Source organism: Mycobacterium sp., assembly GCF_965277065.1.
Classification (GTDB): Bacteria; Actinomycetota; Actinomycetes; order Mycobacteriales; family Mycobacteriaceae; genus Mycobacterium.
Map to the genome: position 1 here is coordinate 1 of NZ_CBDIBT010000014.1, position 56279 is coordinate 56279.

57 protein-coding genes and 3 pseudogenes (1 of these 60 running past the window's edge) are annotated in these 56279 nt (G+C 66.7%); 42 read left to right on the plus strand and 18 right to left on the minus strand.

Going from position 1 to position 56279, the window contains the following annotated elements; translation table 11 throughout:
- Positions 1–142: 142 nt before the first annotated feature.
- Complete coding sequence (locus ACQY5A_RS02720; RefSeq protein WP_428338839.1) at positions 143–838, plus strand: DUF2637 domain-containing protein; 696 nt, start codon at positions 143–145, stop codon at positions 836–838.
- Between the two features lie 129 nt (positions 839–967).
- Here the strand turns inward: ACQY5A_RS02720 and ACQY5A_RS02725 are convergent, their stop codons facing one another.
- Positions 968–1129 carry a hypothetical protein gene (locus tag ACQY5A_RS02725; protein ID WP_428338840.1) on the minus strand — a complete coding sequence of 54 codons (162 nt, stop codon included), beginning with the start codon at positions 1127–1129 and terminating at the stop codon, positions 968–970.
- Positions 1130–1314: 185 nt separating this feature from the next.
- On the opposite strand from ACQY5A_RS02725, the gene ACQY5A_RS02730 reads away from it, so the two are divergent.
- Positions 1315–1752 carry a hypothetical protein gene (locus ACQY5A_RS02730; RefSeq protein ID WP_428338841.1) on the plus strand — a complete coding sequence of 146 codons (438 nt, stop codon included), beginning with the start codon at positions 1315–1317 and terminating at the stop codon, positions 1750–1752.
- A gap of 101 nt (positions 1753–1853) precedes the next feature.
- Here the strand turns inward: ACQY5A_RS02730 and ACQY5A_RS02735 are convergent, their stop codons facing one another.
- On the minus strand, positions 1854–2678 hold the full coding sequence (locus ACQY5A_RS02735) for a ParB/RepB/Spo0J family partition protein (protein WP_428338842.1): 825 nt from the start codon (positions 2676–2678) through the stop codon (positions 1854–1856).
- Positions 2678–3391 (minus strand): ParA family protein, encoded by a 714-nt coding sequence (locus tag ACQY5A_RS02740; RefSeq protein ID WP_428338843.1) that lies wholly within the window; start codon positions 3389–3391, stop codon positions 2678–2680. The genes ACQY5A_RS02735 and ACQY5A_RS02740 overlap by 1 nt, the downstream gene beginning before the upstream one ends.
- 314 nt (positions 3392–3705) lie before the next feature.
- Between ACQY5A_RS02740 and ACQY5A_RS02745 the strand changes: the two genes are divergently transcribed.
- From ACQY5A_RS02745 to ACQY5A_RS02755, 3 genes are all read left to right on the plus strand, one after another.
- Positions 3706–4470, plus strand: a complete 765-nt coding sequence (locus tag ACQY5A_RS02745; RefSeq protein ID WP_428338845.1) for a hypothetical protein — start codon at positions 3706–3708, stop codon at positions 4468–4470.
- A 1787-nt stretch (positions 4471–6257) separates the two neighbouring features.
- Entirely contained in the window at positions 6258–7052 is a 795-nt protein-coding gene (locus tag ACQY5A_RS02750; protein WP_428338847.1) for a ParA family protein, read from the plus strand.
- Positions 7045–7419, plus strand: coding sequence for a hypothetical protein (locus ACQY5A_RS02755; RefSeq protein ID WP_428338848.1), 375 nt, complete (start codon positions 7045–7047; stop codon positions 7417–7419). The genes ACQY5A_RS02750 and ACQY5A_RS02755 overlap by 8 nt, the downstream gene beginning before the upstream one ends.
- 5 nt (positions 7420–7424) lie before the next feature.
- Here the strand turns inward: ACQY5A_RS02755 and ACQY5A_RS02760 are convergent, their stop codons facing one another.
- The 3 genes from ACQY5A_RS02760 to ACQY5A_RS02770 form a co-directional block, all read right to left on the minus strand.
- On the minus strand, positions 7425–8099 hold the full coding sequence (locus tag ACQY5A_RS02760; protein ID WP_428338849.1) for a WhiB family transcriptional regulator: 675 nt from the start codon (positions 8097–8099) through the stop codon (positions 7425–7427).
- On the minus strand, positions 8096–9313 hold the full coding sequence (locus ACQY5A_RS02765; RefSeq protein ID WP_428338850.1) for a helix-turn-helix domain-containing protein: 1218 nt from the start codon (positions 9311–9313) through the stop codon (positions 8096–8098). Before ACQY5A_RS02765 ends, ACQY5A_RS02760 begins: the two co-directional genes overlap by 4 nt.
- 535 nt (positions 9314–9848) lie before the next feature.
- Positions 9849–10124 carry a WhiB family transcriptional regulator gene (locus ACQY5A_RS02770; RefSeq protein WP_428338851.1) on the minus strand — a complete coding sequence of 92 codons (276 nt, stop codon included), beginning with the start codon at positions 10122–10124 and terminating at the stop codon, positions 9849–9851.
- 203 nt (positions 10125–10327) lie between these two features.
- Here ACQY5A_RS02770 and ACQY5A_RS02775 point away from each other — a divergent pair, with 203 nt between their 5' ends.
- Genes ACQY5A_RS02775 through ACQY5A_RS02785 form a run of 3 tightly spaced genes read left to right on the plus strand, consistent with a single transcriptional unit; the run spans position 10328 to position 11938 of the window.
- Complete coding sequence (locus ACQY5A_RS02775; RefSeq protein WP_428338852.1) at positions 10328–11032, plus strand: XRE family transcriptional regulator; 705 nt, start codon at positions 10328–10330, stop codon at positions 11030–11032.
- A 7-nt stretch (positions 11033–11039) separates the two neighbouring features.
- Positions 11040–11540 carry a hypothetical protein gene (locus tag ACQY5A_RS02780; protein ID WP_428338853.1) on the plus strand — a complete coding sequence of 167 codons (501 nt, stop codon included), beginning with the start codon at positions 11040–11042 and terminating at the stop codon, positions 11538–11540.
- On the plus strand, positions 11537–11938 hold the full coding sequence (locus tag ACQY5A_RS02785; RefSeq protein WP_428338854.1) for a hypothetical protein: 402 nt from the start codon (positions 11537–11539) through the stop codon (positions 11936–11938). The genes ACQY5A_RS02780 and ACQY5A_RS02785 overlap by 4 nt, the downstream gene beginning before the upstream one ends.
- Positions 11939–12029: 91 nt before the next feature.
- Here ACQY5A_RS02785 and ACQY5A_RS02790 read toward each other — a convergent pair whose 3' ends face one another.
- Positions 12030–12251, minus strand: a complete 222-nt coding sequence (locus tag ACQY5A_RS02790; RefSeq protein WP_428338855.1) for a hypothetical protein — start codon at positions 12249–12251, stop codon at positions 12030–12032.
- A 173-nt stretch (positions 12252–12424) separates the two neighbouring features.
- On the opposite strand from ACQY5A_RS02790, the gene ACQY5A_RS02795 reads away from it, so the two are divergent.
- The 7 genes from ACQY5A_RS02795 to ACQY5A_RS02825 all read left to right on the plus strand — a co-directional run bounded on the left by ACQY5A_RS02795 (position 12425) and on the right by ACQY5A_RS02825 (position 18261).
- Complete coding sequence (locus tag ACQY5A_RS02795) at positions 12425–13480, plus strand: C40 family peptidase (protein ID WP_428338856.1); 1056 nt, start codon at positions 12425–12427, stop codon at positions 13478–13480.
- 61 nt (positions 13481–13541) lie between these two features.
- Positions 13542–13694, plus strand: a complete 153-nt coding sequence (locus ACQY5A_RS02800; RefSeq protein WP_428338857.1) for a hypothetical protein — start codon at positions 13542–13544, stop codon at positions 13692–13694.
- Between the two features lie 14 nt (positions 13695–13708).
- On the plus strand, positions 13709–15628 hold the full coding sequence (locus ACQY5A_RS02805) for a DUF4226 domain-containing protein (protein WP_428338858.1): 1920 nt from the start codon (positions 13709–13711) through the stop codon (positions 15626–15628).
- A 72-nt stretch (positions 15629–15700) separates the two neighbouring features.
- Positions 15701–16000: a type VII secretion target gene (locus ACQY5A_RS02810; RefSeq protein ID WP_428338859.1), complete on the plus strand. Its 300-nt coding sequence runs from the start codon at positions 15701–15703 to the stop codon at positions 15998–16000.
- Positions 15997–16305 carry a DUF2694 family protein gene (locus tag ACQY5A_RS02815; RefSeq protein ID WP_428338860.1) on the plus strand — a complete coding sequence of 103 codons (309 nt, stop codon included), beginning with the start codon at positions 15997–15999 and terminating at the stop codon, positions 16303–16305. The genes ACQY5A_RS02810 and ACQY5A_RS02815 overlap by 4 nt, the downstream gene beginning before the upstream one ends.
- A gap of 1 nt (position 16306) precedes the next feature.
- The gene (locus ACQY5A_RS02820) at positions 16307–17923 is read left to right on the plus strand and encodes a PPE domain-containing protein (protein WP_428338861.1); all 1617 of its coding nucleotides are present in this window, start codon (positions 16307–16309) and stop codon (positions 17921–17923) included.
- The gene (locus tag ACQY5A_RS02825) at positions 17920–18261 is read left to right on the plus strand and encodes a hypothetical protein (RefSeq protein ID WP_428338862.1); all 342 of its coding nucleotides are present in this window, start codon (positions 17920–17922) and stop codon (positions 18259–18261) included. The genes ACQY5A_RS02820 and ACQY5A_RS02825 overlap by 4 nt, the downstream gene beginning before the upstream one ends.
- 44 nt (positions 18262–18305) lie before the next feature.
- Here ACQY5A_RS02825 and ACQY5A_RS02830 read toward each other — a convergent pair whose 3' ends face one another.
- On the minus strand, positions 18306–20474 hold the full coding sequence (locus tag ACQY5A_RS02830; RefSeq protein WP_428338863.1) for a serine/threonine-protein kinase PknH/PknJ: 2169 nt from the start codon (positions 20472–20474) through the stop codon (positions 18306–18308).
- Between the two features lie 282 nt (positions 20475–20756).
- On the opposite strand from ACQY5A_RS02830, the gene ACQY5A_RS02835 reads away from it, so the two are divergent.
- Positions 20757–21272 (plus strand): hypothetical protein, encoded by a 516-nt coding sequence (locus tag ACQY5A_RS02835; protein WP_428338864.1) that lies wholly within the window; start codon positions 20757–20759, stop codon positions 21270–21272.
- A 230-nt stretch (positions 21273–21502) separates the two neighbouring features.
- On the opposite strand, the gene ACQY5A_RS02840 is transcribed toward ACQY5A_RS02835, so the two are convergent.
- Both ACQY5A_RS02840 and ACQY5A_RS02845 read right to left on the minus strand, forming a co-directional pair.
- A complete protein-coding gene (locus ACQY5A_RS02840; RefSeq protein WP_428338865.1) occupies positions 21503–21640 on the minus strand; it encodes a hypothetical protein in 138 nt (45 codons plus the stop codon).
- Between the two features lie 452 nt (positions 21641–22092).
- Positions 22093–22803 carry a hypothetical protein gene (locus ACQY5A_RS02845; protein WP_428338866.1) on the minus strand — a complete coding sequence of 237 codons (711 nt, stop codon included), beginning with the start codon at positions 22801–22803 and terminating at the stop codon, positions 22093–22095.
- Here ACQY5A_RS02845 and ACQY5A_RS02850 point away from each other — a divergent pair.
- Together ACQY5A_RS02850 and ACQY5A_RS02855 are read left to right on the plus strand one after the other, a co-directional pair.
- A complete protein-coding gene (locus tag ACQY5A_RS02850) occupies positions 22772–23686 on the plus strand; it encodes a hypothetical protein (RefSeq protein ID WP_428338867.1) in 915 nt (304 codons plus the stop codon). The two genes, ACQY5A_RS02845 and ACQY5A_RS02850, sit on opposite strands and share 32 nt — an antisense overlap.
- A gap of 27 nt (positions 23687–23713) precedes the next feature.
- Positions 23714–24775, plus strand: a complete 1062-nt coding sequence (locus tag ACQY5A_RS02855; protein ID WP_428338868.1) for a hypothetical protein — start codon at positions 23714–23716, stop codon at positions 24773–24775.
- A gap of 922 nt (positions 24776–25697) precedes the next feature.
- Here the strand turns inward: ACQY5A_RS02855 and ACQY5A_RS02860 are convergent.
- Positions 25698–25940: a CsbD family protein gene (locus tag ACQY5A_RS02860; protein ID WP_428338869.1), complete on the minus strand. Its 243-nt coding sequence runs from the start codon at positions 25938–25940 to the stop codon at positions 25698–25700.
- Between the two features lie 170 nt (positions 25941–26110).
- Positions 26111–26440 carry a GlsB/YeaQ/YmgE family stress response membrane protein gene (locus ACQY5A_RS02865; RefSeq protein ID WP_428338870.1) on the minus strand — a complete coding sequence of 110 codons (330 nt, stop codon included), beginning with the start codon at positions 26438–26440 and terminating at the stop codon, positions 26111–26113.
- A 103-nt stretch (positions 26441–26543) separates the two neighbouring features.
- On the opposite strand from ACQY5A_RS02865, the gene ACQY5A_RS02870 reads away from it, so the two are divergent.
- The 4 genes from ACQY5A_RS02870 (at position 26544) to ACQY5A_RS02885 (ending at position 28771) form a co-directional block, all read left to right on the plus strand.
- On the plus strand, positions 26544–27212 hold the full coding sequence (locus tag ACQY5A_RS02870; RefSeq protein ID WP_428338871.1) for a LuxR C-terminal-related transcriptional regulator: 669 nt from the start codon (positions 26544–26546) through the stop codon (positions 27210–27212).
- A gap of 210 nt (positions 27213–27422) precedes the next feature.
- Complete coding sequence (locus ACQY5A_RS02875; protein WP_428338872.1) at positions 27423–27641, plus strand: hypothetical protein; 219 nt, start codon at positions 27423–27425, stop codon at positions 27639–27641.
- A gap of 510 nt (positions 27642–28151) precedes the next feature.
- Entirely contained in the window at positions 28152–28511 is a 360-nt protein-coding gene (locus ACQY5A_RS02880; RefSeq protein WP_428338873.1) for an STAS domain-containing protein, read from the plus strand.
- Between the two features lie 80 nt (positions 28512–28591).
- Entirely contained in the window at positions 28592–28771 is a 180-nt protein-coding gene (locus tag ACQY5A_RS02885) for a YegP family protein (protein WP_428338874.1), read from the plus strand.
- 41 nt (positions 28772–28812) lie between these two features.
- Here the strand turns inward: ACQY5A_RS02885 and ACQY5A_RS02890 are convergent, their stop codons facing one another.
- Positions 28813–29250 carry a hypothetical protein gene (locus ACQY5A_RS02890; protein WP_428338875.1) on the minus strand — a complete coding sequence of 146 codons (438 nt, stop codon included), beginning with the start codon at positions 29248–29250 and terminating at the stop codon, positions 28813–28815.
- A gap of 188 nt (positions 29251–29438) precedes the next feature.
- On the minus strand, positions 29439–29669 hold the full coding sequence (locus tag ACQY5A_RS02895; protein ID WP_428338876.1) for a hypothetical protein: 231 nt from the start codon (positions 29667–29669) through the stop codon (positions 29439–29441).
- Positions 29670–29870: 201 nt separating this feature from the next.
- Between ACQY5A_RS02895 and eccCa the strand changes: the two genes are divergently transcribed.
- The 15 genes and pseudogenes from eccCa to ACQY5A_RS02970 all read left to right on the plus strand — a co-directional run.
- Positions 29871–34256, plus strand: a complete 4386-nt coding sequence (gene eccCa / locus ACQY5A_RS02900) for a type VII secretion protein EccCa (protein WP_428338877.1) — start codon at positions 29871–29873, stop codon at positions 34254–34256.
- A gap of 74 nt (positions 34257–34330) precedes the next feature.
- On the plus strand, positions 34331–34636 hold the full coding sequence (locus ACQY5A_RS02905; protein ID WP_428338878.1) for a PE family protein: 306 nt from the start codon (positions 34331–34333) through the stop codon (positions 34634–34636).
- A 15-nt stretch (positions 34637–34651) separates the two neighbouring features.
- Complete coding sequence (locus tag ACQY5A_RS02910) at positions 34652–35875, plus strand: PPE family protein (RefSeq protein WP_428338879.1); 1224 nt, start codon at positions 34652–34654, stop codon at positions 35873–35875.
- A 69-nt stretch (positions 35876–35944) separates the two neighbouring features.
- Entirely contained in the window at positions 35945–36259 is a 315-nt protein-coding gene (locus tag ACQY5A_RS02915; RefSeq protein WP_428338880.1) for a WXG100 family type VII secretion target, read from the plus strand.
- Positions 36260–36308: 49 nt separating this feature from the next.
- Positions 36309–36608 carry a hypothetical protein gene (locus tag ACQY5A_RS02920; RefSeq protein WP_428338881.1) on the plus strand — a complete coding sequence of 100 codons (300 nt, stop codon included), beginning with the start codon at positions 36309–36311 and terminating at the stop codon, positions 36606–36608.
- A 98-nt stretch (positions 36609–36706) separates the two neighbouring features.
- Complete coding sequence (locus tag ACQY5A_RS02925) at positions 36707–37564, plus strand: ESX secretion-associated protein EspG (RefSeq protein ID WP_428338882.1); 858 nt, start codon at positions 36707–36709, stop codon at positions 37562–37564.
- A 112-nt stretch (positions 37565–37676) separates the two neighbouring features.
- Positions 37677–39191, plus strand: coding sequence for a type VII secretion protein EccB (gene eccB / locus ACQY5A_RS02930; protein WP_428338883.1), 1515 nt, complete (start codon positions 37677–37679; stop codon positions 39189–39191).
- A gap of 67 nt (positions 39192–39258) precedes the next feature.
- Entirely contained in the window at positions 39259–40839 is a 1581-nt protein-coding gene (locus ACQY5A_RS02935) for a MinD/ParA family ATP-binding protein (protein WP_428338884.1), read from the plus strand.
- On the plus strand, positions 40836–42350 hold the full coding sequence (gene eccD, locus ACQY5A_RS02940; RefSeq protein WP_428338885.1) for a type VII secretion integral membrane protein EccD: 1515 nt from the start codon (positions 40836–40838) through the stop codon (positions 42348–42350). Before ACQY5A_RS02935 ends, eccD begins: the two co-directional genes overlap by 4 nt.
- Positions 42350–43975: a S8 family serine peptidase gene (locus ACQY5A_RS02945; protein WP_428338886.1), complete on the plus strand. Its 1626-nt coding sequence runs from the start codon at positions 42350–42352 to the stop codon at positions 43973–43975. The genes eccD and ACQY5A_RS02945 overlap by 1 nt, the downstream gene beginning before the upstream one ends.
- On the plus strand, positions 43972–45702 hold the full coding sequence (gene eccE / locus ACQY5A_RS02950) for a type VII secretion protein EccE (RefSeq protein WP_428338887.1): 1731 nt from the start codon (positions 43972–43974) through the stop codon (positions 45700–45702). Before ACQY5A_RS02945 ends, eccE begins: the two co-directional genes overlap by 4 nt.
- 44 nt (positions 45703–45746) lie before the next feature.
- Positions 45747–46070, plus strand: coding sequence for a hypothetical protein (locus ACQY5A_RS02955; RefSeq protein WP_428338888.1), 324 nt, complete (start codon positions 45747–45749; stop codon positions 46068–46070).
- Between the two features lie 240 nt (positions 46071–46310).
- On the plus strand, positions 46311–46901 hold the full coding sequence (locus tag ACQY5A_RS02960; protein ID WP_428338889.1) for a hypothetical protein: 591 nt from the start codon (positions 46311–46313) through the stop codon (positions 46899–46901).
- A 102-nt stretch (positions 46902–47003) separates the two neighbouring features.
- Positions 47004–48371: a type IV secretory system conjugative DNA transfer family protein gene (locus tag ACQY5A_RS02965; protein ID WP_428338890.1), complete on the plus strand. Its 1368-nt coding sequence runs from the start codon at positions 47004–47006 to the stop codon at positions 48369–48371.
- A 468-nt stretch (positions 48372–48839) separates the two neighbouring features.
- Positions 48840–49212 (plus strand): annotated as a pseudogene (locus ACQY5A_RS02970) (site-specific integrase); the annotation flags it as partial.
- Here the strand turns inward: ACQY5A_RS02970 and ACQY5A_RS02975 are convergent.
- Entirely contained in the window at positions 49150–50031 is an 882-nt protein-coding gene (locus ACQY5A_RS02975; protein ID WP_428338891.1) for an AMP-binding protein, read from the minus strand. The pseudogene ACQY5A_RS02970 and the gene ACQY5A_RS02975 overlap by 63 nt on opposite strands.
- 451 nt (positions 50032–50482) lie before the next feature.
- On the opposite strand from ACQY5A_RS02975, the gene ACQY5A_RS02980 reads away from it, so the two are divergent.
- Both ACQY5A_RS02980 and ACQY5A_RS02985 read left to right on the plus strand, forming a co-directional pair.
- The gene (locus ACQY5A_RS02980; RefSeq protein WP_428338892.1) at positions 50483–51340 is read left to right on the plus strand and encodes a hypothetical protein; all 858 of its coding nucleotides are present in this window, start codon (positions 50483–50485) and stop codon (positions 51338–51340) included.
- A 260-nt stretch (positions 51341–51600) separates the two neighbouring features.
- Positions 51601–52503, plus strand: a pseudogene (locus ACQY5A_RS02985) (alpha/beta hydrolase-fold protein).
- Positions 52504–52591: 88 nt separating this feature from the next.
- Here ACQY5A_RS02985 and ACQY5A_RS02990 read toward each other — a convergent pair.
- Positions 52592–52720: pseudogene (locus ACQY5A_RS02990) on the minus strand (hypothetical protein); the annotation flags it as partial.
- Positions 52721–52973: 253 nt separating this feature from the next.
- The gene (locus ACQY5A_RS02995) at positions 52974–53711 is read right to left on the minus strand and encodes a FadR/GntR family transcriptional regulator (RefSeq protein ID WP_428338893.1); all 738 of its coding nucleotides are present in this window, start codon (positions 53709–53711) and stop codon (positions 52974–52976) included.
- 399 nt (positions 53712–54110) lie between these two features.
- Between ACQY5A_RS02995 and ACQY5A_RS03000 the strand changes: the two genes are divergently transcribed.
- From ACQY5A_RS03000 to ACQY5A_RS03010, 3 genes are all read left to right on the plus strand, one after another.
- Positions 54111–54305, plus strand: coding sequence for a ferredoxin (locus ACQY5A_RS03000; RefSeq protein ID WP_428338894.1), 195 nt, complete (start codon positions 54111–54113; stop codon positions 54303–54305).
- Positions 54306–54392: 87 nt separating this feature from the next.
- Positions 54393–54980: a nuclear transport factor 2 family protein gene (locus ACQY5A_RS03005; protein WP_428338895.1), complete on the plus strand. Its 588-nt coding sequence runs from the start codon at positions 54393–54395 to the stop codon at positions 54978–54980.
- Positions 54981–55179: 199 nt separating this feature from the next.
- Positions 55180–56172: an LLM class flavin-dependent oxidoreductase gene (locus tag ACQY5A_RS03010; RefSeq protein WP_428338896.1), complete on the plus strand. Its 993-nt coding sequence runs from the start codon at positions 55180–55182 to the stop codon at positions 56170–56172.
- Between the two features lie 70 nt (positions 56173–56242).
- On the opposite strand, the gene ACQY5A_RS03015 is transcribed toward ACQY5A_RS03010, so the two are convergent.
- A protein-coding gene (locus ACQY5A_RS03015) for an alpha/beta fold hydrolase (RefSeq protein WP_428338897.1) crosses the window boundary here: on the minus strand, positions 56243–56279 show its end. 734 nt of this gene lie beyond the right edge of the window; only the last 37 of its 771 coding nucleotides appear in the window; its start codon lies beyond the right edge, outside the window; the stop codon is at positions 56243–56245.

The window sequence follows — 56279 nt, forward strand, 5'->3', positions numbered from 1 at the left end:
CTTTGCACACCAACGTGCCCGCTACGTCCGGCTTGCTGAAGGGAACACATGGTCGTCGATGCGAGAGCATCTGAGACGGCGAAACCCGTTGGTGCGACACGCTTTTTTTGGGCCTGGCTGATCGCGGCGACCGGGGGTATCGGTGGCCGGCAACGTCGCACATGCGGTGCTGACCGCGCCGACCGGCCGAGTGCCGCTGGCGGCCGCGGCGGCGGTGGTGCCTCCCGCCGTCTTGCTGGGTTCTACACATTCGGTAGCGCTGCTGGTCCGGGCACGCCGAGTGGGAGTGCCCTACTGGTGCGCACTGCTGATGACGCTCGCGCTGGCCGGGTGCGCCTTCGTCCTGTCGTTCGACGCGCTGCGCGATCTGGCCGTCGCGGTCGGCATACCGCCGGACCGGGCGTGGTTGTGGCCAGTGGCCATCGATGCCTCGATTGCGAACTCGACGGTGGCGTTGTTGTCGATGTCTCCAGCGCGGACATCGCGAAGAACGCCGAGCAGCATCAAGGCAAAGGCGGACCCCCGGAAAACGCCCGCTACTGCCGCTGCGGTGGCGTCCCCATCGGCGCCGTCGCCGGTCACGTCCGGATTAGCCGGTCAGTCGCCGGCTCTGGGGCTGAGGGCGTCGCCGGAACCCCAGCGGCTGGTAGCACCGTGGAAGACCACTGCTGAGGAACTGATCCGGAGCGGTGTGACGTCGAAGGACCCGGAGGTGGTGGCTACCGTCCTAGCCGAACATGCTGCCGGCACCCCGCGCAGCACGATTGGGCGTCGGTTGGCGATTCACCATCAGACGGTGGGCCGGATCCTGGCCGGCGCGGATGCCCTCGCCGGATGATCCCGCGCCGGGATGTGCAGAATAATCCGTTCGGACGACCCTGACAGGCCTGGCCGGCGGCCGTGCCCAGGCGCGACGGCGGATGGGGCGATGTCACAACAGTTTCAACAACAACCCACGCGAGGTGAACTACGAGGCCTGAGCGACCAAGGTCCGCAAGCTGATATCACGCATCAGCGCCGGCAGGCTCGTACCGAGGCGGTCGGCCTCATCTTGCAGGGCCTGCAGGTCCTCTTCGGTGAAACGCACCAACACCTTGCCTGTCAGCCTGCGCTGCTCGCTGTTGCTCACGTCGTCCTCCGGCGCTCGGCGGGTGTTCCTACCACCTCATCATGATGTCGCAAGTTTACGACATTGATGCCCTTAAATAGCAGCATCCGCTTCGCAATCAGCTGCCGTGTCGTTAATATGTCCCTAACTAACGACATGATGTTGGTACCGGAGTGAGGTGAGCGGGCGGCCCGAATGACCCGACGATGACGCAACCCAAGCAGCCGCCGCCAGGTGTGGAGACCACACCGGGCGGTCCTGTCGTGTCGTTGTCAGAAGCGGCGAAGCGGCTGGGTAAGGACCCGCGCACCGTCATCCGGGCCATCTCCGCCGGCGAGATCCGCGGCGGTGCCATGCCGCGACCGGAACGTCTGCGGTGGTACGTCTACGCCGACGAACTCGCGCCACCCCCTGGGGCCACTCCCCCACCGCCGAGCGCAGACATCGATGGGCTTCGCGCACAACTGGTTTCGCTCACCGAGGCCAACCGGCTGCTGATCGCCGCCCAGCAGGATCTGCTGGACGCCGACAGCTCGACCAGCGCGGCAGCCGACAAATACCGTGCGGTGGCACGCAACTACCTGGACGCGCTGGCGCAATTCATGACGCCGGGCAATCTGGGCGAGCTAGCCGATCAGCTGTAGCGGTCAATACCGCTGCGCAGCAGTGCATTCGGCCCGATACGTCTCACGCGGCCAGTTTCGTCACGTGACGCAGGGTGGGTGATTACCTAGACCCTGGCGGGTTACTCGGTCAGTACCGCCAGCAAGGTCTTCACGCCGTCCGGCCCCAACTGAGTGCGGAGCGCGTCCGCGAGAAGTTGCGGCCGAGAAGGGAACTCGTTCAATGCTTTTACGAAGATTCTGGTTGGGCTGGGTGGGCGCGGCTCAGATGGAGCGCCATTGGCCGCGTCGTCCTTCTTCTGCTGGGCGGCCTGCCAGCGCGCGACTTGTTGTTCGAGAGGCACCCGCGCCAGGTTGCGGGCTTCCCGGATCGCCAATTCGCCTCGGCGCAGCGCGGTTTGCAGTTGTGGCGCCAACTCCAGCAGAGCTCGGCGCTGCGACACCCATGCTGGGGTCTTGCGCAGCCTGGTGGCCGCCTCTTGCGCGCTCCCGCACTCCTGGGTAAGCGTCTCAACCGCTTTGGCCTCTTCGATGACGTCGAAGTCCTTGCGATCGACGTTTTCCGCGATGGCGGCCGAGATCAGCGTGATTCGGTCTCGGGCGATCTCGTCGTTGACGACGATCGCGAGGTCGGTGCGGCCGTATTTGTGGGCGGCGGCCAGCCGGCGGCACCCGTTGACGACCACGAACCGGGTCTCGATGGTGTCGTGCGGATAGAGCTTCAGATAGGCGCTCTTGGTGACGACGACCGCCGGCTGCAGTTGCATGTCGGCAATCGACGCCAGGTCGGCGAGGTCGCCAAGATCATCGCGAGGGTTGCGCGGGTTGGCCGTCAGATCGGTCAATGGCGCGCTATGGCTTGGCATCATGGCGGCCTGGTCGACCAGGGAGTTATCCCCCACCGAGTTGGCCAGGCTGGCCAGGTTGGTGCGCTGTCCGCGGGCCATCAGCGTGCACCTCCGACGTTGAGCTCGAGGGCGAACTTATAGAAGTCCTCCCGCGCTTGCAGTGCCACCCGGTTGACCGGGTATTCAGTGACCACCTGACCGTCGGCGCTGGCTCGCGCGTGCAGCTTGTAATGCCGAATCACGGTGCGCGCCAAGGGCCATCCGTTGGCTTTGACGAACTCCTTGGTCTCGTTGAGGTCATGAATGCCGTCGCGGGGATCCCAGTTGTTGATCACCACGGTGTACGGGATGCCTCGGGGCTGAATCACTTTGGTGATGGTGCGCGCGGTCGGGTCGAAGCTCAGCGGCTCGGTCTCGATCGGGACGATAATGCGGTCGGCGATGTCCAGCACGACCCGCAAGGCGTCGGCGGCCGGGCCGCGGCCCAACGGATCGGAGGTGTCGTCGTTGGCCTGAAGGTCGATCCACCCCGGGGTGTCGACGTAGACATGAGCGATGCCAGGAAGCTCGCCGAGCCGTTTGAGGCCGTCGAGGTCGTCGTGGGCTTGCACGATGTGGAACGGAAGGTCGTGGATGCGGGCGGCCCACCAGACGGCTGATCCCTGCGGGTCTATCGAGACCGCAGCGACCGGCGAACTCGCCTCCGGGTCGTCATCGCGGTTGAGGACGTCGGCGGTGACGGCAGCCAAGTTGACCGCGATCGTGCTCTTACCGACGCCGCCCTTCTGATTGAGAACGACATGAACAGCCAATCGAATGGCCTTCCGTATGCTTCCCCCGCACGGCGGGGTACTTCGGATGAGACGTCCGCAGTTTACGATGGGCCGGCTAGGGCTGTCGCTTCGACACGCGCAAACCGCTCTGCGGGCGGCAACCGGATGCCTCGAACGATCGAACCAGTTCCCAAGTCCGCGCTCGTGCTCGCAGCGGGTCAATCAACCGCGGTTAATCGGCACAGGGTGCGCCCGGGTGGCGACCCGGATCATTGATGCCGATCTGTAGCCGTCGATTGGAACGGGAAGTGTCGCAGTAAGCGTCCGCTATGTGTCCGTGAAATACTGATGGGGTGGCCACCCGACCGAAGGTGCATCAATCTGAACTCGCTTCGGCCATCGATAGGATCGCACGCCGCCGGGCAAAAGTCGACGACCGCCACCGGGAGAAACTGCCTGATTCAGCGGACTCTGATCCCCGAGAAGTACTCGACTACCTGCGGAAATACAGCCGACCCCCGATTCCATTGTGGGTACTTCAAGCCGACGTATGCGACGCCTTGACGCTCAATAACTGGCTGTGGTGGGAGGACCGCCGCCGCGAGCTGCACTTCCTGAAAGCCGGCCGCGATCGGGGGGTATTCCTCGCCCAACTGGGCGCTCAAGTGGGCGTCGGCAAACAGGGCGTCCTCGATCGCATCGACCGACTGGAAGCCCTGCTGCAATTCGACTGTCCCGACGAAAAGATCACTCGTGATGCCCGGCGCGCAGAGCGCGAACGGGCCCGACGAACCCCAGATATGCAGGAGTGGCTCAGTGGGCGCCACGACGAACTAGCGGCCGTCATCGCCGATGTAGTCGCTCAGGCCGACCGCTACGGACTCCCGGAGCGGGAGTGGGTCGATGAGTTGACGATCGATGCGCGCGACGACGACTTCAACTCAGCCACCATGGTGATCTTGGGCCTAGCGACGGCTGATTTACGAACGGCGCCAGAAGTGTTGAGCCTCGACAGCAGCCGCCCCTCCTCGGTGCATACGGTCTTGGCGCGGGCAGACACCCTGCGCAGCCAGTTCGCAGCGCTGGGTTCGAAGGCCGCCCATGGCGTCGCATCGTGACATGAACGACTGACCAAAGCCGCGCCGGAGGACCCGAGTATCGAGCCCTTAGTCACGGTGCGGTTCGTCACCGCGACACTCGGCTATGGCGGCGGACGCCCGGTCGTCTGTGGAGTTTCGGCATGCGGAGAACTGGCGCTCGCTCTCGGTCTTCGCCATGCCAACGTCTGGGGCGCGGACTTCTGCGCCCCAACGGGCGCGGGGTATAAACCGCCCGCGCTGATGCCGCTGCACTCCCCCACCTGTACGTCGTTGCCGGCACGCCGGGGCCATTCTTGTATGAGAATTGCGGCTCGATGGGCGGTTGCGCAGTGCGGTGCGGAAGCGGGCGTCGTCATGAGCGAGCTGGTCGACGCTCACGGTGATGCCTTCTGGCAAGCGGAGCTACCGCTGATGGTGGCGTGGGCATTCGGACGATGATGCTCCCACACTGCATCGCTCGCTTGGGCTGGCCGCCGGGCCGCACGACTAGTCGGTCTCGTCGTGGGTGGCGTGCCACCATCCGACCGTTCTATGTCCACAGACCGCCTCTGCAAGTGAATTAACCGCGGTTAATTTCGGCCCTCCCGCGCGTTCGGACACCTACGCAATGGCCGCCCGACGCGGCCTGCTCCACCGGAATTAACCGCGGTTAATCGACTCCTAGCCCCGCGCGTCAACGGGTCCGACGAGCAAGCGGTCAATCCATTGCGGCTGTGGAAGTCGCAGGCGATCCCATGATTCGTGAGCCAGGTGGACTCCCCGGTCCGCACGATCTCCTCTCCGCGAGCTTGGACTGCTGCGGTGAGGTCGTCGTCAGAACCGAGGTTCAAGGCGCGTCGCAGGGCCTGCTGGTCGACCTTGAGCCAGTATTCGTATTCCGAGGTTCCTGGGTAGCCACCGAGATCTTGACCCTCGAATGTCGCAGTGTCGTCTCCGTTCAGGTGAAACCACACCACCAGCGTCGCACCGCGGAATATTGCCGTCACCGGACTACCTCGCCTCCCCCGGCCTTCGCCACACATTGCCGTGGAGTTGATGGTATTGCGTAGCCCCGTAACCACCCCGCGTTCTCCATGTGTGGATCCGCGATTCGGCCGCCGGATCTCGGCCATGCTCGATGGTGACGGCCTGACCCACCGCCCTGGCCTGTTTCGTCACAGTGATGCCGCGACATCTGCACATTCCGGAACCAGCCTCATGGACGAGCCGAATCACACAATCACCGGGTGATTTGATCACCGGACCACCGTGACCGGCGGCTCGAGCGCCGTGACAGGTTCGCCGAAATCACCGCGTCACGGGGTGATTCAGCGAGCGTGTTGCCGAATCACTCAGTCGCGGAAACACCGCATCGCGCGATGATGCAGTCACCACGTCATCCGCTCACTCGGCGATCCAGTCATGCCATCACGGGATCTGCCTATCACAGGATCACACCGCGATCGCGTGACGGGGTCTCCGGGTGTTGGTGCGATCGGATCGCCGCCTCACCGCGTCAGCCGATCACCACATCACCCTGTTGCACGAAGATCTCGTCACCCGATCGCGGCGCCACAGGATCACACGGCAACCCGATGACCGGAAAATCCAATCACTCGGTCGCCGAGACACGACGCGACGCGGTGATCCGATCGCGCCCTGACTGGGTGACCGCGTCGCAGTGTCGCTGCATCAACGGGTCGCGGCATCGCACGATCGCGAGGTCACCGCGTCATCACATCACCCCGACACACCGTCGCCGCGCCACCGAAACACCGGATCACCCTGCTCTAATAACTGTGACCGACGTGAAGGAAGTGACTGTTGTGAAAGCTGAAATCATCGCCATCGCCAACCACAAGGGCGGGGTGGGGAAGTCGTTCACCGCGGTGAACTTGGCCGCCGGCATGGCGCAGGGCGGGTGGCGCATCTTGCTCGTGGATTGCGATCCGCAGGGTAACTCCACTTCGATGTTCGACCCGGACGACGACGTCGAGTTCGACATCTACGATCTGATCGCCGACAGCGCCCCGATCGATCAGGTGATCCGCAAGACGCGGATGGAGAACCTGGACATGGTGGGCTCCACCCTGGCGGTGGCCAAGCTCGACATGGAGTTGGTGACCTTGCATCGCCGCGAAGAGCGCCTGGCCATGGCGCTCGCGCCGGTCTATCAGGATTACGACGCGATCGTCCTCGACCTGTCACCCAATCTGGGTCAACTGGTCATCACCGCACTCAACGCCGCGGACTGGTTTATCGTGCCGACCGACGCCAGCAAGTGGGGGAGGCGGGGCGTCAACATGTTCCTCGAGTGGTCGTCGACACTGCGCCAGCATCAGGTGCTGTCGGCCACCTTCCTGGGTGTGCTGCTCACCAAGTACGAGTCCCAGACGTTGGTCAGTCGCGAGACGCTGCACGCGTTGCGCGGCGACGGTCTGCCGATCTTCGACACGATCATTCCTAAGCGCACCGCCGCCGAACGAATGGTCAGCAATCTGATGGTGCTCGGCGATCCGGAAGCCGACCCGGATCTGTCACAGGCGTACGCCAATTTCACTGTTGAGGTCATGACCCTCGTCGATGAGGGCCGACGGAATCGAGGAAAGCATCATGCCTAAGAAAGACACCGCCGCCGCTGTGGCCGCCATGTTGTCGACCGCCGGCGCACAGACCCGCCGCATCCCGGAGCGCATCGAACCCACCGCACCCGCGCCGGCCGCCCCAGCAATCACGGCCGTCACAGTGACGGAACCCGCCCCGGCAACGATAACTACGCTTCCGCCCCCCGTTGCGCCCGCGCCGGCACCGATCGCCGAGGCTCCGCGCACCTTGCGGCTGCAACCAACGACCGCGCAGCGGTTGCGCGACGCCTGGCTAGAAGCCAAGCGCGACGACGTGTTGTTGACTGCACAGGACTTTGCGTCCGCTCTGGTCGACGAGGCGCTGTCGCGACGTGGACGCTCGCGGGTGATTAACCGCGGTTAATTGGCTCAGGCGATTTGGGCATCGTCGCGGATCTCGGCGAGCCATCCGTCGCGCCCGAGTAGCACCCATCGCGTTCCTCGCCAACGGAACGGCACTGCCGCAGGATCGCGCCCCGGCGGCAGCACATAGCCCGACCGGGTTGCCAGCCTCGGCTGGAGATGTGCCACCAGCTGCGCACAATGTCCGCATGCCGCGAATAGCTCGGCGGGAGAGGCGCTTTCAAGGGGAGCACCGGCAGGCCGACGGCTTACTGTGCGGTCGAAGCTGTAGCGGCAGCCCTCGGCGAGCACCTCGCAGTGGCCGCTGCTGCGGGCCAGCAGCGCCGCGGCCACTGAACGCACCGGAGGTGCCGTGGACGGACTGAGCAGTAGGGTCGGCGGCGGAGGAGAAGTGACAGTGGCGTCGACGGCTGATGCGCGGTGATCAGGCTGTGCCGCATCGCCTTTCGCGATGGCCCGTAGGTGGGGCACGGCGTCGTCGTGAACCCCGTCGATCCACACCCCGGCCCACATGCCCCAGGAGGCGTTGCAGGACAGCGCTTCTCGGGCACACCAGGCCCGCACCGGGCACGCCAGGCAGCCGGCCAGGGCGTCCCTCCGGTGGTGGCGCTCGAACCAGTGCTCCGGGTCGCGTTGGCAGGCCAGCATCGCCGGCATCGGTGGGGGAGGGGCGGGACTCATCGCGCACCGTCCGAGCCAGGAGTGTCGTGGCGCCGCCGATCTCCGCGGGCGCGGATGTTGCGCAACGCTTCTCGCGCCGCCGCGTACCCGGGCCCGGACAGTGCGGCACGGCCGGCTTCGCGAGCCCGCTGGTGTTCCTCGCTCGCGGCGATCTGGGCCGCGACGCGGGCCCGGGCCTCGGCGAGCTGTTCGTGTTCGATGGCCACGTCGTAGGCCGAGGGCCGATCCTCGAGGTTTCCATGCGCGGCCAGCATCACACCGAGCAACCCGATCGGCTTGTGTGGGTCTTCGGGCAGCCAGTGCCCGGTACCGACCCAGTCGCGGATCAGCGTGTTGACGTCGCGGGGAGTCCAGCCGTGCCGTGCCGGCCCGGCCAGGATCCGCGTCCATGGGGTTCCGGTGCGGTAGCGACGGGCCCAGGCTGGGCTTTGGTGGTCGGCGACCCACTTGTTTGCCAGCGCGACAGCCCGGTTCTCCGGGCTTGTTCGCCGCGTAGCGGCGCTTCTACCGGCGGTTTTCCGACGGTTGTGGGTGGTAACAACTGATTTACTGGAGGATTTATATCCAAAGATTGACCCTCCGGGATGGGGTGACAGCGGTTGACTCCGGCAGTCGTGTAGCGCCCACACCGATGCCCACCCGCGGCCTTTATCCCCAACCCGCCAGCTGGCGAACCGCTCCGCTTTGGTGCGCTGCCGGCCACGCATCACCTCGGTGGCCACACCCAGCAGGCGCAGGGCCGTGGAGGCGCGCTGGACGGTGCGAACCGATAGCCCGGTCATGTCCGCCAGACGCCCGTTGGTGGGCCGGCAATTCCGCCCGGTGCGGTGATCGGCGAACGAGGCACGTGCCTCAGCCACGGCCACAAGGCTTTTCACGCTGATCGGGTTGTGCGGCATCACCGGGCGCACATGGGTGTCGTAGCGCTCCGAGTAGGCGGTCGTGACGGTGGTGTGGGCCCAGCGGGCCGCTCGGCCACTCCAGCAGGGGATGGCGGCCCAGTTGGCATCGACCTCGAGAACGATCGACGGAAACCGGTCGATGCAGTGGGCGCCGGCGCGTCGAATCCAGACCGGCGCGGTGCGGGCCGTCCCGCGGCGCCGAGCCGTGCGGGAGCTACCGCGGTAGGGACGGGTGATGGTGGCGGTGGAACCACGGTCGGCACTTACTAGACCGTGCGCAGGGCGTGCGCTACCGTGGAATGCGTCTTTCATGACGATTCCCTTCGAGGGGGGATTTTCGCGGAAGCACCCTTCGGTTCGAGTTCCAGCTCGAACCGGCCACCCTCGGCCTTCGGGCCGGGGGTTTCGCCGTTAGGGGGCGATCACAGCGTTGTATGGAGTTGGCGTTGGGGGTTTCGGTCAGATCGGCACGTAGTTGGCCGACTGCGGTCCTTTCACTCGGCGGACTCTCTAGCGGTTCGGCGGATATCCGCCCGGCACTCTTTGGCGGATATCCGCCAAATCACAGGATGCCGTAAAGCGCTCCGATTGCCCGGGTGACACGCCGCACCTCCAGTCACAACCGTCACAGCAGAATGGGGCGGCGTACCGGCCCGTCGGACGGGTCAGTGGCGTCGTGTCGGCCTGGGCCGGCTTCCGCACGGTGCGAGATGCGTTGGGGGAGGATCGGTCGCGCTGCGGTGCAGTCGTCTTGTCGCCGAGGTGTGTCAGTGGCAGTCACATTCGACCCACTCCGGTGCGGCTGCCGCGAAAACCGTTGCAGTCTGAAGCTTGCGGCTGCGGTGGGTCAAGAGATGTCGGGTTGGCTGGTGTAGCCGGCGTGGGCGGCCAGCGAGCGCAGCTGACGGAACGCGAAGGTGCGGCCCCGCCCCTCTTTGGGAATGTCCACTGCGGACCACATCCCATGGGCGCCCGGGGTATGCAGGGCCTCGTTGGCACACGTCCAGCGCCGGGGGCACTGGCGGCAGAGCGCCTTCAGTTCGGGATCGTCGCCGCCGGCGCACCATCGATCGGGGTCTTGCAGGCAGGGCGGGCTGGTCAGTACGTTCGCTTGATCGAGCATCACGGTCACCTTCGCTCCTCGGGACTGAGCAGTTTCGAGACATCCTTACTTTAGCGTTCATTCTTTAGCATCGCTATCGCTAAATTTAGCGCGGCGCATAAACTGTTAGCCGTGACTTAATCACGTAGTGAGCCGTGCCGGTGGCCGACACCGGTATGGTCACGAACGCAGGTGGGCGGACTTTTGGCCGTTAAGCTGACCCGATGAGCGATGAGGCGGCTGCGCTCGGCATGAGCCGCGCCGGTGCCGCGTTCGCTGTTCGTCGGCGCGAATTAGGGCTGTCTCAACGGAAATTGGCCGCCATGAAGGTCATCACAGCGCCGGCGCTGATCGCGTTCGAGAAGGGTCGGGCGTGGCCGCGCGAGCGCACCCGGGCGCTGCTGGAGGAGGCGGTGCAGTGGCCCGCCGGATCGCTGGCACGCCTGCGTGCAGGTGGTAGCACTTCCTTTAGCGGGTCGGCAGACTCTGCTCGTGACGACAGTCCGACCGTTGCCGGCGCGATTACGGTAGCGATGAGTGCCGTCAACAGCGCGATCGACGCGCTGCCAGCGGTCGGTGAACCCACCTTCACTCCCCGGGTCCGGTCGGTCCTGGCCGACCTGCGTCAGCTGGAATCGATCACCGCGCAAGCGGTACGCAGCAGCCAGGGAGCGTCGACGGTGATCAAGACCTTGGCCCTGATTCGTCATCGTTACGACGCGTTGATGACTCAGGCGGCGGCCACTGCCGATGCCACCCTGGGTCAGCGCCTGTACACCGCACGCCGGGAAGCCAATCTCTCGGTCGAGGAGTCGGCGGCAGCCATGCAGACCGCCCCCGATGTGGTCACCGCCGTCGAAGGTGAAAGGCCGATCAGCGCCGACGATCAGCAACGTATCGAAGCGTTGATCGCGACTCTTCGCGGATAATGGACTGATGATGGGCGATGTCGCGGCGCGGGTGCAGGCCGTCCTGCGCCGCGCGGAGTCATTGTTCGCCGCGCCGCAGGACGCGTCGGCGGCTGCCGCTGCGGCCGATCAGCTGCGGGGAGCCCTCGATGCGCGTCGCGTGTTGGGCAGCTATGAGCTCAGCGGCGCCGGGGTGACCGGGCACCGCGAACTGGTCGAGAAGTCCGCGGCCGAGGTCACTGCGTCGGCGACCGCCGACGAGCAGCTGGTCGCGCAACTGACCGCTGCGGCCGCCCGCCACCAGCACGGCCGGGCACGCGCGCAGAGCTTGAGCGCCGATGCTGCTGCGGTGCCCGAGCGGTTCGCCGCGGTATCCGGCACCACTGCAGGGGATTTGGCGGCACTGAAGGCGCTGCGCGCTCAACTGGCGGGGATGCGGCAGCTACTCGCCGAGCACGCTGGCCAGGATGCTGCCACGGCCGCGCAGATCCGGGCGGTCGCCTACCGCGACGCTCGACACCGGCGATGAGTGTTTCCCGGGTGAATTTCCTCGACAAGTTTGACTACGGGGATGATGCGGTGCTGTTGACCATGGACGGGGCAGGGGTGGATACCCTTCGGGCTGCGGTCGTCGAGGCCATCAATAGCGGATCGTCACAACTCGACCACGACGGGGTGACGCACATCTTCCAGATCGAGTCGGGTTCCGCCGATATCGAGCTCGATGCGACCCAGATCGTGTGGCATCTCGACCTTTCGAAAGCACACGAACTCGAGTTGGACTTAGAAGTCTTGAGCAACGACGGGGAGGCCGGTCATAACTACATCGACCTCTGCGCGCCCGCGCCCACCCTGGTGGTGTCGCGCGACGAATACGTCGACGTGGTCTACCCCTGGATCGACCCGCCGTCGTCGGATCGCGGCTGAGCCCGGGCCGCACTTCGCGTAAAGCCGTTGTGGCGCAGCGGACACCTAATGCCGATTCTCGGGCCGTCGCGGATAGCTGCAGAGCGGCGGCCTAAACGGGCCGCATGTCGATCGTGTCGATGAACACGAGGCCCCCGTCGTCGAGACTGACGGCCCAGCGTCGGGCGGCCTCGGCGATGCGAGTGTTGAAGACAGTGACAGCGTGACCGCCCGCATCGCCGAAATCCTCGACGATGACCCCGGCTCGCTCATCAGTGCTGCCCGGGTAGATCCGTACCCGATGGCCGACGGCAAAGTCTGCATTATTCGACACAGGTCAAGCTAAGAGGTCGCCAATAACGCCCGGGCTACGAACGGGCGGCAGTCGGACATCGCATTTCCTTTCGCCGGCGCGCGCTTGGTTCGGGTCGAACGGAGCAGGAAGGAGTGCTGCGGGCCTGGAATATTGTGCGCGGTTGACCGTTAGGGCTGCTCGATACTTGAAGCGTGACGGTGGATGTGCTGGTCGCGAAGGTCGAGCAGGTGCTGAGGCGCGCCCATGCGTTGTTCGGTGAGCCGTCGGTGTCGGGCGGGTCGGCGGCGACAGGCGCCGGGTCGCGGCTGGCTGAGGCCCGGGAGTCGGTCCGTGGCACCGCTCAGCAGATGTCGAGTCTCACCGGCGACATGTCAACTCGTTACAGGGTTTTCGCCGCCGATGCCGAGTCGGCACTGGATGGTCTCAACGGCGCGGATAATGGCTTGGGCGCGGCTCTGGACCACGCGGCGCTCGGCGATCGGACGGGGCGGACCGCTTCCGGGACGGTCCTCGCCGGAGCGGGCGCCGACACTGCCAGCCTTGCGCCGGTGTCGGGCACCCCCGCGGGGCAGAAGGCGTTGATCGCCGCGCTGCGTGCTCGAGTGGCCCAGCAGCATCAGGTGGTGGTCGCCTATCGGGCCCGTGATGCGCAGCTGGCGGCGCTGCTTCGGTCGCTCGGCTACGCCCGCGCCAGCGGTGGCACTGCCGGTTCACCCTCGATGCCAATGGGTTTGGGTGGCGGGATGCCGGGCGCCAGCGGGCTGCTGTCTGGCCTGTCGGGGTTGACCGGGATGCCTACGCGGCGCCACCACCCGCCTCGCGCCGCACTGGTGTCGCGCATCGATCGCCGCGCCGACGCGGTGCCGGGCGGCCCCGGCGAGGTCGCGGTCCGTGCCGCCCTGGACAAACGGGGTCGACCGTACGTGTGGGGGGCAAAGGGACCCAACAGCTTTGATTGTTCGGGGCTCACGGGGTGGGCGTGGCGGCAGGCGGGGATCCAGCTGGGCGCTGACACCTACGCACAGATCCGTGACGGGGTCGCGGTGCCGTCGGGGCAGGTCCGGGCCGGCGACTTGATCTTCCCCAGAGACTGCTTCGACGCCCGAGGGCCCGGGCATGTCCAGTTGGCGATCTCGCCGACGCAGGTCGTGCACGCGCCGCAGCCTGGTGACGTGGTGCGGATCGCGCCGATGCCGTCGTCCTATGTGGCGCGCCGCCCGGTTCCGCTGCTGGAGGCACCAAAATGATGCAGGGCGGCCCTATCTGACGGCATTAGGCTGAATTCCTGATCCAGGAAAGGACGCGGGTGTGAACGTCGGTGTGAAGCGGCAAGTGACGCACGTACTCGCAGTGTTGTCGCGTGCGCAGCAGGTGTTCGGCGCCGGCCGGCCGCCGGCGGACCCACCGGTGTTCGCCGCATCACCGGAGATCGAAGACCACCTCGACCGCGGCTACTTCTAGGGCCCGGGAGCACGGTGAGCGGGCCGAAACAATTTGGCGAGCCGACGCATTGGGAAGTGCGCCCCGACTCGGTCACCCAGGGGTGGACCCAGGGCTGGGCGGCTCCGCACGCGAATTTCTACATCGGCTCGGCCGACACATACTGGGGCCGGGTGCTTGATGAGGCTCGAAAAGCATACGGCGACCCTAATATCCGTTACAGCACTGACGACGTCCATCAGGACCGGTACTTGGTGTTCGGAGACGGCAGCCGACTGCCCGCCGACGGTACGGTCGTTTACCACGATGCCGGGACCGGGCAGAATTACCGACAGAACGGTGACGGCACGGTGTGCCCGCCGGGCAGCGACAGCACGCCAGTCACTCCGTCGGCCTATCGCAAAGCGGCCGACGGCAGCTACGCGCCGCTGGATGCGCACGGCCAGCAGATCGCGCCGCTGCAGTCCGGAATCCCGTTCGGTGACAACGGGTTACATACCGACCCGAGCACCGGACTGTTGACCCCGAAGAACGCCGCGGGCGACTACTACACGCTCGGGCCGGACGGCGCGAAATCCTATTTCGACAAGAGCGGCGCCCCGATCAGCGCGGACCAATACGGCAGCGGAACACCCGGCACCGGACCGGCGCCGGGAACCACCGACGAACAACAGTCCGGCCGGGCCGCCGATGCGGTGAAAAAGCTACAAGGCGAACTGAAGGATCGGTACAGCACGATCAGCGCCGCTGAGGGGAAGTTGTCGGAGGTGCTGCTCAACACGCACGCCACCAACGCCGACGGCCAGCAGCGGCTGGGCGCGATCCAGCACAAGATCGTCGATGCGGTCAACGACCCGGCGCTGACGCTGGACACCCCGACCGGAGAGGCGGCGTTCCTGCGGTTCCTGCGCGGCCAGGTCAAAGACATTGGCGATGTGGTGAATTCGGGTGATCTGACGGCTCAGGATCAGGCCAGTGCCGCGCAGGCTTTGGCGCAGTTGTACGGGCAGGACGCCGCCGCCGAACACTCGGATGCGGGCGGCGACCTGCCGGCTGACGGTGATGCGCCCGCAGCGCCGGATCCAACCACCTCGGTGCCGGTGACCCCGCCGGAGCCGGTGCCCGCTGCCAGCTCGGCCGATCCCGGCGTGGGTCCCGCCGATCCGATGCCCGCACCCCTGTCGGACGCCACGGGCGACCAGCCGATCGATGGGCTGAGAGCGGATCCGCTGAGCGGGCTGGCGTCGATGTTGCCGGGCACGTTGGGCGGGTTGGCGTCGAGCCCACTGGACGGGTTGAGCGGACTGGCCGGCGCGGCCGCCCCGCTGGCCGGCCAAGCCACGCCCGCCGGTGACGATCACGAGCGCGACAACGACGACGCCTCACATCACCGTGATCATGGCGAGAAGGACGACGCGGTCGACGGTGGCCAACACCCACAACCCGACACCCCTTCGCGCGCGGCGGACCAACCGCAGCCCGCCGCGCAGCCGGACAGCGCACCGGGAGCCGGTGCGCCACCGGCCGGTCCGGCATCTGGCCCCGTTCCGTCCACCTTGGTGTCGCTGCCCGACGGCTCGAGTTCCACGGCGCGTACCGCCGCGTTGGCCCAGGCGGTGAAAGCCAACCTGGCCGGAACACCGGTGGACGCCGCCTACCGGGACGCGGGAATCGCGTTGCCGCCGCCGGGCACCCCGGTCACTAACCCGGTCGATCCGTCGGCGCTGACGTGCGGGACCGTCGGCATGTTCAAAGACCACTACGTGGTGGCGCTGAGCGCGGTAAAGGCCTATCAGGACGGGCAGGTGGTGCCGCTGGCCGCGGTGGCCTCCAGCCCCGATTTCCTCGGCTGGGTCGACCCGACCGCGCTGGGAACTCCGGGCGCCGTCTCGGCCCCGGCTGCATCCTCCGTGCCGTCACCCGAGCCCGCGCCCGCGCCCGCCGGGGCCGGTTAGCGGTCAAACCGTCAGCAAGGACACCCGATCCCGACGAGAATCGGTCAAGACAGACAGTAGGAAGGCACCCCGATGAGCGAACCAATCCAGATCAGCGCTGCGGTCTTGCATGAGGTCGCCGACGGCCACGACCAGGTTGCCGACGCGATCGCGGAAGCCCGGGCCGCGGGCGCTGAGATCGCGGCCGCTGTGGACAGCTACGGTCCGATCATGCATCAGGTCAAAGCGGCGGTGGCCGATGTGCTGGCCGAGCGCGAGGCCGCGCTGCTCGAGCACGACAACCGGCACCGGCTGGCCGCCGACGCCCTGCGCCGCCACGCCCGCAACTACGTCGACACCGACGAGGCGAACGCCGAGCGGCTCACACTGTGAGCACACCCGCCGAACCGCCGATCGACGAACAGTCCTTCGTCGCCTCAACCGCCGACCAGTCGGTGTGGGTGCGGGTGGCGGTCAACGGCGGCATCCTCGGGGTGCAGCTCGAACCGGCGGTGATGCACCGGCCCGGCCATGAGATCGCCGAACGCATCGTGGCATGCGCTGACGTCGCTTACCTGGAGGGTCAGGTCGCACTGCGCAGCCTCGCCGAGCAGGCGCGCGTCGATCCCGAGTCGCTGACGGGGATCGCGAACGTAGGGGATTTGGAGCAGGCTCGGGCACGGTTGCAGGAGCTCTGATGTGAAGGTCGACGCAGCTGGACTGGTGGCCGCCGCCCATCGGGTGGCGTCCGCGGTCAATGCTGTCACCGGCGGCGACGCCGTGCATCCGCCGCTGGCCGCCGATCAGGTGTCCGGCGGGGCGGCCGGCCGACTCTCGGGCGCGGGTGCGCAACTGGCCGGGGCACTGGGGGCGCTGTCGGCGGCGCTGGTGGCCAGTGCCGAGCAGTTGAGCGGTGCGGCAATGGGATTCGCGATCACCGACGAATTGAACGCCTCCGGCATCGCGAACCTCGTCGCGGTGGAGCACGGTCCGAGCTATCGAGGATGGGCGCCACCCGCACCGCCGGTGCCGCCCGATGTGCGGGCTCCGCTGCCACCCCCGCTCGGCGCGTCGCCGGAAGCAATTGCGGTCGCCGTGCACAGCGGGAATCCGAGCGCCGGGGAGGCGTTCATCGGCTCGTGGTCACAGGTGTCCGATGCGGCCCACCATGCGGCCGCGGTGATCCGCTCGGCAATCAACCACCTGCCCGACCAGTTGGATGGGCCGGTGTCGGCCCCGGCGGTCACCGGGCATCTGCGCCAGTTTGCCGACCGGTTGGACGAGTGCGGGTCGCGCGCGCATGTGTTGGCGCAGCAGGCGTCCGAGCACGCCGCTCAGCACGGCCAAGCGCGACAAGACATTCCGCACCCGCAGCAGTTGCGCGGCGCCCAGGAGCGGGTGAAAACGATCGCGTTAGCCAACATCGAGTCGCACGGCGCGTATGCGGGGCCGCTGGCACAGGCGACGGCCGACTTGACAGCCCTGAACGAGCAAGCGGTGCATGGCTTTAGCGGTTACCATGCCGCGACCGATGTCACGACGACCGGCGAACTGCGGGAGCCGGGTACCGGCGCCTCGGATGCCAACCAGGGCGGATCCGGGGACATCGCAACCGACACCGGACAGCCTGGTGTGCCGACCGGCGCCGCGCCACCGTCGCCGGAGGCTGCTGGCCAGGCCGCCGGAGTGCTGCCACAGCTGATGCCGACGCTGCTGGAATCCGCTGGCGGGGCGCTGGGCGGTCTGATCGGGGCGACGGAGCGAGCACCGCAGTCGTTGATGCGGGCCGGTACCCAGGCGTTGTCCGGGCTGAAGCCGCCGAAGTCGGATTCATCGCCTGACCGCGGTGAGCCTGCATCGGATCCTGACCGGGACGGGGAGACGCCCGACGACATCGGCGACGGTCTAAGTGGTGGCGGGGGTCAAACCATCCCGGCGGCAGGTGGTTTCAGCGCTCCGACGATGCCGGTCGGACTGTCGACGGCTGGAGACTCCACGTCACCGCGGCTTCCCGCGAGCTCGGCACCGCCACCCGCACCTGTGGCCGGGCCGGCCATGATGCCGATGGGAATGCCGACGAGCGGGATGGGCGGCCGTGGCGACGAGAGGAGCAAGGAACAGCCGGGCCGAACCAAACGCGTTGTTGCCGAACCGGTCCCGCACACCGAGGAGGTCACCGGAAAGGCCGTACCTCGTCGGCTGGCGGTGTCGGCGACCGCACCGGCTGAATCGGACCGCGACGAGGAAACTACTGGTGCTCCGCCGCCACCCGGTGTGCGGCGCATCGTATCGGGACCGTCGGGGGAGAAGTCGTGACCGACGCGAGCGGCTTCGACGATCTGGGACCCGAGGAGAAGGTCAAATTCAGCGAAGCCGAAATCGCTTCCACGTTAGCCAAACTCGATGATGCGATCGCACGGATGGCCGCGTTGCGCACCGAGGTCGAAGACCCCGACGGTCTGATCCGATTCACTCTGGGTGAAGATGGCCGACTGCTGACACTGTTCATCCAAGACAACGTCGGACAACTGCTGAGCAACCTTGACCTCGAGGAGCGGCTAAACCGGTTGTTCGAGGCCGGGAACCAGGCGATGCGGTTGTCGCGCGATGAGTTCTGGGCGACATTGGATGATATTGCGCCGCCGGAGGTTTGACGGAAAAGTCCTTCAAAAGGTGCTACGTCTAGCTTCGCGGTACGTCACGGTTTAGCTCTTGCCAGCATAGCTTCTGCCAAGCGTTCGGCATCATCAGTCGCCCATTGCGGGTCGCCCGGGATCATGGGGTTGGAGATACCCGGCGGAACGTCACAAGTGCGGACCTCGACAACGATTTCGGCGTGCACGCCGAGGGCCTGCTGACACGCATGCGCGCCGTTCAGCCCACCGTTGTCAGCCATCGAGATGGTGATGAGGTTGTCCTTGTGGCGGACACCGCCCGATCTGAAACCTCTACCGTTCTCGAAGCCGAGTGTCACATCGACTTCGCCGTTGGCGCAGGCGTTCCATGATGCTTGCACCGAGGTCAGAAACTTCTGGGCCGAGGCGGCAGATGCGAACACGGCTGCGGTCTGTTGAAGCGTGTCAGGACCCGCGTTCGAATAGCTGGTGTAGGTCTGCGTTTTGATCGCTTTTACGTCGGCGTCCCCATACACGTCATGCTCACCGGTGAAGGCCACCGCGACACACGATCGAGGTTTGACCTGGCTCGCATGGTCCGATGTTCCGTACGAGGACGAGCTCATCGCGAGTCCGCCGGCGCCGTTGCCCGCGGGATTATCCGTCACCTTGGCGCCTAGGAGAGAGCTCAGCTCAGTGCTCGTCAATAGTGCGGCGTCGACCGCCTTCGTGGGAGAGCTGGTCGCCGGTGCGGCACTGGTCGGCTGATCGACGGTCCCGATACGGCCAGATCCATCCAGAAGTAGCTGGCCATTGGCCGAGATCATCCGCAGCCAGCGGTCTTCGGTGCTGGGTTCCCCGTCCCGGGGCACATACCTGACGCGGGCAACCACGCTCGTTGCGTCCCGGGGAGAAACCGATACGAGCGCTACCGACTGGACTGTCGCCCAGAAGTCAAGGAAGTCTTGGTGCCCAGTCTTGTTCTGCCACTGAGTATCTACCTTTTTCCAAGCGTTAGGTGGATCGTCCGGCAGGTCAGCATAGTAATCCTCCGCGAAAGCGCGCATGCGGTCGAACGCGATCGGCTGGACGCCAGCAGGAGAAGGCAGCGACGCCGCGGCGGGTCGTCCTTCGTCCCATGGTCGCACCGCGAATACGACTGCCACCGCGACCAATAGCGATAGTCCGACGGCGATGGGACGCCACTTGCGGCGCCAATCGGACTGCGAGGAGAGTTGCTTCGATTCTCCCGGCACTTTCTTGGACGGTTTCAGTAAACGCGAATATGCCGAGGCATCGTCCACAGCTGCGAGCTTGGTCGGTTCTGCTGCAGGAGCCTTTGGAAAGTGGGCCGCAGCGACTGTGGTCGCCAAGGGCGGCGTCGCAACGACGTCGCCGTGATCTTGACGGTCGACGACCGGTTTACTGGGCGCTAAGGCTAAGGCGTTGGCGAAGTCGGCGCAGCGGCGGAATCGATCGGCGGGGCTTTTGGCCAGTGCAGTCGCCAGCACCGGATCTAGCGCAGCGAGCTCGGGTCGATTCTCGGCGAGGGGCGTCGGTGCTGTGCCGAGGTGTCGACCAATGACGACCGCACGATTTGAATGCGGGAAGAGCTGAGCGCCGCTGAGCAGGTGATAGGCGGTCGCGGCCAAGGCGTATTGGTCGACGCGACCATCGAGATCTTCGCCGGTCAACTGCTCCGGCGCGGAGTACGCGACTGTGCCCATTGTGAATCCGGTGGCGGTCAGCGAGCTGACATCGGTCACGCTACGGGCAATCCCGAAGTCGGTCAAAAGGATTCGCTGCTCGTCACTGGTGATCATGATGTTGGCTGGCTTGATGTCACGGTGCAGCAGGCCGCGGTCGTGCGCGTAGTCAAGGGCACTCGCCACCGCAGCGACGATCTTGACGACTTGGCGCGTCGGTATGCCGTCCGGAAATTTGTCGTTCAGTAGGTGCGCGGCATCCAGTCCGTCGACGTAATCCATCGAGATCCACAACTGGTCGTCGTCTTCGCCGCGGTCATGCACGCCGACAATGTGTTGATGCCAAAGCGTTGAAGCGAGATCGGCCTCGCGGGCAAACCGAGCGCGGTACTCGGCATTCGCCGAGACGTCTGCGCCCAGCACCTTCAGCGCGTCGGTTCGCGGCAGCCTGGGATGCTCAGCGAGGTAAACCTCGCCCATCCCCCCAGAGCCCAGTAGTCGCAGGATTTTGTACCCGGCGAACGACTGCCCGTCAGCCAACGGCATGCGCGGATATTACAGTCAGGGTCTTCACCAACAGGGCTGATACGGCGACGTTATCCGGGACCATCGACACCAGGGGCGCGGATCCGTGACAGAAACGGGACTTGGGGGCAAGGCTGTTCCGGGCGAATTGTGACTGCCGCACGCTTGCACGACCACTAAACTGGAGTTATGTCGTCGCCCTACGAGGCGCCCTCTGGCGTGCCCAACCTGCCGCCTGGCTCCTACATGCCGCCAGCCGGATACGGACCGCCGCCCCCGCCCGGTCGGCCGCGGAGTCCGGGATTGTTCACTGCGATCGGGCTGGCATCAGCGATATTGCTGGCGGTCGCAGGTCTGATAGTCGGCATTATCGGCCTCAACCGGCCGCCGGCGAGCACGTCGACAAGCCAGTCATCTTCGGCCTCCTCGCCATCGACGTCTGCAACGTCTGACACCACCGCAGCTGACCGAAAGCTGTGCGAAGAAGTGGGACCACTGTTACATGAAAGCAACGAAACTGGCAAAGCCTTTGTCGATCTCGGCAACCCTGGCACCGCCGCTCGCGATGCGGGGATTTCAGACTATGAGGCCTCAGTTCTCGACTGGGTCAAGCGGATTCAGCCGGTGTTGGACAGCCACCCCGGCGCCGACCCATTCCTGCGACGGATGTTGCAGCGCATGATCGATGACATCCGCGTTTACGCAGTCAACATTCGGCCCGGCCCAGAAACTGCTCCGGACGCGGCGGCCTGGAATGACGCAACCATCGGGTACAGCGGCCCCCACGAGGTCTGCCATCGGTTAGGTGTGCAGTGGTAGCGACGTCAATCCCGACCGGGTATCCCTCACGGCCATATTCGCCCTTGACTGTCGGCGGCCTATTTCCGCTGACTGATCCGGGGGACTGGTCCGAGGCAGCGACGCAGCACCGACAAAAAGCGGCTTCACTACTCGAGTCCGCGAGTGCGATTCGCAGCACGGCCGACGGCGTACCAGCGGAAGGACAGTCAGGCCACACGGTTGACGGTTTCACTGACGCCAGTCACCGCCTAGCCCAAACTGTGATGGCCCACGCGGACGAATATTTCACCATGGCAGGCGCTGCCGACGAAGTTGGTCGGCTGATCGGTGGTCTTCGCGAGGACCTCGACAACATCGATCGCGATGCGAATCAGCAAATCCAGCAAGTCTTATCCTCCGGCGGTGGCGCGTTCAGTGCGGGCGCTAAGGCCGCCATGCTGAGCGCGATCGTCGCGCAGGCCCGAGCAGACGCCACAGCGAAAACCACAGCGGCGACAGGAGCTATCGGGAAAGAGGGCTTCAAGCTCACCGGATCTGATGGCACGACGCAGGCTTTGGGCGGCGGCACAAACGGAGCGGCTCCACCCAGCCCCCGGATCTCGGCCGACGACACTATTCTCGGACCGAGGAGCGGGCCAAATTTTGCGCCCGCCAGTAACGGCCCGCACGGGGGTCCTTCGCCACAGCAGGGACCCGGTGGCCAATCGCCCGGATTCGGACCGGCAGGCGGCGATCGCGGCGGAACCATTCGGACTGGACCCGCGGGAGGCGACAGGGGCGGAAGTGTGCCCTCGGAAGGGTCTGCGAATGGATCGGGCCGCCATATCCCCGGGGGTCGTCAGCCAAGGGAAGATCCCGCGTTGCTCGACCGTGGTGGCTCTTTTCCCGGCGGTTCGCCGGGAATGCCACCGCTATCGGGATTGCCGGGCGGCGGTGGGCTGCCCGGAGGTTTAGGCGGTGGCGGTCTGCCCGGTGGACTACCCGGGGGCCTGGGTGGCGGCGGGGTTCCGGCGAGCGGCCTCGGGAACTTCTCGCCGGCCAGCAGCTTGTCTCCGGCGTCGTCGATGGCGTCACCAGCCAATTTCTCCCAGGGCCTCGGCTCGGGCCAGGGGTCGGCGCCCGCGACTCCGCTGATGCCGCCGGTACCGCCGAGTGAGCCGCTAGGAAGTGGTGGCGCACCGAATGCGGGGTTCGTCCACGGTCCAGCGCCGGTCTCGGCGGCCAGCGGTGCGCCTGCGGCACCTCCCGCGACACCCGCCGCGGCACCTCCGACAAGTGGTGCCGCCGCGATGCCTGCGGCGATGGGTCCGTTGCCGCCGTTTGGATCTGACATCCCCCGTCCGGCTGCCGCAGCGGCCGCTGCTTCGGTGATTCCGGCCTCGGGAGCCCCTACCGCGGCGCCGTCCTCACCGGTGATCTCAAGTGCTGCGGCGCCGGTGGCGCCACTGCCGCCCGGGGTGGTGGGTTCCGGTGTCGGTGCCGCGGCCGGCGCGGGAGCCGAGGCGATTCGCTCGGCAATGCCGGATGCTCTGCTGGCTTCGGCAGTCAAATTGGTCTACCAGCTGCTGCACGATTCGCGGCTCTACCCGTTCTTGGACTGGTGCGTGGGTGTCTTCAAGACCCCGTCCGGTGTGGAGACGGTAGTGGTGAGCAGCGAGGGCGTGGGCTACATCCCGATCGGGGTGTTCGTGCCGCGTAACGTGCACCTGCTGTTCTCAAATCCCGCGCTGGGCAACGACTTCAAAGCCCGGTGGTTCGGCTGGGCCAACCCGACCCAGACGATGCTGGCGTACGCGAAACTGCTGGCGGAGGCCAACCCGAACATCACCTTGCACGCGCTGGCGGTGTCGACCAGCCAGGGCGGATCTTCGTTGCCGGCGCGCGATGCCGGGGTGGCGCTGATCGAGGATTGCTCGCTGTTGACCTCGCCGATCCCGCAGGACGCTCCGGGCTCGAAGCTCGACGAGTCCCGCCGGCACCGGCTCGAAACGTTCGACGCCGCGCTCTACACCCGGTTGACCGACGTGGGGGGGTCGACGCCGCCGGACCGATTACAGACCTGGAAGGCGACGGTCGTCGCGGTGGTCCGGGTGCTGGACCGCGCGGGCGCGTTGCAAGACTTGGCGGTGCCGCCGGTAATCCGGGGGGTACTGCAGGGCCTGGTCGCCGGCGAAGGCGTGCCCGAGGACCGTTGGTCAGCGCTGGAGATGGAGCATCTGCTCGCGGCGGCCAACGCTGCCAGCCATCGGCCGGGCCGGATGCTGGACTCCGAGGGGGCCTCGCCGTACGCCCGCGCGCACCATAATCTGGCGAGGGTGACCTCCTTATTAAGTCTGTGGAGGGACACCACCCCGAAGTACCCTGAGATCGAATACGAGATCAGGCAGATCGACCTGGAGGGCGAGTTGTGGCCCTCCGGCGGCGGCGGGTAAACCGCGCGAGCGACGGGATGGAATCTGATGGCTGATGTGCCGGTCCACGTCCAGCCGGGCAGCTTGCTGACAGCGGCTTCCACCGTGGCGGCCCACATCGAGCAGTCGGCCACCATGTCCCCGGCAGCCGCAACACCGATTCCTCGGCCCGGCTCGCCGGTCGATATCGCCGCCGGAGCGGTGGCCACCGGGATGCAGACCAAGATGGCCACCATGTCCGCGGCGCTGGCACCGCGAGGCCCAGCGCTGGCGGCCACCGCGGCCGCGGGCGTGGCGGGACTGGAGGCCCGCGACGCGGCGGGCAGCGACCTGCTCAAATCGATCCCGGAGGCCATCGGCAAAGCCGTCTCTGGTGGCATGCAGGCCGGCGGGAACCTGGGCACCGCGGCGGCCAGCATCGGCAGCGGGCTGGCGATCGGAGGGGTCTCCACCGCGACCGCGGCCATCAAACCGTTGGCCAACGTCACGGCCACGACCCATCCCACCCCGACGCCGCCCACGCCGCCGCAGAACAGCGGCAACATCGCCCACATGATGCAGCCGCCACCGGATGCGCAACACGAGCAGCCGCAGCAGCAGGACAAGCACCCCAAGGAGCCGCCGCGGCAACCACCGCCGCCTAATCAGCCGGAACCGCAGCAACAACCACAGCCCCAGCAGCAGCCGGTCTCTCAGCAGGCCGCGGGCGCCTCCTCTGGGTTCGGCGGCGGCAGCGGATCCGGCGGCGGGGGATCGAGCTCCTCGGCGTCCGGGCTGCCGGGGTTCGGCTCGGGCAACGGCTCCGCGCCGATGGCCGACACCAGTCATGCCGCGCCGCCCGATCACCAGGCGCCTCCGGCAGCCGCGGCGCCGCAACCGGCGTCGACCCATCCTGCGCCGCCGGCCGAGCACACACCCGCCGCGCAGCCGCAGCAACCGCCACCGCAACAGCCCCCTCCGCCAGCACATCAGGCGCCGCCGCCTGCCACACCCCCGCCTGCCCCCACCGCTCCGGCACCACCGGCCGCACCGCCACAGGCCGCCCCGATGACCATCCACGTGGCCACTCCGGCGCGGCCGAAAGACCCGCTGTGCCCGTCGGATATGTGATCGCCCACCGGGAACGCTGTTTAGTTCAGGGTGTGCAATTGCTGTTGCAGCCCTTCTGGATTCGGGCGCTGCTGTACGGACTGCCATTCGGCTTGCTACTCGGGCTGCACGCTGGCGTCCAACAGCCGTCCCGACCTGTCGGCGTCATCGTGTCGACGCTCGTCGCCGGTATCGGATTCGGGCTCGCGATGGCGTACCAAAGTCAGTCGGTGCACGCCGCGGTAACTGAGGCGGTCGCTGGGCTCGACGACGCTAGCGGCCAGAGGCTCTTGCGGTGTGACCGTGGGTGCCGTCCCCGGTGAGACCCGGTGCGAAATGCGGCCTGGCGCTTAGGCACCGCCTGCCTCGGCGGGAAGTCTGACGATCAGCTGAATCGACGTGAACGTCAAACCTGGCGCCTGCTGGCGCTTTTGGTGGCTGGAACGGGTTATCTGGTGACCATCAGCACTGGGACCTACGAGGCGACGTTCTACGTGGCGCTGAGTTTGCTGTGCCGCTGGGTAGCGTGGGATGCCTCTTGGTGATTCGAGTAGCGGAAATAGATCGAAGTGACCGGTCCTGAATCGCATCCTCACAGGGCATTTGTCGCGCGCCTGCGGCTGAGCGCTTGCCGGCGAATTCGCGCGAATGTCGCTCTGGCCGTTGAAATTTCTGATGACGACGCTGCGGCAAATACCGACGGGTGAGACGTTCGCACCGACCCGATGTCCGTTGCCCGGCTCTGCACGAGGGATCACCTTTTGGCGAGTACGTTCGCACCCTGCCGACTGAGGCGATCCGTCGTGCGCCAACGGAATTGCGCAAGGCCGTCACTGTGTCGAAGCGGACGTGGACGACATCGAACGCGAAGCGGTCGGCTCCGAGGGCTTGGATTCGATGACGCCCATCGATTTGGCAGCGTCTGAGTCGAAACGGTTAACCGTTACGACTTACGCGCACCCTTTTGGCGCGTCTCCTGGACTTTCGCTTCGGCACGCGCTTTCTCGGCGTCGGCTTCCTTGCCAGCGACCTTGCGCTGCGCGGCGGCCTTGTCCTGCTGTGCTTGGCCCTCTTCTTGCAAGTCCCCGCGGTTGAAGACGATGCCGATCAGCTGCTTGACGATGCCGACGACACCCTCGACCACGCCCAGGACAGCGTTGATGGGACCGCTGTTGTTCTTTGACATATCGAGTTCCTCTCGTCGAGTCCATGGCTACCCGGGCCCCACGTAGTGGCGCACTGCCGTGGGGCGGTCGAACTGAGGGTGGTCTCGCAGTTCGCGGGTATGCCGTGGCCTCTAGAGTCGTGAACGGCGCTAGCTATTGCAAGCGCTTGTTAGCAGTCTCACAGCAAGGCTTACCGAACTCTGGGCTCGCTTGTACGCCTACCTGCGCCGCCGACCATGCGCCTCAGTGCTAGTAGAATCACCGCTCCGAAGGTCGCCGTGAACAGGGTGAACCACCAGCCACCGTGAGCGGTATTTACCACAAAGCTCAGCAAGAAACCGCCCACCAGCGCGCCGACCACGCCGATCACGATGTCGAGCAGCAGACCTTCCCGGGTCTTCATAATCAGCGATGCGATCCAGCCAGCCAGGGCACCGATAACGATGTAGCCGATCCAGCCGACGCTGGTCACGGTTGTGGAGCGGGCCAAAATCTCGCTTGCCGCCAGGGTAGTAATCATGTTGTGTTCCTTTTGCTTGGGGCGTCGACCTGCTCGACGCTTCCTTCGATGCAACACCCCTTAGGGGGGTCCGGATACACCCCTGAGGAGGTAAATTCGGACGATGTCATCTGCAGCGAAGTGCCCGATCACTGTGGCTCTTGTGGACGACTACGACATGGTGGTCAAGGGGGTGGCCAACATGTTCGACAACTACCGCGACCGGATCGTGGTCGCCGAACTGGACGCCACCATGGGTGTCAAAGACGCCGTCGATATCGCGTTGTACGACTCCTTCGCCCAGCCCGAAACCGATGACCACGAGATCGCCGCGTTGATCACCAACCCCCGCGCCCACCGCGTTGTGGTCTACACCTGGAACTTTCACCCCGATCTGATCGCCAGCGCTCGCGAGCACGGAGCCCACGGCTACCTTTCCAAGACCTTGCCTGCGCGGGAACTCGTCGCAGCCCTTGAAGCCGTTCACGCCGGGGAGCTGGTGATCAGCGAACCCGCCCCACGAGCACGCAGCGCCCTAGGCCTGGACTGGCCTGGGCGCACCGAAGGACTCAGCGACCGCGAATCAGAAGTTTTAGCCCTGATCACGCAGGGAAAGAACAACGCCGACGTCGCTCGACTGACCTACCTGAGCCCCAACACCGTGAAGTCCTACATCCGCAGTATCTACCGCAAAATCAACGTCGATAGCCGCACCCAAGCCGTGCTCTGGGGCGTGCAACACGGCTTCACCCCCGACCACCACCGCATCGACCACTGGAAAGGCGGGCCCTGACCGATGCCCGGGATCGCCGGAGATCGCGGCGGCACCTGAGCCCTATGCAGGTTAGTTTCGGAGCTGGATTCCGGATCATGAATCTTTAACGGGCTGAGAATTTGGCTTAACTCCAGCTGACGCGGTCGAACACGAGCGCCGCTTACCGATCTGGACTGGGCGCGGACCCTGTTCTTGACCTGACGTTGTTGGGCCAGCAGTTTGATCGGGTTGGGCCATGACTTCAGCGCGGCCACCGGGCTTTCCGACGCGGACGCGTTGAGCGCGCTGCGCCGCATTCGGGACAAGTTTGGCGACGTCGACACGCCACTCTGTTATTCGGGCCGCAGCCGACCATGGATGGGCCGGATGACAGGGTCACCGGATCGGGTGACCGTCGAGCTGAGCGATGACGAACGCACGTTCATCTGGCAGGCGATGTACCAGTGACAGTTCTCCGCGTCCGGCGCACCCTTCCCTTATCAGGTACTGGGGTTATCGTCATGGCGGAAGTTCGCCAACCTCACCTACCGCCTTGCGGAAGCCGTCACCGACCGCGAGCCGCTCAGTGATCTGGACTGGATGCGGGTGCTCTGCCTGACCGAGTGTTAGTGGGCCAGCAGTATCGTCGGGTCGGGTCTGGACTTCTCCATCGTCACCGAATTATCCGATATCGACTGCCTCAACATGCCGCGCCACTGCAGCGCAAGATCGGCAGGGTTGCGCGCGCCGAGGTTCTATTTCCCTGACGGTGGGCACCGCGCCGTCGGGTAAAACCCGAGTACCGGCGGCACTGACGCCGCCGACTGTTGCCGCTCGGGGCCTACGACCCGGACTTTCTGCGCCGAACGTTCCTCTCGCAGCGATGCTGGGCGCAATAATCTGCCGAACCCGGCCAAGCCGCGGACCGATCGGCAAGCCCTCCCCCCGGCGGGCGCCTTCCCGAAGAGGTGAGTTGTTGTGTTGCGGCCGGACGATCTGATCAGCGCCTCCGTTCATGACCGAGACGGTGTCGCCGTGTTAGCAGTCAGGGGCGAGCTCGACATGGCCAGCTCGGCTGCATTCAAATGTGCGATATCAGAGGCGCTGGCTGATCGGCCGCAGGCCCTGGTGATCGATCTCTCGGACGTGGGGTTCCTGGGATCGGCGGGCATCAGCGTTCTGGTTGAGGCCCGGGATAGAGTCGGTGATGGCGATCAGTTTGCCGTCGTCACCGGCGGGCCGGTGGCTGGTCGGACCATCGAGGTACTCGAGCTCGGCGAGCTGCTCGGTGTGCACCAAACCGTCGATGAGACGCTGAGCGCGGTGGCCGCCCACTGAACACTCGATTGAAATGTGAACGCGTTCTCGACATCGGCGCTACCGTCGTCAGCAACAGCCCCGAGCTGAGGGAGTGACTGATGGCGGCCAAGTTCGAGATCAGCAAGGATCACGCCGGCAAGTTCCGATTCCACCTCAAAGCGCCTAACGGCGAAATCATCGCCGCGAGCCAAGGCTACGAGTCGAAGGCCAACGCCGAGAAAGGCATTGAGGCGATCAAAAAGCACGCCCCCGGCGCGGTGGTCGAAGTCCACAGCTAGGCCGACCGCAGCCGGGCACCGCCTTCATCGTGCGATTCTGCTCAGAACGGCGACACCTCGTCGACGCGGACGAACAAGCCGTGGCCGCTGCCGTCGTTGGTGAACTGGGTGCCGTCGCTGACCGGAGCGACCGTCCACCCCTGGATGCGCAGCGTCTGACCCGTGACCAGCTGCAGATCGTTCTGTGGAGTGCCGCCGATATCGCCTCTGTCCCCAGGAGAATCTGCTGGACGCCTCGATGACCGCGATCTGGAGGTGCTTGTTGTCGGCTCGGCTGACCGGGGCCTTTGGAAGCCGCGGTCGTCGTCACACGCGACGGTGGGTGCGCCCCCGCGGCTCTGATCGCTGGCCGTCACCAGATAGCGCACCAACCCCGACTGCGTTCGGACGTACTGACCGCCGGCATGGGCGGGTGGCGCCGGCGAGACGACGGCAGCAATCGATGCGAATGCCACTGTGGCGGGGGTGAACCGACTCATCTGTCTCCTCGGCGCTGAGATTCCGACCGGGCTCACCGCTGCGCGCGACAGCAGTTGCGCCGAGGAACGTAGGGGGAGCCGAGGCAATGCCAGGGGGCGGCGATGACCTCGGCTCCGGTTACACGGTAACCGCCGCGGCGCCGCCTCGCCTACAGCTTTCGCGTGACTCGACGGTGTGGACACTTGCCTCACATGGCGGGCGTGCGCGGCGACGGGGCGAGCTCCTCGAGGTTGGGCACCACGGTCAGGTGTCGGTCAGCCCGGGGTGGCGTTGGCGGTAGCGGTGCGCCGAACTGCAGGTCGATCGCGTGCGCGATCGTCTCGAGCAGGGTGTCTGACCAGGTGCGCACCGGGTGAGTCCAGATGCGGTGCAGGAGCTCTAGGCGCAGCTCGTCCGATCGCTCGGCAGGGGTGGTCATGGCGGTTCCTCTCGTTGCGCGGGAGGCTACGCGGGGCCACCGACAGCGACCCGGCTTCATGGAGTTGGTGCCCCGGGTCGGGGGTGTGGGTCGCCGGACCCGGACGCCCCCCATTAGCGGGGTGCCGGGACCGGTCGGTGGGTGTCCAACTAGGTGAAAGGACTGCCTGTGTCGGCGGAGCACCGGCGATAGGGTGAGCTGGTGACGACTCAGCCCTTCGTGCGTCCCGGTGACGTGGTGCGGCCCCCGCAGACCGGTGGGGGCAAGATCGCCCTGGAATCGCCGATCGTGGCGCCGATCCCGCCGCCGCGCAGCGTGTGGGGGATCGTGCTGCCGATCACGCTGGTGGTGGGCGTGGTCGGGCTAATCGTGGCGATGTACGTCTCCGGCATGCGCACGTTCGCCACCGGGTTCGGCTTCTTCGGCTTCATGGCGGCGTTCTCCATGGTCGGCATGGTGCTGCGGGGCCGTGGTGCTGCGCAGAAGATGTCGTGGGGCGAGCTGACCAAGGCGCGCCGCGAGTGGTTCGCTCGCCAGGACGATCTGCGCGACGAGGTCAACGAGCAGCGCCGCCGCCAGTGGGAGCATCGGCACCATTTCCATCGGGCGCCTGCGGAGTTGGCGAACGTGGCCGGGTCGGTGCGGATGTGGGACCGGGCACCGGGCAGCGAGGCGTTCGCGGTGGTGCGGGTCGGGGTCGGCAAGGTGGCGCTGGCGCTGACCCTGGAAAAACCCAAAGTGGTGCAGGCCTCGCACCTGGAGCCGGCGACCGGTCACGCGCTGCGCAAGTTCATCAACGAGCAGGAAAACATCGAGAACACCCCGAAAGCGATTTGGCTGCAACGCTTCCCGGGGATCTCGATCGTCGGCGACCTGGACGAATCGCGGTCGTTGGCGCGGGCGATGCTGTGCCAGATCGCGGCGTTCCACAGCCCCGCCGACGTGCAGATCATCGTGGTGACCTCAGCGCCGACCCAGTGGGAGTGGGCCAAGTGGCTGCCGCATCTGCAGCATTCCAGCCGCCGCGACGGCTGCGGGGAGCGACGGCTGATGTTCGCCTCGCCGGCCGAGCTGGAGCAGTTCTTCGACGAGGAACCCGACGGCGCCCGTGACCCGTGGCGCCCGCCGGCCAGCAGCGAGCTGCACGGGCAGTCCGCGGCGGCCCAGCCGTTGCGGGTGATTGTCGACGACCACTCCGCAACACCGGAGGACTGGGCCGGCCTGACCGGTGGAAGCGGTTATTCCGCAACGTGTTTCATCCGGCTGGCGCCCGAGGTGCCGCCGCGGCCGCCGGAGGCGTTCGCCTCGAAGTACTGGGTGGGTTTCGACCCGTCGACGACCTACCTGCTGACCGACGGGGTGCTGCGCAAGAAGGTGTCACCGGGGGACCCGGCCTACTACGCCTCGGCCTCGGGCGGCGCCGACGAACTCGAGGACGCGTTCTACGCCACCGCCGACCAGGTCAGCCTGGCCGCCGCCGAACGCTTCGCGCGCGGGTTCGCCAAGTACCGGGTGACCGGGGCGAGCACGGTCGCCACTCGCGAGGAGGTCGACGCCCGCACCCTGCTAGACGTGCTCGGGGTCGCCGATCCCTCGAAGCTGGACGTGGACCGACTGTGGGCACCGCGAATGATCCAGGGCCGCGAATGGCTGCGCTTCCCGGTCGGCACGTTCAACGACACCGGCGAGGTCGTCGAGCTGGACCTCAAAGAGGGCTCCCAGCAGGGCATGAACATGCATTCGCTGTTCGTCGGCAGCACCGGCGCCGGCAAGACCGAAGGCATCATCACCGAGGTGGCGGCGCTGTGCACCACGCACTCACCCGAGGTGGTCAACATCGTGTTCTCCGACTTCAAGCTGAAGTCGGCGGCGGGCATCCTGCAGCGCTTTCCGCACGTGGTGGCCGCGGTGAGCAACCTGGCCGACGAGCGGCATCTGGTGGGCCGGATGTATGAGGCCCTCGACGGCGAACTGGACCGCCGGGGTGCGGTGATCGCCGCGCTGGACAGCTGCCCGGATGTCACGACCTACAACCAGCGCCGGCTGACCGACCCGTCGCTGGCGCCGATCCCGGCACTGCTCGTGATCTGCGACGAGTACAACGAGATGTTCACCGATCCGTTGTGGGGGTTGAAGTTTCGGCAACTGTTCTGGCGCATCGTGCGCCAAGGCCGTTCGCTGCACGTGTTCTTGCAGCTGGTGGGTCAGGTGGTGGACACCACCAACCTGCGCGACATCCGCAAGCAGCTCGGGTTCACCATCGCCGCGCGCACCGGACGCGAGGAGGATTCGCGCGAGGCGATCGGCAGTGGGGTGGCCGCGCACATCCCGCCGGAAAACGCCGAAGGCACCGCGTTTCTGCGGGTGGCGCTGCGCGAGCCGCGCCAGTACCGGTTCTTCTACTCCTCGGCGGCGTTCGTGCCGGTGCGCGCCGACGCCGGTCATGTGGAACCGGTGCGGGCCGGGACGTGGTTCGAGCCGCGGGTGTTCACCGTCGCCGAGGCCGCCGACACCGACGGCCGGTTGGCCGCCCCGCCGTCGAGCGCCACCCCGGTGGCCGAGACCGAGCCGCTGGACTCCGGTCCGCGGCCGAGAATTGTTGACGCGCTGATCAAGTCGCTGCAGTCCACCGGGGTGGGGCCGCCGCGCCCGTTCTGGCTGCCGCCGCTGGGCGACCCGCCCTCGGCTGATGATCTGGTGCTGCGGCTGCGGGGTAAGCCGTGGGATGTCGACTACGGCGACAACCCGGGTCTGCGGCTGCCGGTGGCGCTGGAGGACCGGCCCCGCGAGCACCGCCAGGACGTGCACTGCCTGAACCTGTTGGACGACAACGCGTTGATCGTGTGCGCACCCAAGCGCGGCGCCACCAACGCGGTGATGACGATGGTGACCGCCGGTGCGCTGATGTATCGCCCGGAGCGGGTGCAGTTCTACTGCATCGCGGCCAGCGGTCCGCATCTGGCGCGGATCGCTGATCTGCCGCACGTGGCCGCGGTGGTGGCCGGTTCGGACTCCGAGGGGGTGGCCCGGGTGATCGCGACGGTGGAGAACATCGCCGCCGAGCGGGACCGGATCTTCACCACCCGCGGGCTGGACATGATGACCGTGCGGGAGGCCAAGTTCGGGCCGCACCCCCAAGACATCGGCGTCGAGGGCGGCGATGTGGTGCTGGTGATCGACGGCTGGGCCAACTTTACCGAGAGCTATGACAAACACGTCGACACGGTCATCTCGCTGATGCGGGCCCGCAACTACGGGGTCCGGGTGGTGATGACGCACACCAGCACGCTGTCAGGGGTGCGCAGCTCGATCCGCAACGAGTCCGCGCAGCGGCTGGAGATGAAGCTGGTCGATCCGCTGGACTCGCAGGTGCCGCGCGACCCGCGCGACCCGCAGCGCAGCCCCGCCAAAGAAGTGCCCGACAGCCCGGGTCGCGGGCTGAGCCCGACCGGGTACCACCTGATGGTGGGGGTGCCGGTGCTGGCCAACGAGGCCGGGGGCCCGGTGGAGGTCCGCGAGATCGGGGCGGTGGTGCGCCGCGTGGCCGGTGTGGACAACGCCGCCACCGTGACCCGGCTGCCCGAGTCGGTGCCGATCGAGGAAGTGGTGGCCGCGGCCGCCAGCGAACCCCGGCGTAGCGATCTGCTGCCGTTCGGGCTGTCCGAGCAGACGTTGTCGACGGCATACATCGACTTCGCCGAGCATCCGCACCTGGTCGTCACCGGCCGGGCCGGCTCGGGGCTGACGAACGTGTTGCGGGTGATGTTGCACGGCGTCATGCGCCAGTACCACCCGCGGGAGGCGACGATCATCTTGGTTGACCCGCGCCGCAACCTGGTCGGCATCGTGCCCGATGATCCGTGGCTGTCGGCGTACGCCTACACCCCGAGCCACATCCGCGACGTCATCGGCGAGTTGGCCGCGGTGCTGCAGAAGCGCCAACCACCGCCGGGTGCCACCCAGCAGCAGATGCTGACCACCAAGTTCTGGTCGGGCCGGGAGTTCTTCGTCGTCGTCGACGACATCAGTTCCTGGTCGAACGCCGAGAATCCGCTGGCCGCCCTGGCCCCGTACGTGGAGCAGGCCGCCGAGCTGGGGCTGCACATCATCGCCGGCGCTGACATCCGCAACTGGAGTTACCTGTCGATGGGTAGCGGAGTGCAGGGCCGCATCGTGGGCTCGCTGGCGCCGGTGCTGATCCTGGATGGGCGCCGCGAGCACGGCCAGATCGTCAGCGGCGTCTACGCCGAACCGCAGCGACCCGGCAAGGGGATCCTGGCTACCCGCAACGGCATCGAGGGCGTGTTGGTCGGCTGGTCGGAGCCACCGCGCCGGGTACCGGCCGGCTGGTCGCCGCCGACACTGTCACCGCAGGTCGCGCAGCACGCCGCGGCCGTCGAGGCGGCAGCGGCTGAGCGGCAGGCCGCCGCGACGACGCGGGCCGAGCAGGAGCAACGGTGGGCCGCCGAAGAGGCGCGGCACATGGCCAAACTGACCGGGGCCGAGCAGCAGGACGGGGAGGCGCCGCCGGCTGACGAGCCCGAGCGGGGCCCGGAGTCGGGTCCTGGCTCGAAATGGTTCGAGTGAATTCTTTGTCGGCGAGTCGGCCGCGGGCTGCTTACACTAAACTCAACTTGCTGATCGATCCGGAGGATTAGACCATGAGTGCACCAATCGGAGTTGACGGACCGATGGTGGCCACGGCGGCAGCCGTGGAAACCGCGGGCGCGGGCACGATGGCCGGCACCACCGCCGGCGCGGCGGAGCCGATCTGCGGGGTGATCCCCCCGGGCGCCGACGACGCGTCGATCGGGGCCGGCACGGGTTTCGCCGCCCGCGGAGCCGAGACCGCAGCGCTGATGGCGCAACTGACGACGGTGCGTGGCCTCTTCGCCGCGACGATGGCTTCCAGCGGTGTCGCGTATGAGGCCACCGACGCGCTCAGTGAAGCCGCGCTCGCGCTCTAGCCGCGGCCAGCCGTCATGACCTGGGCTGACGCGGCCGCTTTCCCCCCCGAGCTCAACTACACGCTGTTGACGACGGGCGATCTGGGAGCCAGCTTGATGGGCGCCGGCGCGGCGCACCAATCGCTGGCCGACATGCTGCTCGCCGAGATGATCCAGATGGGCTTCAACACAAGCTCCACCGCCGCGGTGTCGTGGCAGGGCCCCGGCGGGCAGATGATGCAGGTCAGCGCCGGAGAGTTCATCTCCATCCTGGAAGCGGCGTCGACCTGGATCCAGACGGCATCCCAGCAGGCCCTTGAGGTGGTCTCCGCGCACCAGGCGGCGGTGCAGGCGATGATCCCGGCGCAGGTGTCGCTGACCAATCGGGCCACCCAGGGCACGCTGGTCGCCACCAACTTCATGGGCTTTAATACACCGGCAATCAACGTCCTCGACGGGCAGTACGGCGCCTTCTGGATCAACAATGCCGGGCAGCGCAGCGTGTTCGGGTCGGTGGTGGCCATGGCGTTGGGACTGCTTTCCACCCCGGCACCGATGTCGCCGGCCTCACCTAATCCGGCCGGTCCGGCGCTCGGAGCCGCCGAAGCCGCCGGTCAGGCCGGTATCCAGGGCGGCCTGCAGATGGCTGGTCAGACCATGACGACCGCGGCGGATGCCCCGGTGGCCGGCGGGTCGGCGGCCAGCTCGACCGGCCAGGGCATGATGGGGTCGATGCTGGGCACCGTCGGCAGCATGGCCGGTGAGGCCGGGTCTGCGGCGCAGCCACTCATGACAGTCGCGGGTGCGTTCCCGCAGCTGGCCAGCCAGGTCCCCAGCCTGTTCAGCAGCATGCTCGGCCCGCTGAGCAGCAGCGGCTCGGGCCTGGGGGCGGCCGACGCCGCCGGACTAGGGTCGGTCTCTGCTGCGCCCGCGCTGGCGGGTGCGCTGGCCGGCGGTGGAGGGGCCGGCGGGGGTGGGTTGTTGAGCGCCGGCGGGATGGCGTCGACGTTCGTGCGCCCGGCCAGTAGTTTCGCCGAACCCGCCGCCCCGAAACTGCCCGGCGGATGGCAGGGCGGCGGCGGTGGCGGCGCGGCAGAGCCGGTGGCGGCGCAGCCGTCCGGGGTCGGCGGCGGCGGCCTGTACGGGGCTCCTGCGGCGATGGGCCGCGACGGCTCGGCGGCGATGGACAAGATGCCCCCCAAGACCATGCAAGTCACTGCCCGCTCGGCGGCCAACAGGGGGGAGCATCAGCGCAATTAATGTTCCCGAGCACCGTTGCGGGGTCCTAGACTCACTATTAATCGGCTTGAAATTGACGAGGAGAAATCAATGGCTGTAGTTGGACATTCCGAATTGGTGTCGTTCGTATCGGCGATGAACGACATTTCCCAAGGCATTCAGGCCGTGTTGAGCAGCTACGACCAGCACAGCACCGACCTGCACCACAGCGGCGGATTCCAGGGCGCGGCGGGTACCAGCAACCTGACCACCAGCGCGCAGATCCTGGAAGCGCAGCTGCGTATCCAGCACCGTTTCGGCGAGCTCAACAACCTGGTGACGCAAGCCGCGCACGGCTACACCAGCACCGACGAGAACAGCGCGCAGCAGATCCAGTCGGTGGTCAGCCACCTCAACTATACCTAAGCCCACCGACCAGCTCGCTAATCAAATACTCACGGAAAGAAGGCTTTTCATGGACGGAATGATGCGTTACAACCCCGGTCTGGGGGCCGACTACACCGCCTCGGTGGCTAATTACTGCTCGCAGCTGGACAACTATGCACAAGAGGCGCTGAACAAGCTGAACCAGATCTCGCACGCCTTTGACACCGAGCACGGTTCGGCGCAGCACGCGCAGGCCCAGCAGATGATCATGCAGGCCGTCAACGACGGCAAGGAGACCATGCTGCGTCAGGCGACCGCGGTGGACACCTCGTTCAGCGACTTCGGCGGGCAAGACATCGCCGCGGGTAACTCGTTTACCTCGATCTGAGCTGAACACCCCTTCATCACTAGCGTTGCAGCACGGGGGCCGACCCGGGTCGGCTCCCGTTGTTGTTGGCGGACATGTCCGGGAAGGAGCCCTAGCCGGTGTTGACGACGACGGTCGAGGGATTATGGGTGCTGCAAGCCCTGCTCGGGGTGGAGTCGATGCCCGTGGCGTTGCACCTCAAACCTTTCATCCCCTCAGCGCACGGCTCGATGATCGTGGAGACCACCGCCGGACACGCGCCGCTGTCCCAGACTGCCGAATACCACTCGCTGGTGCAGGCCGGGGTGATCGACGGGGGCGGCCACGTCGATGACGTGGTGCGGGACTGGATGAAGGTGTTGGGCCGCCCCGAGCGTGAGGTGGTGCTGGTGATCCGGCGGCCCTCCGGGCAGGTCAACGCCGAGGACACGCCGACGGTCAATGAGCGGGTGATGGTGGTGTGTCTGCATCGCCGCTGGATGGCGATGGCCGCACGGGACGGTCGCGAGGTGGTGATCGGCGGCGTCGGGGAATCCGCGGACCCCGACCGCCAGATCGAGTTGATGTGCCGGGTGCTGGTGCCGGCGTTCGGGGAAGCCATCGCCGCCGACATCGAAGGCGTCAACGTCGAAATGGACACGCTGAAGACATCTTTGGAGGCGGCCGCGCCGGCGGGCCGGGAAGCGATCAGCGCCGCGCTGGCCCGGGTGGGTCTGCCGCCCCGCGAGGTGGAGGTGGTCACCGCGGCCACCCGGCTGGATGAGTCGGCGATGGCGGTGGTCTCGCTGATCGATCACGGCCGGGAATTGCACGCCCATCAGCGGGTGCTGTCGGTCGCTGACACCGAGTACGGCCGGGTCAGTTTCACCACGACGAGCGCCGCCGACGGCAAGCGGTGGGTGAGTATCTGGCCGACCACGCCGGCGGGCCTGCATGACGACCTGGCCGATCTGCTGGCGACCCAGCGGGTGGCCTGAATGATCGCCGCGCCGCGATGCCCACATCGCCGGGTCTGTTCTGCCGCGCAGATGTCGCGGCCTGCTGCAATAGCGAGGATTTCGTGCAACGACCGCCGGTAGGGTTGCCCGCATGGCGCTGAACCTCACGTCGCGTTTGCAGGTCACCGCGCACTACTTCTGGAATCGCCGCAACGCCTCGGCGCTGAGCCATCACGGGGTGCGCCTGGAGTACGACCCCGAGCAGCGCCGGATGGCTGGGATCATCCTGGGCTGCACGTTCACCTTGCTGGCGGTGGCGCTGATGGCGATCCTGGCGTGGTTCAAGCCCGCCGGCCAGGTCGGAACATCGGCCATCCTTGCCGACCGCGACACCGGAGCGGTGTTCGTGGTCGTCGACGGCCGGCTGCACCCGGCGCTGAACCTGGTCAGCGCCCGGCTGATCGCCGGGGAGAATTCGCGGCCCACGTTCGTCAAGGCCAACGAACTGAACAAGTACCCGCAAGGCCCGATCGTCGGAATCGTCGGTGCGCCAACCGAAATGCCGATCCGCAGTGGGTTGTCGTCGCAGTGGGCGATCTGCGACACCGCCCCCAAGGCCACGCCGTCGGTGTCGGCGGCCGAGCAGCCGGTGGTGACCGCGATCGCCGGACCGCTGCAGGTCGGGTTGCGCTCGGTCCCGCTGGCGACGCCCGACGCGATCCTGGCCCGCCACAACGGCAAAACCTATGTGGTGTGGGGCGGCCACCGCTCCGAGATCGACGTGGCCAACAAATCGGTGGCACTGGCGCTGGGCATCGATTCCACGACGCCGCCGCCGGTGCCGATGTCCACCGCGCTGTTCGACGCGATTCCGGCCACCGACCCGCTGGTCAACCCGGTCATCCCGAATGCGGGCGCACCGTCGCCGCGGAACCTGGGTGCGCCCGCGGTGATCGGCTCGGTGCTGTCGGTGCACGATTTGCAGCACAACGGCGCCGACACCTTTTACGTGCTGTTAGGCAATGGGGTGCAACGGATTTCACCGTTCGTGGCGTCGCTGCTGCGCTCCCAGAACTCCTACGGCGACGTCGCGCCGGTGGCGGTCAGCCCGGACAAGCTGGCGCCGGTACCGGTGGTAGAGACGCTGCCGGTGAGCTACTACCCGTCGACCCGGCTGCGCCTGATCGACACCGCGATCGACGGCACCACCTGCCTGGCCTGGTCCAAAGGATCCACCGACAGCGCCGCGGAGGTCAAAATCCTGTCCGGGCAAGGGCTTCCGACCCCGCCGGAGTCCGACACCCGGCTGATCCATCTGGTCAAAGACGCCGGCGGCGACCTGGCCGCCGCCGAGGCCGATCAGGTCTACATCGCGCCGGGGGCCACCAACCTGGTGATGACCACCAGCGCCGATCCGGGCTCAGGAAGCCGGGAGTCGCTGTGGTGGGTCTCCGATCAGGGGGTGCGGTACGGGGTCGCGATGGCCGATGAATCGCTGCGGCCGCTGGGCATCACCCCGGCCGAGGCCCGGCAGGCGCCCTGGCCGCTGATCCGGGTGTTCGCGCCCGGCCCGGCTCTCGACCGCGCTGACGCGATGACCCAACATGACAGCCTGACCCCGCCGGGCGGCTCGGAAGCGCTGGTCAGCCGCCGGGCCGGACAGTAGCTGGTGGGTGGACCCAAGAACGTGACACATGTCTGATATCGACCATTTACGCCGATAGGATGGCCTCATGCCTGAGCGTCACAGCAGCGAGTCGCACGACGATTCGGCGTCCGCGCTGAACCCGCGACCTGCCGAGGAGACTACGAGTCCGGTCACCCCGGGCCAGCCGCCGCAGCCGCAGTTCGGTGTGTCACCGCTGCCGAGGGAGTCGAGTCGTCCCGGCGAGGGGCAGCCGGTGCCGCCGGAGACGGGTCCGGGCACGTTCGACCCGTTCGCCGCGGAGGAGTCCACCGAGGTCGTCAACCTCGCCGATCTGCGGTCCCGCGCCGCGGGACCGTCCCGGTCGATGCAGCCCGGCTCGCCGCGGCGCTGGGACAGCCCGCCGCCGGGTGGGCACGGCGGGCCGCCGCCGCCACCTGCGCCACCGCCGACCTACCAGTCCGGGCCACCCTCGGGTCCGCAGCCTACGGCACCGCCGACCTACCAGTCCGGCCCACCCTCGGGTCCCCAACCCGCGGCACCGCCGACCTACCAGTCCGGGCCACCTTCGGGTCCCCAACCCGCACCACCGCCGTCGGGCCGCGCAGATGCGCCGCGCCCGGGGGGCCCCGCCGAGGGTGGCGGCCGCTGGAACGACGACCCGCCGCCCGCGGGAGGCTGGGCCGGAGCGGGCGGCTTCGCTGAATCCGGTTCCGCGAACTGGAATTACGTGGACAACATCCGCAGCAGCGAGCTGGTCTCGACCCGCAAGACCCCGCCCGAGCGAGGCTGGCGGTACTTCGTGCTGCGGGCCACCGGCGGGCTGCTCAACTTGGGCCAGTCCCCGGATGAGCGCCGGCAGGACGAACTAGAAGCCAAGGTGTGCTCGCTGCTGCGCGGCCACTACAAGATCGGGGTGCTGGGCAAGGGCGGCACCGGCAAGACCACCATCGCTGCCAGTGTCGGATCGGTGTTCGCCAAGCTGCGCACCGACGACCGGGTGGTAGCTGTCGACGCCGACACCTCGTTCGGCAAGTTGGGCAGCCGGATCGATCCGAAAGCGTCAGGATCGTACTGGGAGTTGGCCGCCGACCGGCAACTGTTCACGTTCGCCGATGTCCGCGCCCGGGTCGGCAGCAACCCCGCGGGATTGTTCGTGCTGGCCGGCGAGCAGGCCACCGCGCGGCGGCGGGTGCTCGAGCCGGCCATCTACCGTGACGCCACTTCTCGGCTGGACAACCACTTCACCATGTCGATCATCGACTGCGGTTCGACGATGGATTCGTCGATCACCCAGGCGGTGCTCAGCGACGTCGACGCGCTGATCGTGGTGTCCTCCCCGTGGCTGGACGGCGCGTCGTCGGCGGGCCAGATCTTGGAATGGCTTGGCAACTACGGATATACGGGTCTGCTGCACCGAACAGTGGTGGTGCTCAACAACTCTGACGGGCACGCCGAGAAGCGCAGCCGACAGGTGCTGGTGGAGCGGTTCAGCAGCCACGGCCAGAAGGTGATCGAGTTGCCGTACGACGAACACTTGCGCCCGGGTGGGGTGATTGATGTGTACAACGAGCTCGGCGCGCTCACCCAACGGCGGCTGCTGGAGATCGCCGCCACCATCGCCGAGCATTTCGCCTCCACCACTGACGCGCCGCGGGAGCGGCGATGACCACGGTGCGCAGCGCCGGGGCGCTCTCGCCGGCGACGGCGGGGACCGATCCCGCGGTCCCCGCGTCGTGCCGGGTGTCACTGCTGGTCGGCGCGTCGCACCAGATCGACCTGGTGCTGCCGGCTGCGGTGCCGCTGGCCGCGCTCACCGACGCCACCCGCGACGCGGTCAACCGGTATCTGCGCACCGCGGGTGCCGACGAATTGCCGCACGGCGCTTACCTGTTCACCCGGGCGGTGGGGGCGACGGCGCTGGCCCCGGAGTTGTCGCTGGCCGCCCAAGGCGTCACCGACGCGGATCTGCTGGCGTTCGTGCCGGCGGATGTCGCCCAACGCTATGAACCCAACATCGAGAACGTCTCGACCGCGATCGCCCGCTGGGCCAGAAACCACTTTCCCACCGTGGCCGCCGGCGACGCCGTGGGCGTGGCGGTGGCGCTGACCATCGCGGCACTGGCGGTGGCGGGCCTGATCATCTGGCGGCTGCGCTGGGCGGGCGGCCCCGGTTGGTTGGCGCCGGCCGTGTTTGCCGCCACGTCGGTGGTGCTGGTGATCGCGGCATGGCTGGCCTCGCGGATGGGGGCGCAGCGGTTCGTGACCGGCGCGATCACCTGGTCGGCGCTGACGGCGGCGGTGGCCGCTGGGGGAGGCGCCCCGCCGGGAGCGCACCCAAGTTCACCGCATGCGTTCCTTGCCGCGCTGGTGGCCGCAGTGGGCGCACTGCTGCTGGCCCGGTTCACCGGCCGCTACTGGGTGGGGGTCTCGGCGGTCATCACCTTGTCGGCCGCGGTGTTCGCCGCGGCGACGGCACGGATGTTTCTCAACATTCCCGGCCAGCGCATCGCGGTGGCGATGCTGGTCGCGGCGCTGGTGGCTTCGCGGGCCGCGCCGGCGGTCGGGCTGTGGATGGCGCGGGTCCCCAAGCAGAGTTTCGGCTCGATCACCGGGCGCGACCTGTTCCACCGCGCACCGGGCCAGCCCGAAGACACGGTGTCGCCGCTACCCGACGCTCCGCATGATGTGACGCTGCGCGGTGAGCAGATCGCCGAGGTCGCGCTGCGCTCCAACCGGGTGCTGACCGGCACCTTGTTCGGCGTGGCGATCGTGCAGGTGGTGGCGTCGTGGATGGCGATCGCCCCCGGTGCCGGTAGCCAGTGGCCGTGCGCGGCCGTGGTCGCGGTGGTAGCGCTGATCTTGGTGTTGCGGGCGCGGGCGTTTCGGGATCGCCGCCACGCGATCACCGTCGTCGGTGGGGCGGCGCTGGCGCTGATCGCGCTGCCGGCGCACTACGGCCTGGTCGGCGGCGCCTCCGCGGCGACCGCTCTGGTGTCCGCGGCGCTGGTGGTAGCCGTTTCGGTGAGCGCGTTGATCGCCGGTGCGGTGGTGCCCTCGCGCATCTTCTCCGAGCCGATCCGGGAAGTGGTGGAGTACTCGGAGTATCTGGCCACCGCGCTGATCATCCCGTTCGCGGCATGGGCGGTCGGGCTGCTGCACTACATCAGGTATCACTGATGCGGCTGCGACGACTGGGCGCCGCGCTGGGCGCGGCGGCGCTACTGAGCGCCCAGGTGCTCGCCGCGCCGGCCGCGCTGGCCATCGCCCCGCCGGTGATCGATCCGGGCGCGTTGCCGCCGGACGGCCCGCCCGGGCCGAGCGAGGAGATGCGCCAGAACGTGGCGTGTGTGAACCCGGTGGTGATCGCCGATCCGAACCTGGGTCAGCCCGCGCCGGGCAACGCGATGCTCAACGTGGCGCAGGCCTGGCAGTACTCCACCGGCGCCGGGGTCACGGTGGGCGTCATCGACACCGGCGTCACCCCGAATCCGCGGCTGCCGGCGCTGTTCCCCGGCGGTGACTACGTGATGGGGCTGCCCAACGGCGGGCTGACCGACTGCGAAAGCCACGGCACCGTGGTGGCCAGCATCATCGGGGCGGCCCCCTCGGATCCGGCCACCCGACCGGTGCCCAAACCGGCCGGTGCAGCGCCACCCCCGGCGCCGCCGGCGGTGGCGGCCAACCCGGCCGCACCACCCCCGACCCCGGAAGCGCCCAAGCCGGCGACGGTGACCGTGACCGCGCCGCCTCCGGCCCCACCACCGCCGCCCGAGGACGGCCCGCAGGCCGGGCCCGACGACCCGTCCGGCGCGCAACCGTTGGTGGGCGGACTGCCGCCCGGCGCCTCCGACGGCATCGTCGGGGTGGCCCCGGATGCGGCGCTGATCGCGATCCGGCAGTCGTCGGTGGCGTTCTCCCCGGCGCACCCCTCGCCGGAGGAGGCCGCCCCGCACCGCAAGGCCGGTGACGTGGTCAGCCTGGCCAAAGCCATCCGGCACGCCGCCGACCTGGGCGTCAAGGTGATCAACGTGTCGTTGGCGTCGTGCATCAACGCCGCCGCCCCGGTCAACCAGGACCCGCTGGGTGCCGCGGTGCGTTACGCCGCGGTCGAGAAAGACGCCGTGATCGTCGCTGCGGCCGGCAACAAGGGCGACCCGCTGACCCCGGACTGCGGCCAGAACCCGGCCTACAACGCGCTCAACCCGCAGGATCCGCGGGACTGGGCCGGAGTGCGCACCATCGTCAGCCCGGCCTGGTTCTCCGACTATGTCCTGTCGGTGGGGGCGGTGACCCCGGAGGGGCAGCCGCTGCCCGATTCGATCAACGGCCCCTGGGTGGGGGTGGCCGCACCGGGCTGGCGAATCATGGGCCTGTCCAGCATCAACGGCGCCCCGGTCAACGCGCTGCCCGGGCACGACCCCGGCACCGGTAACGGGATGTGGGGCACCAGTTTCTCCGCTGCGTATGTGTCGGGGGTGGCTGCGCTGGTGCGGGCCAAGTACCCGACCCTGACCGCGCATCAGGTGATCCGGCGGATCACCGCCACCGCGCACAACCCGCCGCACGGGGTGGACAATCAGGTCGGCTTCGGGGTGGTGGACCCGGTGGCCGCGCTGACCTTTGATGTGGCGGCCGGTGATCCCAAACCGGTGGAGCATCTGACCACCATGCTGCACGTACCCACCCCCCCGCCGGGTCCGGACCTGCGGCCCCGCAACGTCGCGCTGATCGGCGCTGGCGTGGTGCTGCTGGGGGCAGGGATCGTCTTCGCCCTGGTGGGGGTCCGGCGGAGGATGCTGTGAAAGCCCGCACCGTCGCGGTGCGCCCGACCCTGGCGGCGGTGGTGGGCGCCGAGGCGGTCGCGCTGGCGGCGTTCACCGCGTTGCCGCCCGGCTATGCCGGCTGGTGGCCGGCCGCGGTGATCACCGCGGTCGCGATCATCGCGCTGGTGGTGACGGTGCATCGCCGCAACGCCGCGACGTGGGTGGCGGCGAGGGCGCGCTGGCTGCGGGCCCGCCGCACCGCGGTGCCGACCGCGGCGGCGGTCGACATCGCCCAAGGCTCGATCGTGTGCGGGGTCCGCACCGACACCCACGAGGCGATCACGATGATCCGGGTAGCCGGGCGCCCCGATTCGCCCACCTTTCTGCGGACCTCGTCGGTGTCGAAGACCGCCAACCTGCTGCCGCTGGACGTCTTGATCGGGCTGCTGGATCAGCCAGGCGACCTGCACCTGGGCATCGACGTGGTCAGTGCCGGGCACCGGGTGCGCCGCGGCACCGGATATCCCGCGCTCTACAGCACCCTGCTGGCCGACCGCCCGGCTGCCGGGCAGCGCAGTACCCGGCTGGTGGTGCGTCTGGACATCCCCGAGTCGGTGGCCGGGCTGGCGTACCGCCGCTCGATCGGCAGCGCCGCCGCGGCGGCCACCGAACGGATCATCAACGCCCTGTTCCAGGTCGGGGTGCGGGCCAGCGCGCTGGGTGCCGCCGACCTGGACGCCGCACTGGCCGAGCTGGGCGCCGGTCTGGCCGCGCCACCGCCGCCGCAGCCGCTGACCGACGACGAGCCCATCGACGACGGTGAAGCGCTGGACAGGTCCGACGCATTGGTGACCGCGGGCGCGGGCCGCGCGGTGCCGGCCGACCGGGCCAAGCGGGTGCGGACCCCGTCGGACGTGGGGTGGCGGGCCATCGACGCCCACCCGGGTCATTTGAGCAGCTACTACTTCTCACCGGAGGACATCACCACCGCCGCGCTGCACCAGATGTGGGCGCTGCGCACCGATCACGTGGTGCAGACGCTGGCGCTGCGTAAGCAGCCGCACTCCGCGCCGGACGGCGGTGAACAGGTGACGGTGTCGGCGCTGGTGCGCACCAACGACCCGCAGCGGCCCCAGCAGCCGCCGACGCTGTTTTTGAATCCGCTGCCCGGCGACCAGTACGCGGCATCGCTATGGGCCGCGCCGATCGCGCGGCCCCGACTGGCGTTGCCGACGCGAGTGCTGGACAGGCCAGGCGAATTGGAGATCCCGGTCGGGTCGACCGGCATCCTGGTGGGCGCCGCGGTGCATGACGATCCCACGGTGCGCCCGCGGATTCACCGTGACGACTTGGTGATGTGGCCGGTCACCGACCCGCAGCGGGCCACCCGCATCGCGATGGACACCAGCGAGTTCTATATGCGCCAGCTGTTGATCCGGGCCGCGGCCACCGGGGAGCAGATCGCGATCTACTCTCATGACCCGGGCCGCTGGGCGCAACTGGAGCAGCCCAATATCGCTGTGGTACAACGTAATCGGCCTGCGGAGTTCGTGCCCACCGTCATCGTCAACGACCGCCCGGTCAGCGCCCCGTCCACAGGGCTGTCCTCGACCGTGATCACACTGGGCAAGGTCGATCCGCGCGGCCCCGAACCGGACGTGTGGTTCGAGCAGACCTCCCGATCAACGGTGCGGATCATCGCCGGCGATCAGGTGGTGGAAGTCGCCATGGTGGTGTTCCGCCAGGAGCAGGCCTTCACCGGCTAGCGACCGAGGCGCCGAGTACGTCAGAAAGCTGAAAGAGGTTCGCGATGAACGCATCTGAGCATCAGCAGCCGGGCGCACCCACCGGTGAGACGATCGTGTTCTACTCCACCCCGTTCGGTGACACCAAGGACGGACAGCAGAAACTGTTCATGCTGGGCCGCGACGGGATCCCGTTCTATCCGGTGTTTTACAGCCGACAATCGACCATCGACTTCTTCGAGCGGATGAACCGCGCCGGCTACACGATCATCGAGGGCACCATTTCGGCGGTCAAAGACACCATGCGCACGATCGAGCCGCTCAAGAACGCCGGGATCGTCATCGAGCCGTTCGGTGAGCATCCGGTGGAGATCCCGCCCGGTGCCTGACGGGTCGAGCGAAGGCTACCTATTCCCAACCGTTGAGTTGAATTCATCAGCGAAGCGGCAGCTGGAACGCGAGATGGGTCCCTACACCCGACGGGTCGCAATTGCTGTCTGGGTGAGATCGCGGATCGGCGCAAATTCGTGCAGATCCGATGCTGACGGCGGCTTAGTATTGATGAGTGGGCGTCGAGTAGGTCACTCGGGCTCCGGCAGATCAAGTGTGCTTCGTGCGCGGGAGAATCATTGAGCGACAACACGATCCGAATCAGCTACGTCCGAGCGGCGTTTGCGGCGGAGTTGCTCGCTGGATGCCGGTCGTCACTGCTGAAGATCACGGATCTGTTGGATTTTGAGCTCGACGCCGCACAAACCGCACGTCGCCGATCAGGCGGAGACGGCGCGCCGACCGAAACGGTCGACAAGTCGCAACTGGTCGCGGCCGCGCTGTACGCCGAGTGGATCGCCGACGCGCTGCACCGGCAGATCGCCTTCTACGTCGAGCTCGACCAGCGTATCGCGGGGACATTCGATGCGCCGGAGTGGCCGGCGACCGAGTCGGCACGCCCGGCGCCGCCGGAGTGGTCGCAACCGCCGCTGCCGGTACCGCTGACACATGCTCCAAATCCGTTGGCAAGCATTGCAAGGCCATCGGAGTTCCCACCGCCGCGCGCCCAGATCGCGGTGCGGATGCAGGAGATCTTGGATGATCTCGACGATGCGATTCGCGCGATCAACTACTCGCGCCGCGTCCGGTTCCAGGCCGAAATCAGCAACGCAACAATGTATTTGCGGGATTGGGTTGCGGTGTCGGCGGCGGCGTTCGCCGATGACTGAGCTCATCATCACCGGCCGCACTCCCTAAAGACGTTCCACAGCAACGTAGTTGCGCAGAATTAATGCTCGGGCCACCACCTCGATGACGCTGGGGGTCGAAAAATGAACGGCTATCAGCGTGCGGACGACGCGAAGTACCGGCCACCGGCCACCCCGTTCGCCGGATGGGTTGCCGACGCTCGGACCGAGCGGCTGCGGCCGCTGGAGACCGCGCCGCACATCGGTGCGTTCGCCCCGCCGGGCACCGGGAAGACCCGCAAGTGGTTGGCGCAGTCGGCGGTGCTGTGGCCGGGCCCGGCTCTGGTGTCCTCCAGCAAGGACGACTTGATGCAGCTGGTGGCCTCGCGCCGTTACGGCCCGTCGGCTCTGCTGGATCTGCGGCCCATTGCCGCACCGTTCTACCCTGCGGTGTGCGTGCCACACCGTTTCGACCCGACCGCGCTGATCACCACGTTGGCCGATGCGATGGCGGTGGCCGAGACGCTGCTCAGTACGTCGGCGGTGGCGTTGTCGGGCAGCGCATTTCGCAGCGGATCTGACCCGGGGCCGTGGGATCAGCTGGCGTTCGCGCCACTGACCTGCCTGCTGTTTGCGGCCAGCCGGTCGGGGACGGGCCAGGGGATGGAATGGACCCTGGCGGCTTCGGAGAACGTCGCGCCGCCCGGTCTCGGCCCGGGTAGGCAAATGGGCGCCGAACCGTCGTGGGCGGCCGCGGCGGCCTGGACCGACGATCCGCTGTTCGAGGCGCGGGTGCATGCGGTGCTGGATATGGAAGCCAAGCAACGGGATTCGGTGAAGATGACGGTGACCAAGGTGCTGACCGCCTGGCTGCGGACCTCACATCGGGATCGCCGCCTGCCCCCATTGGATCTATCGATTTTCGATGAGCCCGGCGCGACGGTGTATCTGCTCAGTCCCGCCGACGGCACGGTGGCTGCGCAGGCGATCACCGTGCTGGACGCGCTGATCAACCGGCAGCGCCGCAAGGTGGCGGAGTGGGAGGACCACCACAGGGTGGGGATGTTCCTCGACGAGATCACGAACACGCCGCTGCCGCGGCTGCCGCAATATCTCGCGGAGTCTCGCGGTCTGGGTGTGGCGATCTGCTATGCCGCACAGGCGGGTTCGCAGCTGGATGCGATCTACGGCCCGTTGCAGGGCCGGGCGATCCGCGACGTCACCCCGGCGGTGCTGATCATGTACGGCTCGCATGAGCGTGAACTGATGGAGTCGGCGGTGTTCTGGGCCGGCAAGACCACCCGCAGTAGTCAGTCCTACAACCACAACAGCGACGACAAAGCCACCCAGCGCAGCTTCGCGAACGCGCTGGAGCCCGAGGAGTTGTTGCCGCGCAATACCGGTGAGGCGCGGCTGATCCCGCGCGGCACGCCGGGGCAAATGGTGCAGCTGCTCGATTGGGGCGAGTTCTGTTGTTATCTGGACGAATTGCGGGAGGCACGGTGCTCGTAGCTTCGCACGGTCGATGGCGGCTCACCGAGCACCGAGGCGGGTAATTTGTCGGCCGCGGTCGCGCCAAAACGGTGATTTCCGCCTATCGACTGCACCTCGCGCGGTTGACAGACATGGCGATTATCGGCGCATAGTCAGATCGACGGTTTTGGTCGCGTCGCCGGGTACCAGGTGCGGCCCACAGCCATGGATAACAGCAGTTATCCATCAGTAAGTCCGCCATTTTCATCAGATGAATCACAGATGCCGGGCCGGCGTCGATTGGCGCCACTGTGGTGTGGTGGCCAAAGCCCTTGTTGGTCTGTGGGTTTGGGCTCAGAGGTGGTAGGTGGGGGAGTGCCCGTCTGCGGGATGGGGCCGACACGCCGGGCCGAGTGGCGTCAAGGTGATGCGGCTACCTGCGCCGATGTGGTAATGATTCCGGAAATGATTCAATGATTCATTGAGTGAGACAGCCTGGAGGCCGTTTTGCCTGTCGATCTGAGCGGTCGCGTGTATGTGGTCGGTTCGGTTCCGGTGTTGCATCCGGAGGCCCAGACGGTCAACGAGATGCTCGAGGGTTGGCGTAATCAGCAACTGTGCCGCAACTTGGATGCTGACACGGTTGGGGGGCGAGCGCGCCTGGTCGAGCGCTTCATCGAGCACACCAATGAGTTTCCGTGGACGTGGACCCGGAGCATGGTGGAGGAGTTCTTCAGCGATCTGCGCTCGGTGAAGCGGCGAAAGCAGTCGACGGTGCGGGGTTACCAGAATTCGCTGCGGATGTTCTGTTCGTATGTCAGCGATCCCGACTACGGGTGGGATCGGGTTTGCGAACAGCGATTCGGCACCCACCCCCCAATGACTGAACTCCGAGCCCGACGGCGTACAGGCCATATGACCAGCCGGGGTTCGCGCCCCCAAAGACGACGTCCTCGGGGCCAAGCGCCATTACGTGTCGCAAGAACGATTGTAACTGGATCGTCATCGCCCCGTAGGTGTGCAAGCATCCCTTGGGATTACCGGTGGTGCCGGAGGTGTAAATGAGGGTGCCGACTTCGTCGGGCTGGGTGACGACCATCTCGTGCTCGTGGGATGCGGCGTTCATCGCCTCCCACATGTCGACGTCGCTGGCAGGCGGGCCCGAACCGTCAGAGACAGTGAACACCGTCGGCTTGGCGGTCAGCGACTCTTGGACCTTGGCCAGGATGTCGCGGTGGCGGTGGTCTACCAATACGGCACTCGCACCGGAGCTGTCGATGCGGTTCACCAGACCATCGACACCGAAGCCAACGAACAGTGGCACGTAGACCAGGCCCGCGCGCCACGCGGCGATGGCCCCGATGTAGGCCTCCACCTGTTGATCGAGCAACGCAGCCACCCGGTCACCGCGCTTGAGCCCCGAGGCGATGAACACATTCGCCAGGGCCGACGACTCCCGCATCAACTCGTAGTAAGTCCAGCGGCGCACCGCTCCCTCGGGGGTATGCACGCTCAGCGCTAGACGAGATCGATCGGTGGCCCATCGGTCACAGCACTCGTGCGAAAAATTGAGCCCCCGGGAAAGGGGCCAGTCAAGTCGAGATTCAGCGCGAGCGTAGAAGTCGTCGGTCGACAATGTGCGCTCGGCGAGGAGCTCATCCCGCAGTCTCCGGCGAGACTCGCTCAACTCCTCAGTCATCAGCCCGCGGCCAGCACGCGCGTTGTTTCGTCACAGTCGTCCTTCCGCGTCGCGTGATGATGAGCGCTTCGTCAGCATTCGTGACGCACGGTGTCCCAGGCATGCATCTCAGCGACAGCACCCATCCCGTAGACGACAAGCTCAGGAGGCGTCCGCTGCGGGACGCTCGAGTCAGGTCGCGGTTTTCCCCGAAGACGGAACCCACGTCCATCGATTGAAACGTCGCTGCACATGGACATCGGGCCAATTCGCGGTGCCTCGAGCACGGCTGCCAACCGGCCGCGGCCCTTCGACGTTCACGCAGCAGCGGCGTGCCTGCGGATATCGTCTGCTTAGTTCCGTAAGAGGAACCGCGACAGAGTGCGCCGTTATCACGCCCGAAAGCAGCTAAACCCGCGACAATCCGCCGGGCCGACGTACCTGCGCGCCACGACGAGGGAGCATGACTTCGATGTCTGACGACGGCGGTCTGGGCCGGTATGTCGATGATTGGTCGCCCTCGGCCGTCACAGTGCGCGACGTCATCTCACCCCAGCGCGCGCACGACGTGGCGACGACCCTCGACCTCGATCACGACATCGTCGAGGGTTGCCCGCTACCGCCCCTGTGGCAGTGGGCATATTTCCTCGACCGGATTCCGACCTCAGCCCTCGGACCCGATGGCCATCCGCGCGAGGCCCACTTCTTACCTCCGATTCCCAACCGGCGACGGATGTTCGCCGGCGGGCAGAGCACTGTGATCTCTCCGTTAGTCGTGGGAGAGCCAGCGGTGCGCCGATCGGAGGTGGTCGCGCCAACGGTGAAGCAGGCGCGCACGGGAGAATTGTTGTTCGTCACAGTTCGGCACGAGTACTTTCAGCACAACGAGTTGCGGGTGACGGAGGAGCAGGATTTGGTCTATCGCTCCGACGCCGGGAACTCGACGACGTTCTCCCGCGTCACGGAATCGCTTGGGCCGCAGACAACTTCATGGGCCGCGATACCGGAGACGACTCCCGTGCTGCTCTTCCGGTTCAGCGCGCTAACCGGCAACGCCCACCGCATCCATTACGACGAAACGTATACGACCAGAGTCGAGAGCTTTCCAGCGCTGGTAGTTCACGGACCACTGCTGGCGATCTACATGGCGGAGCTGGCGCGCGCCAACGTCGGCCCCGTCCGAACTTTCGACTTTCGGCTAAAACGGCCCATGTTCCTGGGAGACCGGATCCGCGTGCAGGGCGTCCCACAAGACGATCATGAGTCGGCGGCGTTGGCCATTGTGTCCGGCAGCGACGCGGTGCACGCGACCGCGTCAGCGACCTTCTAGCCGCGTCAAGGCCCCGGTGCGCCTTTCGTCAACGAGCCGCTTGTTGGGAATACGTCTACCGGCGGCCGCCGGTATCAACAACTCGCGTGTGTCAATGCGGCACGCAGAAATCTAAATGATATTAAGCTTTCCGGAATAAGGCGCATGATTGCCCTGCCTTGCTCCGCTCTGACGGCAGTTCTCGCCGTGGTGGTTTCTGCTGTAGCCACGGTGCCGCCGACGCACGCCGGCTCCGCACCGAGTTTCCTGGTCGGGTTGATGTGAAAAGTCTGTCGACACTGCTTCGGGTGCTGTGCCTCGCCGTGCTGACGATTGGGTTGTCGGGCGTCACGATGAGGGCCGATTTAGACGGCGCAGCGAAGGCGGCGAACTTCGAGAGCCTGCAGGTGCCGTCGGCGGCGATGGGACGTGACATTCCGGTGGCTTTCTCGGGAGGTGGGCCGCACGCGGTGTATCTGTTGGACGGGTTCAACGCCGCGCCCGACGTCAGCAACTGGGTGACGGCCGGTAATGCGACGAACACGCTTGCCGGTAAGGGAATTTCGGTGGTGGCACCGGCCGGCGGCGCCTACAGCATGTACACCGATTGGGAGCAGGACGGCAGCAAGTAGTGGGAGACTTTCCTGTCCAGTGAGCTGCCAAACTGGTTGGCCGCCAACAAGGGTCTGGCGCCGGGTGGGCACGGCATGGTCGGCGTATCGCAAGGCGGGTACGCCGCAGCAGCGCTGGTCACCTTCCACCCTGATCGATTCCGTTACGCGGGATCGCTGTCCGGATTTCTTGCCCCCGAACGCACCGGAGTGGACGGCGCGATCAGAAATGCCCTACTGCAAGGCGGCGCCGACAGCGGTGCCATGTGGGGTGCGCCTCAGTTGGGTCGCTGGAAGTGGCATTCCCCGAACCAGAACGTCCAGCAGCTGGTGGACAACAACGCCCGGCTATGGGTCTACACGCCGGGAAGCGGGGCCCCGACCGATCAAGGCGCGATGGCCGGCTATGGCGACATCTCGCAAGGCACCAACGCCACGTTTTACTCCCATTACCGAGATGTCGGCGGCCACAACGGCCACTTCGACCTGGGTCGCGGCGGCGGCAACGACTGGCCGACGTGGGGGCGACAGCTAAGCGCAATGTCCAGCGATCTCGCGGCCAACATCCGCTAGCGACCGTCACGAAGACGAGATGCCAAGACTGACAGGGATACGCGGCGCCGCCGCCGTGACGATCGAGCGGTAAAAATTCGAACCTGAACTACTCGCCGGCGTTGCCTAAGTCCGGTGCGTACGAGGGCGGAGGGTAGACGCCCCGAAGGAGCCATGCGAACGCCGAGATGCCGTATTCCAGTTCATCACTCGCGTCGTAGTCCGGATTGGGATTCACCTGACTGACCCTTCATCGCAGAACCTTCGTCAACATCGTGACGTACTCGCAGAGCATATCGCGCTCTGACGTTGGTAAGCCAGCAAAGATAGCGGTCAATCGAATGTGAAATAGAAACGTCTGCGCATGGCGAATCTTGGTCACCCTTGAGTGGCGCGGGTCGAGGTGTTGTGCAGCGCCGGCCGCTGATGATGACGCGCCATAACGCGTCCGTGCGGTACTACGACATGTCCTTTGGTGAAGGCCAGCGCTGTCATTCCAAAAGGTCGACCACCGTGGACATCTCCGCACCCGAAAGCACGTATTCTTCGGCTTTTCGCAGATGCCGTTCCCACAACTCGGCGGCCTTTTCGGCGTCGCCGGCCTTGATCAGGTCCAGCACCATCCGGTGAGTCTTCGAAGCGCGCCGACCCGCCTGTTCGTGGCGTGTGCCGCTGGTGGGCTGCAGGGAACGGTTGGCTGTCTCGATGATGTGATGCAGCATCTCGCTGACCAGCTGCAGCGTTCTATTACCCGAAAGCCTGGCGATCGCGGCATGAAACTCAGTGCGCATATCGACGCCTTGAGCGCCGGGCAGCTGTTTCTCGCGTTCGATCAGGTCGTCAAGCTCGGCGATCACGGCCGCATCGCGCTTCTCGGCGAGGGCCACCACCATCGGCGTTTCCAGTGTGGCGCGCGCGTCGTAGACGTCTTTGAGAGTCACACCCTCGTATTCCAATATCAGTCCGGCATAACCGGCCAGGGTTTCGCGTCGGGGACGGGTGACGCGCGCGCCCCCACGAACTCCGCGCACCACCTCGATCAGGGATTCGGACTCCAGCACGCGATAGGCCTCGCGCAACGTCGGCCGTGACACCCCGAACCGTTCCATCAGATCGGCCTCGGGTGGAAGCATCGTTCCCTCGGCGATTTCGCCGCGAATGAACATCCGACGCAGCTGGTTCGCCACTCGCTCGGCCATCTTTGGTTCTCGGAGATTGACGACCTCCATGAAGACACCTTCTTCTCTGTACCGCGCGGGCGGCGGCGTTATACATATAGTCGATCATCAGATTATCTGATTACTAGCGATGGCAGCGGTGCCAACGCCGCCGTTCAGCGCCCAGATCCGTCCCAATCTGGGTGGGTTGAGTGATGCGCGCAGCCCGTATCGGTTCGCGTTAACCATTGTCAGCATCCGTAGTCAGAACGACAGCAATGGTTGACGGAGAGCGCAACACCCGGCTGCCCGGTGTAAGTCCGAACGTGCGCTGGCGCCTCGACTCAACCATAGTGTATACCGGTATATAGTTAATGGTATAGCCTGCCAGCGTACAGGTGTCCGTCCTCGATCACACCATTCGGAGGAGCTGGCGCCCCCATATATGACATGGAGAGTATTTTCCCAGCGATGCGTATCCGCGTAGACAACTCCAAGTGCTCCGGCCACGCCCAGTGCCACGCCGTCGACCCGGACCTGTTTCCGATCGACGATTCCGGCTACTCCACCCTGCAGCCCCATGAGGTCAGATCCGAAGAGGAACAGGCGACGCGCAAGGGTGCAATGGCCTGCCCGGAGCAGGCCCTTATTCTCGAAGAGGACTGATCGGCTCAACAAACGGCGATGAGAATGCGACGAATCCCGTTACACCACGGCCGTGGTGCCTGCGGTCAGAGTGGACGGTGACCCGGAATGACCGACCAGCCCTTCGACGACCTGTCCAGGCGTGTTCAGCGCATCGAGGACCTCCTCGAGATCCAGCAGCTCGCCGTTCGGTATGCCATGGCTGTCGACGAGCGGGACGTCGATGCTTGGGTGAACCTGTTCGTACCTGACGTGGAAGCCGGCAAAGGCGGTGTCGGCCGTCCCGCGCTGCGCGACTTCATCACCGCACAGCTGCGGCTGTTTTACCGCTCCATACATCAGATCGTCGGACACCGCATCGACCCACTCAGCAGTGACCGCGCCAGCGGCAGTGTTTATTGCCGCGCCGAGCACGAGGTCGGGAAAAGGTGGATCGTCGTCGCGCTGCGGTATGACGACGACTACCGCAAAGTCGGCGGGGCGTGGTATTTCGCCCGCCGCACCGACAAGCATTGGTATGAGGCCGACGTAAACGACTGGCCCCAGCACGTCAGTTTCCACGGCTGGCCGGATGCGCCTCGCAGGCCGCTGCTTCCGGAACCCTCGGACTGCTGGAGTGCGTTCTGGCACGGCGCAGACACATCGGCGATCACTTCCGTCCCGCTGTCCGACGATGGCACGTGTTTGGATCTGTAAAATCATAAAAATGTTTATATGATTTTGGGAAGGCCCTGCGTGTCGATGGGTGTCCTGGTTATCAGGAGTTCGGTGACGCCGGGCTCGGCATAAGTGGGATCAGTTGGTAGCGGCATTGTAGTCAGAGTGATGGATGACCGCGCGTGCGCTCGGGCACACTGCCGAGGAGCTAGGCACGACGGTTGGAAGGACATGGGCTGTGGTCAAGGTTGGCGTGTATTTTGATCTGCGCAATCCCGCGCAGTGGCGTCAGGATCCTTCGCGCCTGTATAGCTTTACCCTTGAGGCGTGTGAGGAGGCCGAACACCTTGGCGCATCGTCGGTCTGGTTTTCCGAGCATCACCTATTCATCGATGATTACTTACCCAGCCCGCTGACGTTTGCCGCCGCGGTCGCCGCACGCACCAGTCGCGTGCGCATCGGGACCGCCGTAGTGATCGCGCCTATTCATCAGCCCGCTGAAATCGCCGAGCAGAGCGCAATAGTCGACATTTTGTCGTCGGGCCGTCTCGACTTGGGTTTAGGTACGGGGTATCGGGCGCCGGAGTTCGACCTCTACGACGCACCGCTGAACGGTAAGTACGCTCGGACCGATGACACCGTGCGCAGACTTCGGCAGCTTTGGCGCGACGGGGGGATCACCCCGGGTCCGGTTCAAGAAAAGCTACCGATCTGGATGGGATACCAAGGACCGCAGGGCGCGCGGCGTGCCGGGCTGCTCGGTGAGCGGTTGCTTTCACCTAATTCCGCGCTTTGGGAACCCTATTCGCAGGCTCTCGTCGAGGCCGGGTACCCGATCGAATCGGGAAGGATGGCGGGGGGTATTCAGGGCTGGGTCAGTGATGATCCCGATCGCGACTGGCCGCTGGTCTCTAAACACCTTGCCCACCAGCTCAATACATATCGCCGCCACATGGTAGAGGGCACCGATCAGCCGGTGCCAAAGCCCGTCGATGTGCAACGCGTGGTGGAGGCGCAGGGGCGGGGACCGCTGGGATCGTTCAGCTACGGGACACCAGAGGCGGTGGCCACGTCGATCCGCGAACTGATCGCCGGTGCACCGGTGGACACCGTTTTCCTGTGGGCGTCGATCGGTGGCATGGATGATGTGACGGTGATGAACAACATCCACACCATCTGCACGCGGCTGGCGCCGCTGTTGGCCCAACCTGCGAGCGTCGGGAAGAACTGATCCAGCCCCTGTGCGTCTCTGAGCCTTGGCGCGCCCTCTGCCGCGTCAGCGTGCACCCACGTGAGCCCGGCTAACTCCACAAGCGGCAGTGTCCAATGAGAACCTCA

Excerpts from the sequence above, each read along its gene's own strand:
- ACQY5A_RS02730 (WP_428338841.1), top strand. The coding sequence starts at position 1,315 with ATGACGCAACCCAAGCAGCCGCCGCCAGGTGTGGAGACCACACCGGGC.
- ACQY5A_RS02735 (WP_428338842.1), bottom strand. The coding sequence starts at position 2,678 with ATGGCCCGCGGACAGCGCACCAACCTGGCCAGCCTGGCCAACTCGGTG.
- ACQY5A_RS02755 (WP_428338848.1), top strand. The coding sequence starts at position 7,045 with ATGCCTAAGAAAGACACCGCCGCCGCTGTGGCCGCCATGTTGTCGACC.
- ACQY5A_RS02760 (WP_428338849.1), bottom strand. The coding sequence starts at position 8,099 with ATGAGTCCCGCCCCTCCCCCACCGATGCCGGCGATGCTGGCCTGCCAA.
- ACQY5A_RS02765 (WP_428338850.1), bottom strand. The coding sequence starts at position 9,313 with ATGAAAGACGCATTCCACGGTAGCGCACGCCCTGCGCACGGTCTAGTA.
- ACQY5A_RS02770 (WP_428338851.1), bottom strand. The coding sequence starts at position 10,124 with ATGCTCGATCAAGCGAACGTACTGACCAGCCCGCCCTGCCTGCAAGAC.
- ACQY5A_RS02775 (WP_428338852.1), top strand. The coding sequence starts at position 10,328 with ATGAGCGATGAGGCGGCTGCGCTCGGCATGAGCCGCGCCGGTGCCGCG.
- ACQY5A_RS02780 (WP_428338853.1), top strand. The coding sequence starts at position 11,040 with ATGATGGGCGATGTCGCGGCGCGGGTGCAGGCCGTCCTGCGCCGCGCG.
- ACQY5A_RS02785 (WP_428338854.1), top strand. The coding sequence starts at position 11,537 with ATGAGTGTTTCCCGGGTGAATTTCCTCGACAAGTTTGACTACGGGGAT.
- ACQY5A_RS02810 (WP_428338859.1), top strand. The coding sequence starts at position 15,701 with ATGAGCGAACCAATCCAGATCAGCGCTGCGGTCTTGCATGAGGTCGCC.
- ACQY5A_RS02830 (WP_428338863.1), bottom strand. The coding sequence starts at position 20,474 with ATGCCGTTGGCTGACGGGCAGTCGTTCGCCGGGTACAAAATCCTGCGA.
- ACQY5A_RS02850 (WP_428338867.1), top strand. The coding sequence starts at position 22,772 with ATGCCGGATGCTCTGCTGGCTTCGGCAGTCAAATTGGTCTACCAGCTG.
- ACQY5A_RS02855 (WP_428338868.1), top strand. The coding sequence starts at position 23,714 with ATGGCTGATGTGCCGGTCCACGTCCAGCCGGGCAGCTTGCTGACAGCG.
- ACQY5A_RS02860 (WP_428338869.1), bottom strand. The coding sequence starts at position 25,940 with ATGTCAAAGAACAACAGCGGTCCCATCAACGCTGTCCTGGGCGTGGTC.
- ACQY5A_RS02865 (WP_428338870.1), bottom strand. The coding sequence starts at position 26,440 with ATGATTACTACCCTGGCGGCAAGCGAGATTTTGGCCCGCTCCACAACC.
- ACQY5A_RS02870 (WP_428338871.1), top strand. The coding sequence starts at position 26,544 with ATGTCATCTGCAGCGAAGTGCCCGATCACTGTGGCTCTTGTGGACGAC.
- ACQY5A_RS02885 (WP_428338874.1), top strand. The coding sequence starts at position 28,592 with ATGGCGGCCAAGTTCGAGATCAGCAAGGATCACGCCGGCAAGTTCCGA.
- ACQY5A_RS02890 (WP_428338875.1), bottom strand. The coding sequence starts at position 29,250 with ATGAGTCGGTTCACCCCCGCCACAGTGGCATTCGCATCGATTGCTGCC.
- ACQY5A_RS02895 (WP_428338876.1), bottom strand. The coding sequence starts at position 29,669 with ATGACCACCCCTGCCGAGCGATCGGACGAGCTGCGCCTAGAGCTCCTG.
- ACQY5A_RS02905 (WP_428338878.1), top strand. The coding sequence starts at position 34,331 with ATGAGTGCACCAATCGGAGTTGACGGACCGATGGTGGCCACGGCGGCA.
- ACQY5A_RS02910 (WP_428338879.1), top strand. The coding sequence starts at position 34,652 with ATGACCTGGGCTGACGCGGCCGCTTTCCCCCCCGAGCTCAACTACACG.
- ACQY5A_RS02915 (WP_428338880.1), top strand. The coding sequence starts at position 35,945 with ATGGCTGTAGTTGGACATTCCGAATTGGTGTCGTTCGTATCGGCGATG.
- ACQY5A_RS02920 (WP_428338881.1), top strand. The coding sequence starts at position 36,309 with ATGGACGGAATGATGCGTTACAACCCCGGTCTGGGGGCCGACTACACC.
- eccB (WP_428338883.1), top strand. The coding sequence starts at position 37,677 with ATGGCGCTGAACCTCACGTCGCGTTTGCAGGTCACCGCGCACTACTTC.
- ACQY5A_RS02935 (WP_428338884.1), top strand. The coding sequence starts at position 39,259 with ATGCCTGAGCGTCACAGCAGCGAGTCGCACGACGATTCGGCGTCCGCG.
- eccD (WP_428338885.1), top strand. The coding sequence starts at position 40,836 with ATGACCACGGTGCGCAGCGCCGGGGCGCTCTCGCCGGCGACGGCGGGG.
- ACQY5A_RS02945 (WP_428338886.1), top strand. The coding sequence starts at position 42,350 with ATGCGGCTGCGACGACTGGGCGCCGCGCTGGGCGCGGCGGCGCTACTG.
- ACQY5A_RS02955 (WP_428338888.1), top strand. The coding sequence starts at position 45,747 with ATGAACGCATCTGAGCATCAGCAGCCGGGCGCACCCACCGGTGAGACG.
- ACQY5A_RS02965 (WP_428338890.1), top strand. The coding sequence starts at position 47,004 with ATGAACGGCTATCAGCGTGCGGACGACGCGAAGTACCGGCCACCGGCC.
- ACQY5A_RS02975 (WP_428338891.1), bottom strand. The coding sequence starts at position 50,031 with ATGACTGAGGAGTTGAGCGAGTCTCGCCGGAGACTGCGGGATGAGCTC.
- ACQY5A_RS02980 (WP_428338892.1), top strand. The coding sequence starts at position 50,483 with ATGTCTGACGACGGCGGTCTGGGCCGGTATGTCGATGATTGGTCGCCC.
- ACQY5A_RS02995 (WP_428338893.1), bottom strand. The coding sequence starts at position 53,711 with ATGGAGGTCGTCAATCTCCGAGAACCAAAGATGGCCGAGCGAGTGGCG.
- ACQY5A_RS03000 (WP_428338894.1), top strand. The coding sequence starts at position 54,111 with ATGCGTATCCGCGTAGACAACTCCAAGTGCTCCGGCCACGCCCAGTGC.
- ACQY5A_RS03005 (WP_428338895.1), top strand. The coding sequence starts at position 54,393 with ATGACCGACCAGCCCTTCGACGACCTGTCCAGGCGTGTTCAGCGCATC.